Raw genomic sequence first — 57,671 nt, forward strand, 5'->3', positions numbered from 1 at the left:
AGATGCCAAGGTTATTAAAATTTGCCTCATAACGGTCATTTTTGTCATTGAAAATCACGTGAATTCGGTCAATCAGCAGTTTTGAGCCTTTTTCACGGATAGTTGACTTGATGAGTTCTGCCTGGTTTCTATGAACAAAGTTATTCTCAAGAATGGCTTTAACCCGTTCAATGCCCTCGGCAATTTGGGTTTCATCATTTGATGTCGCATACTGCCCGAGCAGATATTCCAACACATAGGTAGGCACTGGGGCGTTGCTTTTGAGCTGGGCCGAGAGGTCTTTACGAACGACGTTACCAGGAAACTCTGAAACGATTTTTTCGTCAAGCGGTGTATATGCCATGAGATATGTTCCTTAGTGGTTAGTTGAAGAAGTCATCAATCGCAGTGTTCCCGCGTTTAATCTCGATATCTGTTTTCTCGTAGTGGTGCCAGGTTTCGGTACCAGAGTTATAGCTCTCAAGCCTAATTTCTGCGTTACCTTCGGTAAGGCTATCTGCAGCCCTGGTCAGTTCAAGGGTGAGGCTCAATTGGCGTTCGCTCGCTGCCTCGTATGCAAAGTTAAAGGTAGCTTCCGGCTGATCTGAGATGAGATTGTCATTATGGTAAATACCTGCGCGCACCCTAAGTGGCTGTAGATTGCCAAGGGGTTGCTGCTGAACGAGTTTAATGACCAGCAAGTTTGAGGTTAACTTGCTGGGCACTTCAACAAAGTCCACTTTCACCGTTTTGGAAATGCTCTTATTTTTAGTGATATGCACGTTAATCACCGGCACTGTCATCTCTTGAAGTGACGCCCCACCATGTACATATCTGAACCCAGAACCTTGCCTTTTTAGACGTTGAACCGAACGAGGGATGAGTACTTCTACACCAGGCTCCACGCCTAACTCTTGAGAAGTAAAGTGATGGAATGCTTCGCTCTTGTGCAGGCCCTTTCCAAAAACAAACCGCCTGTCTTCGAAGATGAGGGTATCGCCGTGCGCCTTTTCGCTGAGATAACTGATCTGGTTGTCATTTTCATCTTGGTAAATAAAGCCGTGATCAGCAGTTATGAGTATGCGGGTAGCTGATGTGTGCAGCTTCTTGACGAGTGCTTCAATCTCTTGAAAGGCGATTTCGGTTGCGGCAAAGGTTCCGTCCTCGGTTGCACGCTTATCGCCGGTACTGTCAATTGTGTTGTGGTAGATGTAAATGCAATCAAGGTCTTTGAAGAGCTCTGTCATGTCAGCTCGACTGAGACTGATCACGTCTTTATACTGAAATGCTCGGCCGCCAAAAGAGGTAAGAATTTTATCGCGGTTTGCAGTGCCCTGAGTCGAAACCCCATCAGCTAAAACCGAAGCAGAGTTAGGTGTTGGTGTGATGGTTAGCTTGGTATGAGGCAAGAGAGAAGCCATGCCCAGCTGAGTGTAGCTAGGAAGGACTCCAAGCATGCCGCTAATGCTGGTTTTATACTTATCGTTTTGTGCAAGCTTTTGTTCTAGCTCATGAGCTGCTTCGTAACGCATGCCATCTGAAATGATAACGAAAGTACGCGCTTTTTCAAGGTGTCGCTTCACATGCTCAGTGTAGAAGGCTTCTTGGCGGTTACTGTCAGGGAAGCTTTCACGCCAGTTGGGGGTCTTGTCCACAAGGTTAGACCAGTGATTTCCCAGCGGAATCAGGTAATTGCTGGTGTAAGCATTGTTAACCTGCTGTGTAAGTTCATTGAAGAGTGTGTTTCCACGAACCTGGCTGCTTCGTTTTTGAGCCAGGTGATACTTGCGGTAGAGCCGATCGATAATAGACCAGCGGTAGATATAGTTTTTGAATGTCTCAACGAGGTTTCCGGCCACAAGCTCTAGAGTACGGATACGTTCAAGCAACTGAGCACCCGTGACCAGTGCTTCATAGGCCTCTCTGTACTTTTGGTACCAGAGCACCGAATTTTGGGAACGTTGAGCTATAGATTCGCTAATTTCTTGCGCAGAATACAGGGCTGATAGGAGCCCCTGGGTGAGCTTGAGCAGGATGAGTTGCTCTGTCTCCTCAAAAAGGACACTGGGCAACAGCTCTCCCAGCGCATCGTCTTTGTGGGTGTGATAGTAATTCTTGTTCTCTGCAATGTTCTGCGCAATTTTTAGAGCGTAGTCCCGGGTGCTGTAATTATCCCGGAAAGCTTTGTAGTCCGTACGAATATTACGGTACTCGGGGGTGGTACTATCAAGAACTTCATCACGGTAAGCCCAGATGAGTAAGGCACCGAAGTTTTCTGGGTTGTCTTCTGGATAGCGATAGATATTGCGGGTACCTTTCCAGAAGAATTCTTCAAGCCCGTACTCTGCTAGAGCAGCCTGAGGGGAGCTGTCTCCCTGCGCATATTTTGTCATTAAATGAGACAAAATTACCTGCATTGAGTGTTGATCTTCGGGAAGCCCAAGGATGCATGCCACCATCTTCGCCTTGAAGGTAGCTTCATCTTCTTGACCGGTAAGACGCAGCTTAAGCTGCTGCAGCAGGGTATTCTTCCCAAAGAAGGCAGGGTGCTGTGATGCCAAGTTGATAGCAATAGGCGAGCTGATACCAAGCGAATTCAGAGTAAGAGAAATCTTATCTGCCGTGAAGATGCCATAGGCGAGTTCAATGTCAAGCAGCCAGTTTTCGGTTTCATGCGGCAGTAAGCCACTTCTGTAGATGAGGAATTTCTGCTCGTCTGAGGCCGTAAATACCGTGTGCTTAACACCGAACTCATTATTATCTACTCGGAGCTTTTGAACGTTTCCCGGCAGTTCAAGGTTCTCAAAATCCTCCATAAACTCTTGGGCAGAGTCATGCCAGATGATAATTTTCTGCTCTTCGAATTTACGATTGATAGCCTGGGCGATGTCTGACATTTCTAGTTTCCTGCTGTGAGTAATTGTCTGCCTGTATGAGTGAGCCTATACTGCTGATTCTTGCTCTGGGGCTTTTCAAGAACCGAAAGCTCTATCAGCTTAGAATTTAGCAAGGGTGAAAGACAGGTCACCCTGAGATGGCTAGGTGATTGTATATGTAGCTGCAACCGAATTTGATACCCAGCTTCGATGCCACCTACCTCGCATTCCAGCGTCTCAAGACGATTATCGGTAAGTAGCAATCCATTATAGTCAGCTTCAGTCCCCTTATAGCCGGCTCTTACCCTATATAAACGAGGGAGGAGAATAAGGTTCGCTTCCTTCAGAAGAGCATTTGAGTAAGTCTCATTTTCAGAGGAGTACCCAGTTCAAGGCGCTCTTCTTGCCCCAACGGATCTTTAAAACCACAGATGCTGAGATCATCGTTAACGCCTACAACCAGCTGACCACCGGCAGAGTTAGCAATGGCTACGAGCGCACGCAAGGGCACCTGGGAGTGTGAGAGGTCCCGCTTATACTCCACGGGTTTACTTTCTTGGTTCGTATGTTTGCCGGGTCTGTCAATGGTCAGCGCATAGTACATAGTGTCACGGCTCCATGGGTTACTTATCTATTTGAAAGAGATAAGGGCTTTACCTAAGAGCGGGTAGTTATGGGCTACTCCATCGTCGAGGTCGATGTGCTTGTTTTGCAGGGCAAGGGGGTAGAGCACGTCGTCTTGGTAGTCCGTGAGCTCTTTGAGGACCCTACCTAATTTGTCATCTTCCTTCTGTGCCTTAGTGACTTCTGCGCCTTCACCGTGGGTAATGGTGTACTGCAGGTGTTCCCGGTTAGCGGTGAGTTTATCCATGTAGGGGCGGAGGTAGTCGTTGAGGACAGCGCTCACAGTCGCTGGGGTGTAGCGGTGCAGGTAGACTAAAGCTTTGAAGCTACCTTTCCCGTTGCCAGTGGACGAAAACATCCAATAGATGGGGCGCTTGGAGTACCGTTTGAGATGGTCTTTGAAGAATTCATCGGTGAAGTATCTGCGGATGTTTTTGCCCAGGGCGCTCTCTATGAAAGCCAGGTTAGCTTCAAGGTTTTCTTCACCGAAGGCTTTTTTCAGGAAGGCTTTGAACTTGGCAACAATGTCGTCTTCAAAGCGATCATCTGCTAGCACGGGGATTACGTTGTCTTCATCGGGGATGAAGGTGGGTGCCTCTGTGCCAACCTTCGTCAAATAGTCGGCGAGGGTTTCGCCCTGGTTGGCAAGAATCAGCCCAGGGGCATCGAGGGAGTAGCGGCCAAAGAGGACTCCGACGAAGTAGGAGATGAGATCTTTAACGGTGTCTTGGTCATACTTCTTGCGTAGTTCGTCTGCGCTGTGGTTGGTACCGTAGCGGGCATAGGGGTTTTTGAGCAGGGTGACACGGTCAGCAGGAACATCGTGTTCAATGCCATGGGTAATACCGTAGGCATCTGCCACCTTGAGGTTGTTTTCTTTCTCCAGCTCCTGCACCGTTTCAACAGTAGCCAGGGACTGCGCAAAGTCGGCTTCTACCAGTTCTGCAAGGACGCCAGGGCCTGAGCTAGCAGCTAACTGGCAGATAGCGTTGTGGGTGAAGTCCCAGGAATTCTCGGAAGAGTCCCAATCCAATTTATGAATGCTGACAAGGTTCCTTGATAGCATACTAATAGATGATATTTCTTTATAGGGAAGCTTCCCTAGATTTCCTGGGGATGTATTCAATGTTGGATTAATAGAACTATTTATTAGTTCAAAAATATTTGAATTAAGGTAGGCAAGAGAAGCATAGATATCAGTTGATTCTTTTGGGAAAAAACCTAGCCCACCAGAGTCGAAGGTCATTCCCTCCGGGTAATATCTAAAAGTATTTCCTTTTGACGTTACTTTAGACCAACCAATATGCTTCTTGAAATAGTAGTCCCTACCATCGTGCCTAAAACCCGCCCTACTCTCCATGACAGATATATGACTCGGTGAGTAGTCAAGAACATACTGAATATTTCCAAACCATCTTCGATATTCGCCACCCTTATTATGCAAAAACCATTTGTTGCTTTTGATTTTATTTACTGAAATCTCTGCCCATAAGCGTAACGATTCTACATTGTTGCCAGTAGAAATACCTGCTTTACTATCACCATACTGACCCAGGGGACTAGAACTAAACGAATCAATTATTTCTTTACCTAGCCAATAAACGATTACCTGGTCAGGTACCTTCAGCAGATCAGCCTGTTTAACCTCAAACTGAGTCTCGGCCTCTGAAAAGAAATGCTGGCGGATTGTCTCAACAGAACGTACCTCAACGTGCTTATCGTAGAGCTTCCGATAGACACCGGTCGTATCTTTAAGCGGCTCAGCGTTCTGAATAACGAATGCAACGGAGCCAAAATCCGAGCCAAAAATGCCACGCCCAAGATGCGCCAAAGTTACAATCTGTAAACCTTTAAGCAGATGTTCACGATAGTTCTTGAAAGATCCAAGGAACATCCATGAAGGCAGATCAATCATGCCCCAATAAGCTGTCTTCTCGCCTAACGACTCTGCGCGCTCCATAAAAGCAGTCATTAAGTCTGCCTCAGTATTAGGATAATTTTTCTTGAGCCAGGAAGCCATCAACGGCGACATATTTTTTCTACCCATATAGGGCGGGTTCGCCACTACCGTCGCGTACTTCTGGCTCAGCAGGCGCGCCTGGCGCAGCACAGCCTCCACCTTAGGGGTCAGGCCCTGCTCAGTTTGCACGTCGAGGGTATCTTCTGTTGTTTCCTGAGCTAGATCGTGCTGAGCCCAATACTCCTCCATCAGATTCAGCACCTCTGCGTCCGGGCGAATCAAGGAACCAAACACATTGGCATGCTCAAAAGCATTCCAAAACTGGTCAAAGCGTGCTTCATCAACCACTATGGGCTGGGCAGAGTCGGATTCCGCATAATCACGAGTAAAGTCAAAGCCCCTCGCAAGTTCACGCAGCTCTTCACCCGAGAAAGCCACAGGCTTCAACACACAAATAGAAGGCTGAACAGCCCGGCGGAAGAACCTGCGGTACCTGCCGCGTGCCTTCATGGTCAGAGCAAAAGCTGCCAGGGCACCGGCTCGTTCGTCCAGCTCCAGCCCCACCAGATTCTTGCCAAGAATTAGCCCAGGAATATCCGCCTCTGCATAGCCGTCTTCCAGGTACATTTCATAGAGTAAATCAAAGGCGTAGGTCAGCATATGCCCAGAGCCCACTGCCGGATCAAGGACTGTCAGTTCCTCCGGCGAATTAATCTGCACAAAATCCTCCACCGATTCCAAGCCGCCCACCGGCTCCACGAAATACTCCATCTGCTGCCGCAAAGCAGAGCCTGGACGGTTCAACAGCCAGGTGCGGCCCACCGTATTCTGCACCAGGTAACGCACGATCCAATCAGGGGTAAAGAGCTGGGTTGCCGCAGGAATCTGCTCTGCCCCCGCCTTCACACCCTTCTTGAAGCCCTCGAATACTTCATCTTTACGCTCAGCAATATAGAACTGGTAGAGCCAGCCAATGACTTCCACGTCCTGACACATCTCTGGTGTCATGCTCTGCGCTACCTTACGCACCACAGAATCTGCAGACAAAAGATTAGCTGGCAAAAGAAGACTACTGATATCGTCAGCATCCGGGAACATAGCAGGCACCCAAGACTTAAAATGCTGTGCATACGCATCGAGCAAGAGCGCAAAAACATCAGAATACTGGTCCTGAGAACGCCTAACACCACTTACCACATCGCTGATTTGCTGAGCAACCTTGGCACCTACGATATCCGTGTCGATAATTCCAGCGAAAGCATCCGAAACGAGCTGAGGCGGAGCCTGCATAGGGTCTACACCTTCTGCTGGTGAAACAACTCCAACAGGGGTATACCCGCAAGCATCCATAAAACGCAAAGCCACAAGTCGGTTAAACCAGAGATAAGTTACCCTGTCCACCACAGCTTCACGGGAGGTCTCCTCGATAGCCCGTTCTAGCTTTCCCACTAGAACAGGGAAGTCCAGGCGGGCCGCGGAACCCGGCAGAAGCACCGTATCCAGGCGGGCAGATACGCCCTGAGTTAATTCTCTGCGGGTTTCTGCCGCAAATTCCTTCAACGCTGAAGTATTCAATAAAATCATCCTTGTCTCTGAAATAAACTAACTTCATTTTTAAAGTAAGTTGTTGGTAGCAAGGTCCATGTTTCTAGACCATTTTGCCCCTGTATCTGTTCTAGCTTGAGCACCAGTGCCCGGAGCTAGAACAGCATAATGTATTGATCATCATCTAATGCCTGCAGCAGGTCCCGCCTCAACAGCTCAAGATATTGATCAATATCAGCCATCTCTCTTAAGACAGACGGAGAGCCGCTTGGACGCATTAGTTGACTGATCTGAACAGGCTGAGCCACGGGCTGCTGGGGTTGAGGGCTCACGGTTTCTGAGGAACTAACCACCGTCCCAGCGCCATCATCAGTTACAGGTTCAGCTTCAGTAACCTGTTGCCGTTGAGCCGCCAACATCAACTTCTGCACCAGCTGAGGGACCTGGTCCTGTCTAAAGCTAAGAGCAGCCGGCATAATATTGGGAATGAATTGCTGCCCGTTCACCTTTTCACGGGCCTTCTGGAATTCGTTCTCGATCTCTTCCCGGATTTGGTCAGAAACCTGATGCCATTCAGGCAAACTTTCTAGATGCTGTTTGCCCTGCTCCAAAACTTCAAAAGCTTCACCGCAGGCATCATGCTTAGCCTGGAGAATCTGCTCGCTAATTTCTACCTGCAGCTGCCGAATTTTCTGAATATTTTGAGTATCAAAGCACCGCTCAATATTCAGGGCATCCCGAAGGCGCACCACCAGGTCCCCTGGTAGAGAGTCAAGATTAACGCTTTCAGTGTTAAGGAACTGGCTAGCTAGATTATAGTGCGAACGCTGCTGCCCCTTCATGAAACCACGAATAGGGGCAAGAACCGCCTCAACTGCGTCCAAAACTTCATCTAAAGCTGTTTCTTGCTCATAAAGACCGGCAGGAGCTGAAGAGTACTGGACTAGCACTCCGAGCTTGTCCTTGAGGGGTGCCAGCAAAGGAACAAAGGGGTATGAGGAAGCAGAGAGTTCCTCTACCTCTGCCAAGACAGCTTTGATTCTTTCTACAGCATATTCAGCAAGATTTTCCCCGCCTTCATATGTAGGCAGAGACTGAAGCGGTTCCAGATCATGCAAGAATTCCCGCAAGAAACGCACTTTTTGCTCTGAAATATTACGAGGAACACCCAGCCATAGCTGATCAAACCCGGTGCCCCGAGTCAGTGTCTCGGAAATCTGAGTTCGTTTCAGAATTCTGCTGTCTTTACTGACGGTGACCTTAGCGTCCATCACCAAAATAGCCAAAGCAGCACGTGATGAAAGGCTGTCCCAACCATAGGGCGCCTTTTCAAAGTGACTAATCAACCGTGCCACGTTAAGGGTCTCACCCAAATTATGGCGCCGGGTGACCTCCCCCAGCATGGTCTGAGCAGCAACAGCCATTGAACGTTCAGTATCAGCACCGTCAAGAGTTTCATCTGAACTCAAGATCGATCGAATCGTTGCTTCATTAATCCTGGAATCGCCCAGCTGACCCAGTTCAGAGTAAACCCGGCCAGTCAGTTTAGAGAAGGCTAATTCAACCCGAGACTTAGCAGATGCGGCAGAGATGCCTTCAAGTTCAGAACCATTGTCGATCAGGACAGCATCAAGAATAGCTCGTTCGATTCTGTTCCTAAACTGGCGCTCACGAACCTGATTAACCTGCACCTTCATGTTCAAGGCACGGGTTGAATCTTCAGAAGCAGCAGCCCCCTGCGTACGCTTTACGTACGTCTTAGTTTTAACGTAAAGCCGGATATCGCTCGCTAACCGCTCATCAGGTTTAAGAACTACACGTAACTCATTGATTCCCACGCTGTGGCTCCGCACAACATTAATCTGATCATAAAAATCGTAGAGCGGAGTCAAGAAGTTGATACTCAAATCATGCCCACGGCCTGCAAAAGTATCGTCCACTTTTAGCGTGTACTGGAAATCCCTATTTGTGGCTGCATCGCGAATTTTTGCACTAGATAGGATAGATGCGATGTGCTCTTTGTAGACTGCGCGTTCATCGGCAGGCTCGATATCAACGTTCTTTATTTTCTGTTCGATATCTTTTTCTGCATCGGTCAGATACTCAAATAGGTCACCAGTACGCTGGATGAAGCTGCGCTGCTCTAACTCCCTCAGAGCATGCTTAACCTTAGAGCGTAGGGCAGAAATATCAGCGCCAAAGCCAGAGTACATAAGCACCACAATATTGTGCTCCGAAGCCTTAAACTCATCAACATACTTAACTAAAAACAGTACTTTGAGCACCTGAGCAGCAAAGGCATCTAACTCCTGCTCTGCTGCACTAATCTGTCGAACGATGGAAGATTGAAGAGCATTCTTAATGCCTTCAAACATCCGGTCAAAACTTACCGTAGCGCCAGTTGATTCCCCAGCAATCTGCTTAGCGACGTCCTGTACCACTCCCAACATAGAACGCTCACCCACAGATGAGTAACGCCCCTCAAAAGCATTCTGTTGTGAAAGGCCTTCAATCGCATTCTGGAACAGGCGGAACTGATAACCCACAAACGGGTAAATCGCCACAAAATGGTTTTGGTCCTTGTAGTTGCCATAAGAACGTGAACCATCGTGGAAATCAAAGAGCGTCTTCAGGTTCTGCTGCTGCTCGGAATACAAAGCACTTACCTCAGCGGCACCCTCTTCATTCTTACGCAGAAGGCGCTTACTAATGACTTCCTCAACGTCCTGGCTAGAGAGCTTCAAACGAGCCTTGAACCTAGCTTGAATCTTAGAAAAGTCGTTAGCCTGCTGCTTGGTCTGATCCCCCAGAACAGAATCCATACTTTCCTGAGAGGTCACAAAGACCCAAGACCTGCCGCCACACACCGTCATCAAGGTTTCGGCGACAGTCTGAAGTTTCAGCATCAGCTTTACATTGTTTGCAATGAACTGCCCAACCTCATCAGCAAAAAAATTTATTCGATACTGTGGGTCATCTTGCCGGTCAATCCACTGCTTGACATTCTGCGCGAAATCCTCAGCAGTAACGCTATAACTATCGTTGTACTGGCTCAGGATTTGTACAGGATTAGACTCAGAAATACCTTTCAGACGCGCATAGGCCACAGCAGCATTATGCTCCTCCAAAAAGCTCAAACCGCGCCCTTCTTCCCAGGGCAAACCAGCCACATCAGCATAGATAGCTTTGAACTTTTCTAGCTCACCACGGGAATCCAAATCACGTTCAAACTGAGCAACGTGTGGCATCCGCCCAAAGTAACCACAAGCCTCATCAAAAACCCTCACGAATACAGCCAACAATGAGTCATCATTCTTAACCGTTGCAGCGCTGGCCTTCTGGTCAATATTGAACAAAATGCTCATCGCCGGAATCTGGGACGACCTGCTAATTGCGCCCTCAAGCATCAGTTCATCTGCTTCACGAGCTTTCTGGCAAAACGCTTCTACAGCAACAGCACGATCAAAATCATGTTGAGGAACAGTCCCCAACAGATGTGCCAGCATCTTCAGCAAATGCGATTTACCTGACCCGAAGAAGCCCGAGATCCATACGCCGTTACTACCGTCATTATTGTTGTATCTATCTAACAGCTGATCGACAGCACGGGCTGCCTCAGCAGTTAGCACATACTCGTCAACTTCAATACCCAGCTGCTTGGTGTCATCGGCTTTGATGACACCTTCAATCGAGCGCTGGATGTCCTTTGCAAAAAGATCATTAATCTGCATTACAGACCGCCCCTCACCATTTCCTCAATATTCTTAGCCCGGTAGTAGCTATCACTCACCGAGATATCCAAAACCTTCAGTTCAAAACCCCTCGCAGCATTCTTCGTGTACTCTCCCGGGAACCACAAAACCAGGGGTACAGGTGGCATATGAATCTGCAGGGCCTCTAATAAGGCATGAGTACGAAGGAAGGGGAAAACCGCACCAATACCATGAACAATGACCAGTTCCTGGCCCTGAGACTCAGTTGCAATCCTCGGTGCAATCACGGTTTCAACATCAAGCATGCTCTGGAGACCAACGCGGAACCGAGACTTAGGCTTCTGCGCGGGCTCAGCATTAAGCACAGGTTGCAGCAGATGCTTTTCTTCCAAAATTTGAACACAGAGTCTAAATAAATCAATGGTGATGAGGTTGACGCCTTGCTGTTTCAGCTGGCTACTCACCACCTTCAAAGATTTTTCAGCAGATAAAGCCTCTTTAGGGTTAAAGGGATAGATAAAGAAAGGAACCTCATTGTTCAACCCCCTCATCTGTAAAAAATTATCGCTACCCAGTAGCGCAACAAGTTCCTGATCAGTAGCCACCGTGACTCCCACTTTCATATGCTGGCAAAAAACGAACTGTAGAACCAGGCACATCGCCATCAAACATCTGAATGAATTCGTCAGACGGGAAAGCCATAGAAATCATGCCGAACTCATTGATTAGACCCGCCCCCTCGAGCATCCTAAAGACAACAGACCGCAACTTCTTCTGGGTTAGCTCAGTAACCTCTTCCAGCTCTTCGTGCCAGAAGACCTTCTGAGCAACAAAAACATCGTAGTCATCGAAAGAAAGTGAATAATCCTGCTCAAGGAACTTCTGATGAAGCACTTCCTCAGCAAAATCACCAATAAAGGCATAGCGACGGCAGATTGCTGTCCAAACAGCTAGTTTCTGATCTGTGGCTGAGGCATCTAGTAAAAAGTTGAGCTGCTCTGCATTAAGCACTTTAAGTCTTCCAATGACCTCAGCTGTGTACCTCTTCAGGCTCGACTCAGCAGTAGCCTGAATCGAGTTATTGTGAAGTACAAAGGATCGGGTGGCATCCCAATCTAATAAGTCGCTGTAGACACGGGCCACCGCCAAAGATTCATTGAGCATCAGAGCCCCTGCACTAAAAGACAACAAGTACCTACCAGAGCTGCTATCCACTAAAACCTCCTTGGCGCACGGAACCGAACCAGCTACTCTCATCTTAAGGTAGGAATGCAAAACTGTGCTCATCCCTCCCCTAGCGTAATAAAAGCAAAGGACGCCGCCCGGCAGGCTCCCCACACAGGGTGAGGAAGGCACCGGGCGGCGTCCTTATTAAAACTAGCTCAAAAAAGCTAAGGCTTAGTTCTCGTCAGCTTCTGCTTCAGCAGCTGAGTCGTAGTGGGATTCCTGGAAGCGAACCTTAGCTTCTTCAACCAGCTTCTCAGCGAATTCGCGGTCTTCCCAGCCTTCGCCCTTAACCCACTTGCCGGGCTCCAGGTCCTTGTAGCGCTCAAAGAAGTGCTTGATTTCATTCTTGAGCTGCTCGAACACATCGTCAATGTTCTGGATGTGATCGTAGCGCTTGTCGGTAGGAACGCAGAGAACCTTGTCATCGCCGCCGGCTTCATCGGTCATGCGGAAGACACCGATGGGGCGTGACTCTACGAGCACACCGGGAACAACGTCAACATCAAGGATGACCATGGCGTCCAGGGGGTCGCCGTCTTCGCCCAGGGTGTCCTCGAAGTAGCCGTAAGCGGTGGGGTACTGCATGGAGGTGAAGAGAACACGGTCCAGGCGCAGGCGGCCGGTTTCGTGGTCGATTTCGTACTTGACGCGTGAGCCGCGGTTGATTTCGATGGTGACGTCGAGCTCCAAGAGGAACCTCCTAGGTTGAAGTATGTGCGCGAGTGCACGAGTATATCGGGTCTAGTCTAGCGGACAAGGCAAGGCTATGCCGCTCTGGCGGGTTATTGTGGTGGTAGTCGTTTTTGGAGGTTGGCGTGTCTGAGTCTGTTACTACCCGCAAAAAAACTGTGGGCTGGTGGGCTGCCACCGCCCTGCTGGCCTCAGGTTGCATTGGTGCGGGCACCTGGGCTATACCTACCTGGTCTGAAACGCAGCGCTTTGAAGCAGCAGCCGTTGCACCGGCATCCTCAGCGCAGGTTCAGCAGGTAGAGAGGGCAGGCGAAGGCACCCCGGTGGATGCCGCTATACTCACCGCAGACGCCAACGCTGTGCTTGACTCGCTAGGTCAGGGCACAGCTTCCGCTCAAGTAGTGGACGCAGCAACCGGGCAGGTGCTCTACAGCCGCGACGCCAGTACCGGCCGCGTGCCAGCATCCAACATGAAAATGCTGGTGGACTACGCCCTGCTGGCCACCGCACCGCAGGCTCGTTTTGAAACCTCCGTGGAGCTGGCTGACTCCCAAACCCTCACTCTGGTAGCAGGCGGAGATACTCTACTGGTGCCCGGCGAATCTGACCCCGATGCGGTGATGGGGCATGCCGGTATCACCACCCTGGCGCAGAAAACTGTGGATGCTCTCAAGAGCCAGGGCATCACCGGCGAATTAGCCGTCAATCTGGACACCTCTATTTTTGCCGGGCCTGCCCTCAACTCGGACTGGGCGCAGGAGGATATTGAATCGGGCTTCATGACAGAGGTAACCCCCTTAGCTTTCTTCTCACACTACTCCCCTGATGGCAGCGGAAGTGAGGCTAGCACCAGCCGCCCCCAGGACGCTCCGGGGCAGGTTCACCAGCAGCTGGTGAGCACCCTTAACCGGGTAGGTAAAGACGCCGGACTAAGCTTCACCACAGGGGCAGAGGGCCCCAGCGGTGAGGGTGCCACCGAGCTGGCTGCCGTGGAATCTGCCACTGTCGCCCAGCAGAGCGCGTTGATGATGCAGCAGTCCGATAATTCCCTAGCAGAGGTGCTGGGGCGTAACCTATCGGTTGCGCGGGGTGGGGATGGTTCCCTGAGTGATGCTCTTGCCCAGATCCGCGCCGTCCTGAGCGAGCAGGGTCTGCCCACTGACTACCAGCAGACCGATATCAGCGGACTGTCTCTCAACAATAAGGTCAGCAACGAGCTGCTCACCGATCTGGCACAACGAGCCGTCACCGGCACGGACTCAGAACGTCTGTCCCTAGCTGGCCTGCCGGTGGCTGGCTACAGCGGCACCCTCGGGCTGTCCACACGGTTTAACAGCCCAGAAGAAGTAGAAGCTCGTGGTCTGGTACGCGCTAAAACCGGCACCCTCAACAGCGTGCTATCGCTGACCGGCTACACCGTCACTGACGGCGGGCGAGTGCTCATCTTCTCGGTCGTCATGAATGATTTAGAGGACGCCGAAGCCGCCAAAAATGTCATTGACCGCTTTTCAGCAACCCTCACCAACCGCTAGAAAAACAAAAGCCCCCCGCCTCATCTGTCTACGAATGAGGTGCGGGGCCTTGCAGTTGAGGCTGCTAGTTCACCCAAACACCGCGATTGGCGCTCCAGTTAATGGTGACGCCCTTGGAGAAGCTGACGCGGACTACCCCGTCGCTCCCCATAGTTTCGTCTGTGGTGGGGAAACCCAGGGCAGGAGGGCCGCCCAGAGAGTACCAGCGGGCAGAAATAGCGCCGCTTTCATTGATAACTCGGGCACCGGTTGAAGGGGTCCAGTAGACGGAGTTGATGCGTCCACCTTTCACAAAATCCTGGCGCACGCTACCCCAGAAACTATATTCAGAGTTCATGGGATAGCCCCAACCGTGCTCAAAGCCAGCACCGGCAAAACGACGACCAATAGTACCTGACCAGTAGATAGTATGGGCTCCTTGCTGAGGAGTCCAGTAGATTGTACGACTATTGGAGAAGTTCTGGATAGCGCCGCCATTGATAGAACCAAATTCGTTACCTGTGGGCTGCCCGAAGAAGTTAGCGCCACCACGAGCATAGTAGTGGTTGCCAATTGCACCGGTCAGGGCGAAAGCAGGTACCTCTTTAGACCCATCAGACTGGGTGCCTAAATCGGCGGTGATGTTTGAAACGTAATCGTTGGGGCCGCGTCCAGCCTGGTACTCGTAAATACCAACGTTGCCCAGTACGCGCCAGGGCAAAGAAGTGCCGTGACCGTAGGCAAGACCAATGCCCATAACGTTTGCCTGGGGCGCCAGCACGGCGGCGCGGTGGGCGGGTGAGCCCTTCCAGAAGTTAATCAGCACATTCAGGTCATCGTTATAAGAGAGAGCGATGACTTCGCGCACGAAGCTGTACCCCTGAACCGAGGGGTTATAAATAAATTCGGTTCCGTGGGAGAAGTAACCGGCTCGCACCTGACGTTCAGCCTCTGCCTGCATCACGGTAGCTACAGTGGCGGAGTGACGCACTGCCCTGAGACCGTTCTGCGCCCTAAAAACGTTGATGAGGTCAAGTAGCCTCTGCTGGTCCGTTGCACGCTGAGTAGCTGAAACGCTGCGCAGATCAGAGGATGCTGCGATAGCGGCGGTAGCGGTGCCAGCTACTGCTAGGCCAGAAAGGGTAAGTGCAGCGACCTGACGTCGAGTAGGCCGCGCAGCTTCAAGAAGATTGTTCACGATGACTCCGATTCGTTGCACCCTAAGGGTGCGATGTGGTGTGTGTGTGTGTGCAATGTGAAATAGCTGAAGATAACTTTATAGAATCGTGACCTAATTTTTTATTATTTCGTTACACATTTATCGTGAAAATATAGTTTTGGAGGCAAATTCATACATCACAAAGCGTAGCGGTCATCAATGTATACCTAAGATACGGCTTGTTTTAATTTGAAATCAGCATCACCGGAGGGTGGTATCGAATTTCCCTTTTTCACCGGCGTGGCGAGGTTAAAACATAGAACCTGTCATGAAAAATTCGACAAGGAATCGGCAAAACGTTGGCAGAAAGTAGTTAACCTTCTATTAAGAATAGAAAGTAATCGAACATACTTTCGTATTATTTTCTAATAAGAATATACCGTGTAAGACAGCTCATAACTGGCCCCTGATGTCTTTATATGCTGACCGAACAATGGCTCCCCGGATCTTTTTACCGACCAACCTACGCCTCTACGGGCGGCCCTAAAGTGTCAGCCCCTCTTGCTAGCCTTAGAGAAACATATTAAGGAGCACCCATGTTCTTTACCGCATCAGAACCTTCAGACACCGCTGGTGATGCACCCCTGCGTCCGGTTTTTTCTGCCTCTGATCTGGTGAAGTCTGCTCAGTGTGAGTTCTCTGTTTTGCACACCGCCGACCAAAAGCTGGGGCGGGTGCCCCGTGATGAACAGGTGGTCAACGACAGCAGGGCTCGCGCAGCTGCTCTGGGTGAAGCTCACGAAGCCAGGGTTCTTGCCGATTTAGTCTCTACCTATGGCATGTGGGATGGCGAGCGGGGTGTCTACGAGGTGGAGCCGGCAGCTACCTATACCCCTGAGGCTCTCAAAGGGAAACACGAAGAATCTCTTAGAGCTCTCAGAGCCGGCGCAGATGTAGTCTTTCAAGCTTCCTTTTTTGACGGTGAGTTTCACGGTCGCGCAGACTTTCTGGTCAAGCAAGCAAATGGTACGTACCGGGTAGTTGATTCCAAACTGGCACGTACCGCCCGCGTCACTGCCCTTTTACAGCTGGCTGCCTACGCTGATCAACTATCCCAGGCTGGTATTGAGGTAGACCGTCAAGCTTCGCTCATTTTGGGCAATGGAGTTGAATCCCTTCACAAGCTAGATACCATTACCCCTGTTTTTGAAGAGAAACGGGAGCGTTTGAGGGTGTTGCTGAGCCTCCACTGCCAGCGTGGGCGCGAGCCGGTGCAGTGGCATTCAGACCCTGACTACGGCAAAATCAGCCGCTGCGGCGTCTGTGATGAGTGCCTGCTACAGGTGCAGGAGCACAGCGATATTATGCTCACCCAGGGTATGACGGCGCGCTCCCGCAATCTCTTGATAGAGCGGCACGGGGTGCACCGTATAGAGGAACTGGCGCAGTTGGCAGGTCAGCCTGGTTTGAGCGGTGCCACCCGTAAATTTGCTGAGCAAGCGGCTTTGCAAACGGGGCTAGCGCAACCGGATGCTTCGGTCGCCTTTGAGAGCGGAGGCCAGCAGCAGAGCGTGAGCTATAAGCTGCTCCCCAAGCATTCATTGGGGCAGCTGCCGCGGGCTAGTTCTGAAGATATTTTTCTCAGCCTGAGGGGTGATGGTCTCTGGCGCGATGAGAGCCGCCCCAATGGGCAGCACTCCTGGGGGCTGAGCTACTTGCTGGGCCTAACCTCCTATTCGGAGCCGGGCCAGGCACCCAGCTTCACCCCGGTCTGGGCACACAGCCGGTCAGAGGAAAAACAGCTTCTTCTCTCCTTCCTCAATGCCGTGCATCAGAGGCGTACAGGCTACCCCGGCTTGCACATCTATCACTTCGGTGCGCAGACCAAGAACGCGCTACGTCAGCTAGCGGCCCAGCACAGCCTGGGCGAGGACTATATCGCAGAGCTACTGCGGCATAACATTCTGGTAGATCTGTCAGAAGTGCTGCGTCGGTCCTTAAGGGTCTCTGCGGGCACAGCTTCTCTGGCGGGTATAGAACCCCTGTACATGCAGGGGCAGAGCCGAGCTTTTGAGATTCCGGAAGGAGCCTACGCAGATTTGGGTACTGCCCGTGCCGCCGGTGATAGCCAGCGAGTTGCGGCTATTACCTCTGCTGTGGAGACCGATGTGCAGTTTGACGGAGTTTCTCTGCTGGGCTTGCGCAACTGGCTTCTGGAGTTAGCAGGGCGTGACGCCCGGGACGAGACCAGGGAGCCCACTCCCCTGGTTGATGTCAGCGAGCTTCTAGTGCAGTCCGGTAAGGACGAGCAGGAAACTCAGGTAGAGCGCACCCTGCAGCGCTTCGTGGCGGGCGTTGATATGGCTGATGCCCTTACTCGCCAGAAGGAAGCGGTGGCTATGGTTGCTTCTGCTACCGGCTACCATCGCCGGGAGCGCCGCCAGTTTTGGTGGGACCATTTTGACCGGTTGACCGCTCCGGTAGATGACTGGGAAGAGACCCGGGACGTCCTCATTTTTGAGCGAATTGGTGTGCAGGAGGACTGGCACAAGCCTGCCGGTGCCCGCAGTCTCTCGCGGATTCTAGCCGGCACTGCGCGCCTGGCACCGGGATCTTCGCTCAAGGTGGGCGATAAGAATCTTTTTGCCATGTACGCCCGCCCCCTGCCCGAGTTTTTGCAGCAACAAACCCACCAGCAGGCACTGGAATACGCGGCGCTACACGAGGGCGTCCTGCCAGCACCGGCTGAGCGGGCAGGTGCCTTCAACAGCGAGATACTCGATGTAGAAGAGGTCGAAGGTAATGACGTCCTAGTACGGATTAGGGTGCGCGAGAGTCTCAAGGGTTTGGGGGAGGGGCAACCTGAACTTTACCGGGCACTGCCCCTGGCAGTGACCCCCTCCACCCCTATCCCCACAAAAGCTCAGGAAGATTCTCTCTTGGAGCTGGCGAGCGCCACCGCGCAATCCCTACCTCACTTACCGCAAACTGCCGGAACCGACCTGCTTCTGCGAGCGTTCCCGCGGCTGAAAACCGGCGGTCAGCTGCCGCGTCCGGCTGATTTCGCACAGACTCACGGAAGTATGGCAACGGTTCAGGCGATCTACTCGGCGGTGGCTGAGCTTGACCGTTCTTTCGTAGCGGTTCAGGGCCCTCCCGGTTCTGGCAAGACCTTTGTGGGCTCCCACGTGATCGGACGGCTAGTAGCTGAGGGCTGGAAGGTGGGCATTGTTGCCCAGAGCCACGCGGTGGTGGAGAACATGCTGTTAGGTTGCATCAAGAATAGCGGGGTTGACCCCGAACAGGTAGCTAAAGGTCTGGGGAAGAGCCAGACCCCGGACTTCCCCTGGCAGGAAGTGCGCAATCCTGAAGTTCAGCGCTTCATGGATGGCGCGGGCGGGCGAATTTTTGGGGGCACTGCCTGGGATTTCGCGTCCGACCGCAAGTTCCGCGCAGAGTCGCTAGATTTGCTGGTGATCGATGAGGCGGGCCAGTATTCCCTGGCCAATACACTTGCGGTAGCCCGGTCAGCTAAGAACCTCTTGTTCTTGGGTGACCCTGCCCAGCTACCCCAGGTTACCCAAGGTATCCATCCCTACCCGGTAGACGAGTCAGCATTGGGCTGGCTCTCTGACGGGCGTACGGTGCTCCCCGAGACGTTTGGATACTTTTTGGATGTTAGCTGGCGCATGCATCCGGCGCTCTGCGCCCCCGTTTCCGCGCTGTCCTACGAGGGCAAGCTCAGCTCGGCGCCGGCCGGGGCTGAGCGTCTTCTAGAGACCTGGCAACCTGGGGTCTATGTGAGCGAAGTGGAGCACAGCGGCAACGGCACCTTCTCCGCCGAGGAAGCAGCCGAGGTGGTACGCCTGGCCCGCAGTTTCTTGGGGCATCAGTGGACGCCCTCCCTGCATGACCCCGAGAGCACCAGACCCCTGGAGCCTGAGGACATCATTGTGGTGGCAGCCTACAATGCCCAGGTTGAGACTATTCGCGAAGCCCTCTTAGAGGCGGGCCTAGCTGATGAGGACGGCGGAGTGCGAGTGGGCACGGTCGATAAGTTCCAGGGCCAGGAGGCGCCGGTGGTGTTGGTTTCTATGGCGGCCTCCAGCGCCGGGGACTCCCCGCGTGGCACTGACTTTCTACTGTCGTCCAACCGACTGAATGTTGCCCTTTCGCGCGGCATGTGGGCTGCGGTGGTCATTAAGTCAGCTAGCTTCACCCATTTTCTGCCCGTCTCGCCGGAGGCGCTGGCGCTTCTGGGTGGCTTCATTAAACTCACCCGTTCGGCACTGCCTCTATCGAGCGGTGCGGCGCTACCCAAGCGCCCTGCAAGAGAGCATAATTAGACCGGTACGTTACAAGGAGAGAGCATGGCACTAACCCCCACCCATCGATCACGATCACCCTACATTTTTCATTTTGATGGGCAGACCGTGGCGCTTGGTGAGCCTGACTTTTTGCGGCGTATCAACGACCGGCTCACCGAGCAGAGCTACACCACCCGGCCTACTTTCTGGGACCAGGCCTACCTAGCCGACCTGTCAATGCAGAACCCCGAAAATTTTAGCCCCGGGTTAGAACAGTTCGGTGCCCCCAGTGACCCTGACCTGCTCAACAGCGTGGGGGTGAGCTGTTCTCAAGAAGAATTCTGGTCTGCCATGTATGCCCGCAGCTTCGCGTCCACCCCCTGGTCAAAGGGCGAAGAAACGCTCTACATGCCGCAGCTACCCAGCTGGTTAGAAAAAGCCCGCGCCTGGGTCTTTGACCCGATTGCTCCTTCGGAAGGCGCTATCGATGCAGCCGGCTGGGTGCGGGTGCGTGGGCGGAACGGCGGCGGTCAGCCGATAGGGCTCTTTCAGCTGACCAGCCCTGACTCCTTTTGGGTCTTTGGGTCTGATGTTGATTTGGCAGGTGTAGCGGATCTTTGCCGTTCCCTCGCCAAACTACGCACCGGTTTTGACCAGATAAGTGTCTACCTGGGCTACGATTTGTCCTGCAGCAGCATCGCTTTACCCCTTGAATGCCGCCAACCCCTGGAAGAAGAGCTCTTCCTGTTGGGCGTTGATACTGAGACCCTTTTCTGGGATGAGGGGTAGCTACCCGCACATAGACCGGGTGAGTAGGGCATACTGGAAACCGTGTTTGTTCTAACCTTTATCGCCCGATTAGCTAGCTCCGATGTGTCCGCGCTCGCTCAGCGCTTGGAGCAGCTAGAGCCCACCGTAGGTTTTGCACAGACCTACCATGATGAACTACAGGGCGCTTTCGACACCGCACAGGACGCCCTGGCGGCCGCCCTTCTGGGTGCTCGTCACGGCGAATTTTGGGTGGGTATCGGCGTCGGCTCCCTCACCCTACCCCGTTTTGCTGCCGCTCTGGGGGCGGTAGCAACCACTGACTGTGAAGGTGCTGCCCTCAACGCTTCACGCGCCGCAGTAGAGCTGGCGCAGACCGGTGCACCTCCACGCGGTATCTGCCTGAACACCCGGGACCGCGATAAGGCTGAGCAAGTCACCGGGCTGCTTCGCCTGCTCTACCGAGTGACTGCCGCCCGCACCGACGCCGAGTGGCGCGTCCTTGATCTGCTCATCCCGGGGGTGCGCGGTCAGCAAAAAGCCGTGGCACAGGCTCTGGGTATTACCTCGCAGGCAGTCAGTAAGACGCTGGTGCGCTCCCTCTGGCACGAAGAACTAGCCACCCGCCCCCTGCTGGAACATCTCATGGAGCAGTTGGACGCCGCCTAACCAACCGGCCTGTAGCTGCTTCCGCTAGGCAAGCAGTAGCGAAATCACCAGGATGACGGGCACCGCCCCGATGGTGGAGAGCAGCACGATGTCACGGGAAAGACCGACCGCCACGTTATAGCGCACCGCGAAGTTATACATGTTCTGTGCACTAGGTAGCGCCGCTAACACGGTGGTTGCGAAGACCTCCTGCGCATCAAGCCCGAAAACAAACTGGGCCAAGAGGTAGGCGAGCAGGGGCATCAGTACGTTCTTGAAGCTGGCGGCCAGAACAGTTTCAAGCTTTTGCCCGGGGGTATCGAGCAGACGCGAACCGCGCAGGGACATGCCAAAAGCGGCAAGAATAAGGGGTACGCCAGCACCACCTAGAATTTGCAGGGGTTCAAGCACGATATCCGGCGGGGTAAGCCCAGCGACATTGACTAGCAAACCGAGCGCTGACCCAATAATCAGCGGATTCTTGACCGGCTGGCTCATCACCGTGGTGAGCGAGGGGCGGCGACCGGTTGAAACCGTATCGAGGATCGTCAACACGATTGGCGCGGCAATCAGAAGCTGAAAGAGCAAGATGGGTGCAACTTGCGCGGCGTCCCCCACGATATAAGTAGCTACCGGCAGGCCCATATTATTAGCATTAATGTAGCCCGAGGAGGCAGCGCCCACCGTAACTCTCCCGGCACTTTTCTTCAGCAAAAACCGCGCAATCAGCGCGTAGAGTAGGGCCACGACGCTGAAGCTGAGCACAGCAATGGGTAGCCGGGCAGAGAAAATAACGCGCAGATCAGCATGCGCCATGGTGACGAACATGAGCGGCGGCAGGGCAACAAAGAAGGCAAACTTATTGAGTGCTAGGCCCGAGTTGGGGGGAAGGATATCCAGGCGGGCTACCAGGTAGCCAACCCCGACTACCACGGCAATAATCGTGAAACCCTCTAAAACTCCAACCACGCGGCGCCCTCCTTGCTCTGCCTCTCTAGGCTAGCAAGGTGAGCGGTAGCCAGGTGTAAGAGTGACCCTTTATGACGGCTCTGGCTCTTTAGGTTTTGAGGGTGCAGGTGTTGGAGCGGTTATCTGCCACCAGACGGTAGGCCCGTTCAGCGACGGGGCGGATGAGGGGCTGGGTGAGCAGGACGCCGGCAGCCCGCACGGGAACATAGCGGCTGGTGCGCAGGGCTAGGCCAATAGCGAGCGCACCGTAGGCTACCTGCCCCTGCTCCGTGCGGAAGGGGATCTGCCGAGCGAAGCGCTCTAGTTGCACCCCGGCGTTCAGCAGGGTTTCTGCTTCGCCGGGAACGACGCACGCGGTGAGCCCGGCGTGCGCCAGTATCTTGGCGGCACGCTGGCAGATCCCGCAGTCGGGGTCATAGAACAAGGTTCCGGTCTCGGTCATGAGGCTCTACTTTCCCCAGGCCCTAGCGCCTATCACCCAACGTGCGAGCCGTAGATAACCTATGATGATGGGAAAACTCAGAACTCCTGCCCCGAGGGTCGTCCAGCCTACAGTCATTCTGGTCATGCCCAGCTCTCTACGGATACGGGAAATATAGTTGAGAGAGCTAAAGAGCATGACCGGTGCAGTAGCCAGCCCGGGGTTATAACGTTTCTCTCTCAATGCCCGCCCCACATGCGCTAGAGCATTCACCGCCAGTGCCCCTGCAGCCCCCACCTGGGCTATTCCTACAGCGCGGTTGCGGAACGGAGCGCACAGGATGCCGGCAGCCGTTACGGTAATCAGCCCAGTGCCTACTGCCATATTCCGGGGAGCATAGTCTTCTGGCATTAACCCCACTCTGGCAAGTAACTGCGGCGAGACCGGCAGGTGGTCTTGCATATAACCTATTTCCTCAGCATTGTGCACGCTGAAAATCCCTACCAGGGCTGGTGCTGAAGATAGGATTCTTATTTTCATCTTTTGGTACATCCCATCACTCAGTAAGGTCAGCGAGTAAGGGCATCTAGAGCAGTTCGCGCAGAATCGGCACGAGGCCGTCTTCATAGACGCTGCCGGTGACGTCGGTGGCAAGTGCAGCAATTTCAGCTGGCGCTTGGCCCATAGCGACGCCACGGGCAGCCCAGTGTATCATTTCTTTGTCGTTGTAGCCATCGCCCACCGCAACGGTGTGGCGGGGATCAACGCTCAAGCGGCGGCGAATCTGCTCGAGGGCTGATGCCTTTGAAACACCGTGAGCGGCGATATCAAGCCAGGCGCTCCAGCCCACCGCGTAGTTAACGCCGTGCAGACCCACATCGTAGATAGCTCGCTTGAAGTCATCGGGGGTTTGGGTTGACGATGAGACCACCACACGAACCGCAGACTCCATAGCAGCCATCTCGGTGCGGGTTCTTTTCACGGTGTTGGCGCCAAAGGACCAGTCTTCAAAGTTGTCGGTGGCGTAGACGGTGCCGTCGGGGGCTTCAAGAGCCAGAGAGGCATCGGGCAAACGTTCTTTGATCATGGTGATGGCGTGGGAGGGGTCAAAGCAGACCCTGTCCAGGATGCGGTAGCCGTCCTGGACCGCGGGGTCAATTTCAAGGGTTACTCCGCCGTTGGAGCTCACCGCGTACCCTCTGGTCATGCCCACCATGTTCACGATGGGCAGGGTGGCGCCCATGGAACGTCCGGTGGAAATGACCACGTGGTGGCCAGCAGCCACTACAGCCTGGGCAGCTTCTTTGACGGCCTCGCTCATAACGCCGTCGTGGTTGACCAGGGTGCCGTCGATATCGATGGCCACCAGGTACTTGACCCCGTCTTCCTTCTGCCAGTTAGAGCGTCGGGGGGGGTTTACTTCTAGATCTTTCATTGCAGCAATCACGCCTTTCAGTCTTGCAACTGGCTCTAGCCTACACCTTGCGTTCAGACGAACAGGGGGTAAAAACTGTGGGACGGGCAGGGGTGAGGCGGCCTGCTCTAGACTGTTACCTATGCCCCTTGACCATCTTTCTGATAGCACCCAAAATTACCTCAAAATTATCTGGAGCATCACCGAGCATGCTGACGCCCCAGCCACCACCTCGGTGATTGCCGCGCGTGCCGGGTTGCGGCTATCGTCCGTATCGGATGCCGTGAAGCGGCTGGTAGCTGCCGGGTTGGTGGAGCACCAACCCTACGGAGCGATTGAGCTAACCCAAGAAGGCCAAGCAGCAGCCCTGCAGGTGATTCGCCGCCACCGCCTCATTGAAACCTTTCTGGTGAAAACCCTGGGCTACACCTGGGATCAGGTGCATGATGAAGCTGAGGTGCTAGAACATGCTGTCTCTGATCTGATGGTTGAACGTATCGATGCGGTGCTGGGGCACCCCACCCGTGACCCCCATGGCGACCCTATTCCTTCGGTCTCGGGCGAGGTGGATAAACTGGCTGGCCTCACTCTAGAGCAGGCTTGCGAGGGCCATCAGCTGGTAGTTGAACGCATTTCGGACGCTGACCCCGCCCTGCTACGTTTTCTCGCTCAACAGGGGGTCGGCCCCGAGGCGAAATTGACCGTGCTCTCCCGGGACGCAGCAGGTCACATCACTCTGTCTACTAGGGGCGAAGCCACCTTTGCGCTCTCCCCTCAGGGCGCTGCTGCTGTCTTTGTGACAACGGCTACTTCCTAACTTTTCTGCGCGGGCGCAGCAGGCCGTGTTGCGGGGCAAAGAGATAGGCACAGATGAAAATAGCACCCAGCGCCAGTACCACGGCACCACCGGCTGAAACATCGAGGTGGAAGCTGGCGTAGAGCCCTCCCAGAGAACCCAGCACCGAAACACAGGCAGAGATGGCTAACATGGGTGCGAAACGGTCAGTCAGCAGGCGGGCAGTCGACCCAGGAATAACCAACAGTGCGACCACTAGCACCACTCCCACGATTTGCAGGGCCAGCACCGAGGTCAACGCCAGACAGACCAGCAACAGACCAGCCAAAAAACGGGGGCGTAGGCCGATGGCGTGGGCATAGCCGGGGTCAAAGGCGTAGAGGGTTAAGTCGCGTTGCTTAAAGAGTAGGGCGGCCGTCACCAGAACACCCAGGGTAGCAAGCTGGAGCACATCAGCCCAGGCAACCCCCAGCACATTACCGAAGAGGATGCTATGCAGGTCAGTTTGGGAGGGAGTCACCGAGATGAGCACCAGTCCCAGCGCGAACATGACGGTAAAAACAATGCCGATGGCGGCGTCCTCACGGATGCGCCCTTTAGAGCGCACCGCCCCTATCAGCCCCACCGCTACCAGCCCAGCGACGACTGCACCCACGGCGAAGGGCACCCCGGTCATGTAAGCGAGTACCACTCCGGGAAGCACTGCGTGGGAGATAGCGTCACCCATCAGGGACCAACCCATGAGCACCAACCAGCAAGAGAGTAGGGCGCAAACTAGGGCCGCTAGTACCGTGACGAGAAAACCGCGCTGCATAAAGCCGTAGGTCAGAGGGTCTATCAGAAGCTCATACACCGCTGCCTCCTAGGGGGTTCATACCAAAAGCGCGCACTAGGTTCTCGGGAGCCAGCACGGCACCCGGCTCCCCGCTGAGCAGCACCTCATTCCGCAACAGCACAGCGGTATCAGCTAATTCGGCTAAATTGGCTAGGTCATGGGTAGAAATCAGGACGCCCGCCCCAGCATCCCGAAGTTGGCGTAGCAAGCTCATCAGCATGGTTTCACTGCGTTTATCGACTCCGGCAAAGGGTTCATCCAACAGAAGCAGGCGAGCGCCCTGGGCCAAACCGCGGGCTACAAACGCACGTTTCCGCTGGCCACCAGACAGGTTGCCGATTTGCCGGTGGGCAAGGTCAAGAAGATCAACCCGTTCAAGTGCTTCATCAACCGCCGCCCGGTCTGCTGCCTTTAAACGTCGTGTGGGGCCCAAGCGCCCGTATCGCCCCATCGAAACCACATCCCGCACTGACACCGGGAAGGTGAAGTCGATGTCCTCACTCTGCGGCACATAACTCACCAGGCCCAGCTTGCGAGCCTGCGTGGGTGTTTGACCGTCAATGAGCACCTGCCCCTCAGCCGGGGTGACTCCCATAATCGCTTTAAAGAGAGTGGATTTACCGGACCCGTTCATGCCCACCAGCCCGCAGATTTCACCGGACTGGACGCTCAGTGAGGCACCCTTGAGGGCCTGCACCTCGCCGTAGTTCACGGTCAGACCCTGAGCGTCCAGCAAGGGCTCAGCTGGCTGGTCGCTGCTCTTGGTCACAGGAAACTTACTGGCCGAGCGCACGAGCAATCACCTCCGCATCATGGCGTATCAAATCCAAGTAGGTAGGCACATCCCCACCCTCCTGCGATAGGGAGTCAACATAGAGCTCACCGGCGTAGGTAGCACCAGATTCAGCGGCAACCTGCCGCATGGTATCTGCGGGCACGGTGGTCTCGCAGAAGACAGCAGGCACCTGTTGCTCCTTTACAAAGGTTGCCACATCGGCCACTCGGGCGGCTGAGGGGTTACCATCACTGTTCACTGCCCAGAGGTACTTCTCAGTGAGCCCCGCATCCGCTGCCAGGTAGGAGAAGGCGCCTTCGCAGGTCACTAAGGCGCGTTGATGCTGTGGCAGGTCACCCAGGTCAGTGATTAGCCGGTCATGTACAGCCTGTAGCTCCTGCTTGTAGGCGCTGGCATTCGCTGCGAAGTCAGCAGCGTGTTGGGGGTCAAGATCGGCCAAAGCAGCGGCAATATTATCCACATACATTTGGGCAGCTAGCGGGCTCATCCAGGCATGAGGGTTGGGCTTATCAGCTGAGTCGCCTTCCGCGATACCGATGGTCTGAACACCTTCAGAGACCGTCACGCTTTCCGCATCGGCGTCCTGCAAGAACTGCTCTAACCAGCCTTCCAGGTGCAAGCCATTGACGAGAATGAGGTCAGCATCTGCTGCCTTTCTCACGTCAGATGGCACCGGGTCATAGTCGTGAATTTCAACCCCTGGCTTGGTTAAAGACTGCACCTCTAGGTGTTCGCCTGCCACGTTTTGGGCGAGATCGGCCAGAACGGTGAAGGTAGCTAACACGGTGGGCTTGCCGCTATCGGCAGGTTCAGGGGCGGAGCAGGCAGTCACTAGCCCGGTAATCGCAACCAGGCAGGTTATGAGAAAAGTACGCACTGAAATGAGCGTTGACCACCAAGGCGTCATGGGCATTTTGTCCCTTCAGGGTTAGGCAGAGCTTTGCAGGGTGCGTCCTTGCGACCGCTTAGGTCTTCTTGCCTGTGTGCCTCCATCATAAGTTCGCCTCAACGAACTTTCAAATTTCGGGGCAGAAAATAGCGCGGCGCCCCTTCATGCGGTGATGAAAGGACGTCGCGCTACTACTATTCAGCTACCCTTTAGGATGCTACCGGGATGACCTCTAGGCCACCCATGTAGGGGCGAAGCGCCTCGGGGATTCGCACTGAGCCGTCTGCCTGCTGGTGGGTTTCCAGCAGTGCAACAATCCAGCGAGTGGTTGCCAGAGTGCCGTTGAGGGTGGCCACCGAGCGGGTGCCACCCTTCTTGGTCTTACCCTCAGCAGTTACGGTGTCAGCCTGGCGCTCACGTATATTCAGACGGCGTGCCTGATAGGTGGTGCAGTTGGAGGTCGAGGTCAGCTCGCGGAAAGCGCCCTGGGTAGGAACCCACGCTTCGCAGTCAAACTTACGGGCAGCGGATGAACCTAGGTCACCCGCGGCGGTATCGATGACGCGGTAGGACAGCTCGCACTTAGCCAGCATTTCCTCTTCCCAGGCCAGCATCTTGGCGTGCATCTCTTCTGCCTCTTCAACGGGGCAGTAGACAAACATTTCTGCTTTGTTGAACTGGTGCACGCGGATGATGCCGCGGGTATCCTTACCGGCAGAGCCAGCTTCGCGGCGGTAGCAGGAGGACCAGCCCAGGTACTTCTTCGGGCCCTTTTCGAAGTCAATGATTTCATCGGCGTGGTAACCGGCGAGCGCCACCTCGGAGGTGCCCACCAGGTAGAGGTCATCGCGCTCTAGGCGGTAAATCTCATCGTCGTGCTCCACGTTGAAGCCGGTGCCGTTCATGGTTTCTGGGCGCACCAGGGTGGGGGTGGTCATCATGGTGAAACCGTTGGCGGTTGCCTGATCGAGGGCCATCCACATCAGAGCCTGCTCTAGGCGGGCTACATGGCCCTTGAGGAAGTAGAAGCGGGAGCCAGATACCTTAGCACCGCGCGCCATATCGATACCGTCCACCAGTTCACCGATTTCTAGGTGGTCGCGGGGTTCAAAGCCTTCGGCCTCAAAATTGCGGGGTTCACCTACGGTCTTGACGACGGTGTAGTCGTCTTCGCCGCCGGCGGGGATGCCGTCAACAATCAGGTTAGCCACCGAGCTGACCAGTTGTTCCTGGTTCTTCTGAGCTTCCTCGCTAGCTGCCTTAGCTTCTGAAACCTTCTGCGAAAGCTCTTTTACCTCAGCCAGTAGCGCCTGCTTTTCTTCTTTAGCAGCCTTACCAATCTTCTTTGAGAAGACGTTCTGCTCTGCACGCAGGGCCTCAAATTCAGAGATTTTCTGGCGGCGGGTAGTGTCAGCTTCCAGAATCTGGTCGATGAGAGTTTCGTCGGCGCCACGAGCACGCTGGGAGGCGCGGAAGACGTCGGGGTTTTCGCGGAGGAGGTTAATGTCGATCATGCCCTTAAATTTACCGCAGTTTTAGAGAGGTTCTAGTTTTAAACGGTGCGAGCACCATCAAGGAAACGCCTGTAGCGTACTACACACCACAAGTGGCATCTTTTCAGTATGCTGAACATATGGTTTCCCGTTCAACAATTCTTGTGGCTTCTGTAACTGGCGCTGGGGTGGCCGCCGCGGCGTCCGCTCTCTTGATGCGTCGGGCAAGACTCGCCCGCCCGGATCTCTTCCCGGTTTACCGCCCCCTGCACCGCATGATTGAACCGGGTGAACCGCGGCAGGTAGCGGTGATTTATAACCCGACTAAAACCCGGGCGGAGGCAGCGGTACGCATGATTACCGCCCAGCTGGGTTTCGCTAATTGGCCGCGTGCTTTTTTCTACGAGAGCACTCTTGAGGATCCCGGCACCGGTCTTGCTCAGCAGGCGGTCAAAGACGGCGCCGATATCGTGATTGCTGTGGGCGGTGACGGCACCGTACGCGCCGTGGCCAACGGGCTAGTTGGTACGGACGCTCGGCTGGGACTCGTCCCTCTGGGTACCGGCAATTTGCTAGCGCGCAACCTTGAACTTGATATTTCTGACCTCAGCGGCTGTATTAACGTGGCCCTGCACGGCACCAGCCAGGCTATTGACATGATTCACCTTGAGCTGACCGGTCACGGCAAGGAGCTTGACCCCATTGACTACCTGGTCATGGGCGGGGCCGGGTTTGATGCCCAAATTATGACCGACACCCGCGAGGATTTGAAGGCGAAAATCGGCTGGTTGGCCTACGTGGGCGCCAGCTTCAAACACGTCTTTACCCGCCGGCGTCCCGCACAGATTTCTGTGGACGGCGGCACCCCCTTTGCCCGAAAAATCCGCACCGTTCTGATTGCCAACTGCGGCAAGATTCAAGGCGGGCTTAATCTGGCGTCAGTTGCTGAAGCTTCAGACGGGCGTCTTGAGGTAATTGTTCTGACCCCGCGCAACGTGATCAGCTGGCTACGCCTGGCTGGGCAGTACATGACCCGCCGCCCCGACACCCGCTTCCCCGTCGTAGAGCACTTTGTGGGCACTAGCGTAACGGTGGACTTCCCGCACCAGCCCCTACCCGTTGAGGTGGATGGAGATGTGCTGGGCGAGGTTGACTCGATGACAGCCACAGTGGTGCCCGGCGCTATCAACATCAACGTCTACCCTGAAGAGCTTGAGATTCGCACGCTCTCTGATCTGGTCGAAGCGCGTGAAGATCTGGTTGAACATCAGGTGCGCTGGTGGCAGAGGCTACTGCGGCTCTAACAGCACCCATTGAACCTTAGATATTGTGCTTGAGGCCCTCAGGGCGGCCACCTACAAAGAGGGCCTCAACCCAATCGCGGGCGGCGTCAAAGGCATCCTCGCGGTGGAGGGTATCCACAGCGGTGACACGCTGATCAGCGCGGGGGTAAGAGCCCAAATACTGCACCCCCGGTGAGACCCGGTGGATGCCGCGCAGGGCGTCCCGCACACGAGCATCATGCAGGTGCCCATCAATATCGATGGAGAAAAAATAGGAGCCCAAGAACTCGCCGGTGGGGCGCGATTCAATGCGGGAGAGGTTGATCCCGCGAGTAGAGAACTGTTCGAGCAGGTCAAGCAAAGCGCCGGGGCGATCTTGCGGCAGCGGAATCACCAGGGTGGTTTTGTCAGCTCCTGTGGGAGCAGGCGCAGGTTTGTTGCGGGCAACCAGCACAAAGCGGGTGACCGCGTTCTTGTTATCACCGATATTGTGTGCCAGCACCTCAAGTTCAGGGTGCTGCTGAGCTACCGTAGGCGAGCAGACAGCTGCCTGGTAGCCGGGGTTTTCATGGAGCAACCCCAGTGCAGCAGCGGCTGTGGACGATCCCGGCACGTAATCCACGCCCGGTAGGTTAGCTGCCGTCCAGGCACGCACCTGCGCCCAGGCGTGGGTGTGGGTTGAAACGGTTCTAATATCTTCAAGGCTCACACCGGGGCGGGCTACCAACACGAAGGTGATGGGTACCAAAACCTCACGGATAATTCGTAGGTCAGCACCCCCTGCAGCGATAGCATCCAGGGTTGCAGTCACCCCTCCTTCCACCGAGTTCTCGATGGGCACCATGGCGGCGTCTGCGTCCCCGTTGCGTAGTCGCTCCAGCGCATCAGGGACGCTGGTAGCGGGCACACGGGCAGCATCCGGTGCGCCGGGTACGGTCAGCAGGGCTGCTTCGGTGAAGGTGCCGCTGGGGCCTAGGTAGGTGTAACGCATGGTTAACCAGTCTAGTGCGCCCCTTGGCCCTAACCTAGGGGGTGAGGGGCAGCGTCCGGCAGGTGAGAGGGACGGCGGCACTGTGCACCAAAAAAATTTTATCGCTGATAGGTGTTCTGGGCCTGCTGGTAGTAGGCCGTGGCAGGTTGCGCTGGCAAGGGTGATTGCTGGGAGGGGTGGCCTGACCGGTCACGTGAAGGTGTGAGGCAAAGTAGCAGCGGTATGAAGCCCAGCCACCAGAGTCCCAGGATAGGACCAATCCCCATCATGATAGTGACAGGGAGCATGAGGACATCCAGCAGAATCCCCACGAAGCAGAGCGCCCACCAGGGCGAGAAACCGGCATCGCGCAGGCGTCGCAGTTGAAGCCCGAGGCTCAGACTGATCCCAATGATGTAGCTCAGCATGAATGCCACCCACGCTAAGATAATGCCCGCCAGGCCCATCATGACTTCCCCAAAGCCGTGCATTTTGTCACCGGGTTGCCCTGTCTCTGGAGCTATCCACAGCATGAAGAGGAAGATGGCAGCGCATACCAAGGCGGTGGTAGCGGCCCAGAAGGCAAAGACCCACCAGTATTCGCTGCGCGACGCTTTGCCCTTGTAGAGAGTCATGTATGAAAAGAGGTTGCTCAGGGCGATGCGACCACCAACCCGAGGGCGGGGCAGACCATCAGTGGGGTGCTGGGAGACAAGCGGCGGCACCGTGTATGAACCGTTGACCGGGTGGTTTGCGGCTAGCTGGTGAGGGTTTGCAGTGGGAGATCCACCCGGTGTCATGTCGGTGGTAACCGGTGCTGACGGGAGGAGCGTAAGACCCATCAAAGCAAGAATAGGTACAACGGGGAGGAGCGTGCCGGTGGTCCAGAAACCCAGCCACTGCAGCAGTAGCCCCAGGGGCGCAGCCAGGAGTAGCCATGCCAGCTGGGGGCTGAACCCGATGTCGCGCAGGCGCCGGGCAGTCAGTGAAGCGAGGAGTGCGGGTAAAAGTACGTGCACCAGAATTTGGATGCCACAGTACATCAGAATAAGGCCAAGGCCAATGAGGCTGACGGTTTGACCGTGGTAGCGGTAGCCGGCGGTAAGACGGTCAAGGAAGAATTGAAGCACCAGAAGGGCTGGCAGACAGAGCAGCACTAAGGCGCCTACTCCCCAGGCTTCACTGGGTGATGCTCTGCCGCGGAAGGTTGTGAGGTAGGTGAAGAGGTTACCCCAGGCGTGAGCCAGACCCGCGGCGGGGCGCGGGTGTGGGTCTTGGGGGTGGTGGGTATCGCGCCGCGAGATACGTTTACGCACGGGTGCGACTTCTGGGGCTGACATGGTTTCTCCCTTGTTCGTTTCTGCTTGTAATAGCCATTGCTACCACTGGAAATATGACATGACAAGGGTGTTTATTAGGCTTTCCACTCAGAGCACCAGGGTGAGTGCATGAGGCGTTAGGTTACGGCACGGGTGGTGAAGATATCTCGAATTCTGCTCAGACACAGACATACAGTTGTACTTTTCAAAGATTCCTAGCCGGCAAATGAGAACTGAGTTTTAATTGAATAGTAGATGCTCCCCTAGAGAGGACCCCCATGGCTACAGATGAGACAAAGCGTCACCGTATAGTAAACAAACTTCAAGATTTAAAAGCAGATAACTTTAGCGAAGCCGAAGCAATTCTCGGATATGCAGAAGAGTTACGAAATCTAACTTTTGAAGATGTCCTCGCACTACAGCTATCTGAGGTTCTACCAAAAGCATCTCTCACAGACAGTAGCCGCAAGGGGGCGTTGGGGAACCTTCTTGAAGAACATTATTTCGGTTATACCATCAACTCTGACTCACAGCCCGACTTCCCCAATGCTGGCATGGAGCTCAAAGTTACACCGGTTGAATATGGCAATAATCGCAAGAAAGAGTGGGTTATTAAGGCCGGTGAACGGCTGGTTCTCACGATGATTCCCAACAACTGTGAGATTCCAGTTGAGTACGAAGGGTCATCTCTCGAGAAAAAAACTTCGGACATTCTTCTCATCAACTATTTGCGTGACCGTTCATTAAAAAATACTGAACAGATGATTAAGTTCGTCAACCGGTATCAAATTTCTGGAGAAGACCTAGAGATTATCAAGGCTGACTACGAAAAAATCACCAAGTTGGTTCAAGCAGGGCGTGCCCATGAGCTCAGTGAAGGAATGACAAATTACCTTGGGGCCTGCACCAAAGGTGCAACCGCAGAAAAGAGCCTACGAACCCAGTTCTACCCCATGGTTAATGAGGATGGATCACTAGAGTACATACCTGCGAAAAGTCGCGCCTTTTCACTCAAACAGTCTTTCATGACTTCGCTAGTCCAGCGGTTTGAGAAGGAACAAAAAGAAGCTGACCAACTGGTTAATAATCTTCGGGAGCTCAAAGAAAATTCTTTCGACGACGTAGTCCTACATCTACTCGCTCCTTTCGAAAAGCGCTACTCGACCGACCTCGGAGCTGAGATTGCTCCTGACCTAAACCCCAAGGCCAAAAATTTTCACAATGCTCTGACGTGGCGATTATTAGGTTCTAAGAAAAAACGGATTGAAGAATTCGATAAAGCAAATATCTCTGTCCGAGCTGTCAGGGTACAGAAGAATGGGAAGATTAAGGAAAAGTTGAAACTGAAAAACTTCCAGTTCTTTGATCTTCACGCCGAAACTAAGTGGGAGGAATCTGAGTGGTACTCCCTGCTTAGCGACAAACGCTATCTGTTCGTGGTCTACCAGGAAGACGAAAGAGGCTATTATCTACGCGGTGCATTCTTCTGGGCAGTCCCAACGCAGCTGATTGGGGGCGAAGAATTTGAAAATAGCGTGGGCACAGCCTACGAATACTGGCTACACACCAAGAACAAACTTAGGGAAGGAATCATCCTAAAACAAAAGGGAAATACGATAACCAATAACTTTCTAGGAGTTGCTGATAACCCTGTCTGCCATATACGCCCGGGAGCGGATGCACGAGCGTATCGTTTCACCGATGGCAGACCTGAGATAGGTAATGTTAAAAAAGACGCAAATCAGCTACCAGATGGGCAGTGGATGACCAAACAGGCATTTTGGCTCAACACTCAACTGATTGCGCAGGAAATCAAGCTCAACCTACCGTGATGCGTATTTAGATGAAGGATGAATTTCAATGTTCTGACCGGAAATAACCTCTCCACTAATAACTGAGTCATGGAGTAGCTATTCTTGGGAAGAAGCACAATAATTGGGCGTTCTTTCAAACCTTTGAAAGGTGGCTTCGAAGGGATGTCCTAAAATTCTTACTTTGAGGGTGAAGAACCGTCGCGAAACTGTCATTGTTTAGTTGCAGGCTCACCCCTCGGGGTTCCTTGCCAGGCTGAACCAATCTAGTTCAAGCTTCCTCATTGGCATTTTTTAACACCAATTCGCCCCAATCTCTGTAGGTTTCTGAAGTTATTCCGTAATCTTTCAACCGTTCCCTAGAGGCTGGCTTATTTATAAGTTCCCACCAGCCACCAAAAACACCAAACCCCTCACCACCGAGAACACCCGCCCATCACCCATGTCTCCATTGCTGCTACCGATAATCTCAAGAGTGAAAGTTGGCAACCCCTCCTAGTTTCCGTACTTCCAGTAACCAAGTGCTACCTTGAAGTTCCCTTGTGCACCATATTTTCACCAAAAAGACTTAGGTTTTTCATCGTAAAATCAGGACCATTTCTATCTTCTTCAGGTGCCGATTTTTCGGTGCCAGAAAGCCCAGGATAGTATCTAATACTTTTGTAAAAGAAGTGCTGCACATCAGCTTCTCCCTGCAAGTCTGGTGAAAACATGTTTGACCTAGAAGAGGTGGCCACATATAGCTCCCACCTAATAATATTTTTAGACAACATTAAGATAGTGCGCAATATCTCAACAGACACTACTTGATCAGAACATCAGTTCTGATCTATACTCTTATAAGTATTATCTACCGGCAGGGGGTTAGGCATGTCCGACGAGCCAATTCGCATCATTGAACTCTTCGCTGGCGTAGGCGGCTTCCGCTTGGGCTTCGAGGGCTATGATAAAGACGGGTTTACCCTGCCATCAGCAGGAAATTTCGAGACAGTCTGGACCAATCAGTGGGAACCTCCAGGAACACCCACTAAGCAATTCGCTGCTCGCTGCTACATTGCCCGCTTTGGTGAGGAGAACTTCCTCAATGAGGACATTAACAAAGCGCTAACCATGGCCGAGAATGGTGAAGTCACTATCCCTGATGCCGACATGCTTGTTGGCGGTTTTCCCTGCCAGGACTACTCTGTTTCTAAGCCCCTCTCTCAGTCTCATGGCATCGAGGGCAAAAAAGGTGTTCTCTGGTGGGATATCTATCGCGCTCTCGAAATGAAAAAGCCTCGATACGTTGTTCTTGAAAACGTCGACAGGCTACTTAAATCACCATCAACACAGCGGGGTCGTGACTTCGCCATTATACTCTCCTGCTTTTACGCTCTTGGGTACTCTGTTGAATGGCGGGTAATTAATGCAGCAGAGTACGGTCACCCTCAAAAACGAAAGCGTGTATACATCTACGCAGAGCTCACTGAAAGCACTTGGGATTTAGAAGATGTAAATAACCGCTCCGGCGTATTTGCTGAAGCTTTCCCTGTCACTGAGAATATTGAGCGCATCGATAGTTTCACCATTGGTATCGACCCTTACGAAGTAACCAATTCATTTGGTATCAGCCACAAAACATCACGTTTCCAAGACTCTGGAACTATGCAAGATGGCAAGGTTTATACTGCAAAACTTTATCCCTCCTATGACGGGCCCCGTCAGACTTTGGGCGATATCGTCCTTCCTGAGTCTGAAATTCCCGAGCAGTTCTTTATTGACTCCAGCAAAATTGAATCGTGGAAATATCTCAAGGACGGCAAGAAAGAAGAACGTATTAATAAAGCTAGCGGCTTCAAATACACCTACTCTGAAGGTAAGATGTCTTTCCCCGACCCGCTAGATAGACCTGCCCGCACCATCCTAACGGGCGAAGGCGGAGCAGGTGCCTCCAGATTTAAACACGTTGTGGAAACTGAGTCAGGGAGACTACGCCGCCTTGTCCCCGATGAACTTGACCAGATTCAAGGTTTTCCACGTGGCTGGACAGACACAGGTCTTACCGATGGACACCGTGCTTTCTGCATGGGTAATGCTCTGGTTGTAGGTATACCCAACGCTCTGGGCAAAGTTATCAACAAACGTCACTTTGGTCTGAGCTAATAGACTGCCGATACTGAAGTAAAGATAAGCGGGGCGGGGCAGACAATAAGTCTGCCCCGCTCAAGTTTTCTACAGCTAACATGAAGGCTTATACAGGCACCAGGTCTCGCGCGTGTTCCTCAAAATGCCTAGACAGCAGGGCTTTCTCCTTCTCACCAATTTCAGCCTGAAGAGGACTCCCGTGCAAGAGACTGTACTGGGTTGTCACCAAATCGCGGTGCAAAGAAATCCGCTGAGTATTGTCAACGCCCATCAGCCCCATATCGAAAAGCCTGTGCACATCCCTCCGAAGCAACAAACCGCCGTCCGCAACATGCTCACCCGTACTTGCGTAAGAATAGAGGTGTGCGGCGTCCAGCGCAGCGATATAGCAGGGGCCTGTAAAAGCACACTGAGCACCAAATTTTCTAATGAGGTGGGCACGGAATTGCGCCTGCCCACGGCGCGTCCGCACTGTTCTTTCGGCAAACCCACCCCTCAAAGCAACCTCCGAATCAGTCAAGACCGCCTCCACCTGGCGGCGGGTACTGAAATTCAGTTGATCAAAGAAGCGCAACACCTTAGCAGGGTTGAGCTTAACGATGCTGTTCTGCCTATTCCAGCGGTCAGATAGCTGGGGGAACTCACTCGCAAGCATAGAACCAGCAAGGTCAGACCAGGTATCCCCAAATTCAGCTCTATAGGAGACCCCGTTCTCTACCGAAACCACAGGTACTCTGGTGCTGCGTTGATCAGCGGTAAGCTGAGCAACACATACGCCATCGCAACGGTAGTCTTCCGACGTCATGCGCCAGTACAGCCTCGTACCATTGCACCGTGGGCACCGCAACCGTTCCACAGGCGCGGACACCATAGAAATTGACTCAATAACAGCAGCGCCCAACAGCATCTGCTCGTCCCTCACCAGTAGCCAATCACCAGGTGCAACCTGCTTACAATTGGGTACTTTGTCGCTATATGAGTAGTGCGAATCGATGTCATCGTCATAGACAAGACCAGATTTAGCCCTTCGGTTCACCTCGTCATTGAGCGACCTGACTAACCAAATATTGTGTTGTTCGAGTTCATGGGGAACAGCGAGCTGTGGGTATACAAGATCTGGCCGATAGTACTGTGGGGTCATTCCAGCAGCTTAAAACATGTGTGATTTGAAACGGTGGCGGCAGCCCGGAAAAGTAGAAAATTTCTTACTTGGCGTATAGTGTTCACCAAACTCATCAAGCCAGCTCCCTGTTCTATAACTGGCTCTTTACCCCGCTGCACTTGCGGTAACACAGGACACCAAGAGGTAAGGCCATGACGCCCGCACCACTCCCCTGCCACAGGGCAGGAAGGTGGGGCGGGCGTCCGCACCCTTAAGCTACCTCTAAAATCTAGGCGGCAGGCAGCTCGGGGAAGGCTTCTGCCACACCGTCAAAAACAATTTTGCCTGCATCCGTGTTAAGCCCTAGCGCTAGGTCGGGGTTAGCTCCTAGGGCTGCATCCACTCCATCTGCCAGCTTGAGCACATAGGGCAGGGTAGCGTCTGTCAGCGCCAAAGTTGAGGTGCGCGGTACAGCTCCGGGCATGTTGGCTACGCAGTAGTGCCTGATACCGTCTACCTCAAAAATGGGGTCAGCATAGGTAGTGGGTTTGGAGGTCTCAAAGCAGCCGCCCTGGTCAATCGCCACATCAATCAGTAGTGCACCGGGCTTCATCTGCTTCAGGTGCTCACGACGCACCACATTAGGTGCCTGAGCGCCGGGCACCAGAATGGAGCCGACTACCACGTCCGCCGCTATAATTTCACGCTCAATATTGGCTGGGGTTGAGGTCAGAATACGCGCTGATGCGCCAAATAGATCAGCCAGTTCGCGCACCCGCGGCCCGTAACCCTCAAGAATGGTGACCTCGGCACCTAGACCCACCAGAAGTTTTGCCGCCTGGGTACCCACATTGCCACCGCCCAACACCACGGCGCGGGCAGGCGCAACACCGGGCACACCGCCCAGCAGGGTACCACTACCGCCCTCAGTTGAAAGCAGGTACTGAGCACCAACCTGAGCTGCAAGACGCCCAGCAACCTCGCTCATGGGCAACAGCAGGGGTAGAGCCCGGCCGGTACTCACGGTTTCATAAGCAATACCGCGAGTCTTAGCCGCCAGAAGAGCCTCCGTCAGGGGCTTATCTGCAGCTAGGTGCAGGTAGGTGAAAAGGGTAAGATCTTCGCGCAGGTACTCGTACTCAGATTCAATGGGTTCTTTAACCTTCACCAGCAGTTCTGCTTGCTCCCAGGCCTCACTTTGGCTCACGAGTTGCGCACCGGCACCCTCATATTCTTCATTAGTGAAGCCAGCGCCAACACCGGCGTCCTTCTCAACAAAAACCTGGTGACCAGTCTGGGTGAGTGCGTAGACACCGTCAGGGGTCAGCCCCACTCGCTGTTCTTGGGGTTTGATTTCGCGGGGTACGCCAATGCGCATGGTTACTTCCTTTAATTCGCCATTGAAAACTGGGGGGTTGTAATCCATATTACACGCAAGCCCCCAGGCTCCCCCCTAGAGAAGTGAAGAGCCCTGGCAACAAAATCTGTGTGACTAGCTCAGTTCAGACTTAGCCGAAGGGTCTGAATCGTTCAGGAATTTTTCGATGCGCTCCGCCTCGTCAGTCTCGCCAATCGCAGCTGCAGCCTTACCCAGCAACAGGAGCGCCTTCAGAAAACCTCGGTTGGGTTCGTGGCTCACAGGGATGGGCCCGTGCCCCTTCCAACCGTTGCCGCGCAGGGCGTCCAAACCGCGGTGGTAGCCCACGCGCGCATAAGCGTAAGCCTCAAGCACGCGGCCATCTGCCCAGGTTTCTTCAGCTAAGGTTGCCCAAGCCAGTGGGGACTTGGGGAAGGCCTTAGCCAAATCTTCACCAATATCGCCGGCCTGGACGCGTGCCAGTAGCTCGGTTTCTTCGGGCAGGTAGGTGGGGGCAGGGCCGTCCAACAGGTTCTTACCAGCAAGTGACATGGGGGTCTCCTTAACAGTTCTTACGGTTACACCAAAGTCTACGCGCTAGCCAGGCACGCCACCCCAGCTAATCTTCAAAGAGCCTGCTGCGACCGGCTTGACTCAACCGGATGCACAAAGGACGGGATGAGATACGTTCTGCCAGCCCCTTAGTTTCAAGCCCCTCGATGTACTTACGAGTCGTACTTCTTGACCTACCCGACACCTCGGTTAGCGTATCCCAAGTAACTCCCAATCCATTACCAAAAAGACGTTCATGGGCAAGAACGTAGAGGGTTCCGGATAGACCCTCGGTGAGCTCCTCATCATCAGCCACCAATACATCAAGGCGGGACTCCAGAGCAGACATCTGCTTCTGTTTCAGCTCGAAATCATCCATCAAAGCTACCTGTGCATCTTGGATTAACTCCAACATTGTATGAACAAAGGGGGTAGCATCAGCAAAGTTCAGTGGCTCTTCAACATCTGTGAACGCCCTATAGTACTTAGGTCTCTGCCCATTAATTTGAGAAGCCAAAGTCAGCACGGTAAAAGCAGAAAAAATATGTAGAAGCTGAGCACTCAGCAAAAACCTGCCGAAACGCCCATTGCCATCATAGAAAGGGTGGACTGCCTCAAACATAAAGTGGGAAACCACCCTGGAAAGAAGGAAGGAGGCGCTGTCGTCTTCCAGGTGTTCCAACATTGCTTTGAGTTGCTCAGATATTTCCCCCTCATCTTTGGCTCCGGCATGGATAACCTCGTTAGCACCGTCGCGCACGTATACCGGACCAGTCCTAAATAGATCGCCATCAAGGCGATCATCCTCTTCAATTTCAGAGCCAAAGAGGCTGTCATAGGTAGCCCGGATGCCCTCTAAAGTAACAGGCGGCTCAACCTTGCCCTGGGAAAGCTCCAAGTACAGCGTCGCAATCTCACGGAACTTCTTATGCTCGTTTGGCGCTGCTTCAAGAGCGTCCATAATTTCTTGCCGCGTAGAACGCACACCCTCAATTTCATTAGTCGCTGCAATTTCCCTAATGATGAGGTTATATAGGTAGCTTTTCCGTGCCGCTACAGGGATATTTTGTGCCAGGTTTTTAATGGAGCGCTCATTGCGCAAAATCTTCTCTTGCAACTGGAGCAACCGGGGCGTAGCCGTATAGAAGAGAGTCTCCGCACCCACAGTAAAGCGCGTTTCAAAACCGTTAGACCGCCTGCGCTGAGCCTCAGAGGCAGCAGTATCATGGTCGTACTGATGAAAGACGCTCTTGAGCAACCTGTATTTCTGCATAACAGCCCTGCCTATCTCGTAAAAACACCCGTTTTTAGTATTTAGACCCCATCCTATCCATTCCTTAAACGTAAAAACATCCCTTTTTACGTTTAAGGGACGGCTCGGACGCACCCTTAAACCTAAAAAGCCCATTTTTAGGGTTAAGCCGCCGCCCCGTTCTGCGGTGCACAGCCCACGCACACAAAAGCGCGGCGCGCCCTCCCCGAAAGAAGGACGCACCGCGCCTGTAGAACTAGCTAGCTAGGGACTACTTCACTGAAGTACCTGCTGAGCCCAGCTGCTGAGCTGCTTCAACCACGCGAGCGGTCATGCCAGCTTCAGCTGCTGCACCCCATACACGGGGATCGTAGAGCTTCTTGTTGCCAACTTCGCCGTCAACCTTCAGCACACCGTCGTAGTTGCTAAACATGTGGCCAGCAACGGGGCGGGTGTAGGCGTACTGGGTGTCGGTGTCGATGTTCATCTTGATAACACCGTATGAAACGGCATCCGCGATTTCCTGCTCGGTTGAGCCTGAACCACCGTGGAAGACCAGGTAGAAAGGCTTGTCCTTGCCGTACTTAGCGCCGACCTCAGTCTGGATTTCCTTGAGCAGCTCGGGGCGCAGGTGCACGTTACCGGGCTTGTAAACACCGTGAACGTTACCGAAGGTCAGAGCAGCCATGTAGGTGCCCTTCTCGCCCAGACCGATAGCCTCAACGGTCTTGATGGCATCCTCAACAGTGGTGTAGAGGGAGTCATCGATAGCGCCCTCAACGCCGTCTTCTTCGCCACCAACAGCACCAATCTCGACCTCAAGAACCTGGTGGTTCTTAGCGGTGCGAGCGATCAGCTGCTGAGCGATTTTAAGGTTCTCTTCAAGGGAGATAGCTGAGCCGTCCCACATGTGTGAGTTGAAGATGGGGTCTTCGCCGCGGGCTACAGCCTTCTCTGACTCTTCAAGTAGGGGCAGAACGAAGCCGTCCAGCTTGTCCTGGGGGCAGTGGTCGGTGTGCAGAGCAATGTTGACATCATACTGCTTAGCGACCTCGCGGGCGTAGGCGGCGAAAGCCAGTGAGCCAACAACCATGTTCTTCTTGGTTGAGCCTGACCAGTATGCTGCGCCACCGGTTGATGCCTGGATGATGCCGTCTGAACCTGCCTCAGCGAAACCTGCAATGGCTGCGTTGAGGGTCTGTGATGAGGTGACGTTGATTGCTGGGTACGCGAAACCCTTGGTCTTCGCGTTTTCAAGCATTTCTGCATAGACTTCCGGGGTTGCAATAGGCATGCTGACTCCTTGGTTGTCGGTTGGGCGGCCCGGTTGGCTGCCTGTTGATCGAGTTAGTACCAGCGCTGCCGGGCTAACCGGTCAGGGGCACTTGCCTACTTCTCAGTTTACCAAGGGTGAACGCGCTTAAGGTAGGTTTCCCACACAAATTTCGGTCATAAACCCACTTAAAACCATGAAGATCATAGAGTCTAATGCACCTCAAGCCCAATTTTTCTCGGTCGAGAACGCTTACATGTTGGTTTTTATGGGTTTACGTGCACGCCTCTTACCCTCAGCTCGCTCCCTATTGATACGCAAGGACGCCGCCGGTGCGCCTTCCCGCAACGAGCAGGGAAGGTGCACCGGCGGCGTCCTCACCGGAACCTAAAAGGCTAAAGACCGAAGACCCAGACAGCCAGACTCATGGTGGTTGCGGTAATGGCGAAGATACAGAAGATATTCAGCCACAGACCACCCTTAATCATCTGACCGATGGTGACATACCCTGAGCCGTAAGCAATGGCGTTGGGCGGGGTTGCCACCGGCAGCATGAAAGCGCAAGTTGCAGCCAATGCCACGGGGATTGCCAGCAGCATGGGATCGTAGCCCATGCCCATGGCGATGCCGCCAGCCACGGGTAGGAAGGTCGCCGCGGTAGCCGTGTTGGAGGTCAGCTCGGTGAGGAAGAGGACACCGGTAGTTACCAAAGCCACAATCAGCAGAATGGGCAGAGCGCCCAGACCGGCAACCGTGCTACCAATCCATTCGGTCAGCCCGGAGCTAGTGAACTGCCCTGAGAGAGCCAGACCGCCGCCGAAGAGTAGCAGGACGCCCCAAGGAAGCTTGGTGGCAGTTTCCCAGTCAATCAGGCGGACACCCTTATTGGCGCTGCCACGGGCAGGCAGGGCAAAGAGCAGTAAACCCACAGCCACTGCGATGCCGGCGTCCGTGATGGGGGGCGCATCAGACCAGATGATGGGCACGAAAATCCAGGCAAGAGCCGCCAGAATGAAAATCCCCAGCACCTGCCCTTCGCCCGAGCCCATGCTACCTAGCTTCTGGTACTCGTTAGCAATCAGCTTTTTACCGCCGGGGATCTCATCAATTTCAGGCTTGAACAGTACCTTGGTCAGCATGAACCAGCAGAAGAAAAGAACCACAATGGCGAGGGGCATGCCCACTATCATCCACTGACCAAAACCGATCTGCACACCGTGTGCATCTGCCATGTAGCCTGCTAGCAGGGTGTTGGGAGGGGTACCAATCAGGGTGCCCAGCGAACCGATGGACGCCGCGTAGGCAATGCCCAGCATGAGCGCAGTGCCAAAGTTGGACTCAATGACAGCGCTCTTGACCTCATCGCTGTCAGGGGTGGCGCCGTCCTCAATCTGAATGTTCTTACCGCCGGTTGCCTGGGCAATCAGCATGAGCACGGAGACACCGATAGGGATCATCATGACCGCGGTGGCGGTGTTCGATACCCACATCGAGAGAAAGCCCGTGGCCACCATGAAACCCGCAACCATCATGGAGGGGTTGGTGCCCATGACTTTGAGGGTCAGCAGGGCGATGCGGCGGTGCAGGTTCCAGCGCTGCATAGCAAGTGCCAGCAGGAATCCGCCCATAAAGAGGAAAATGATGCTGTTGCCGTAGCTAGCGCCGATATCGTTGATTTTAACTTCGCTATTAAACACCGGGAAAATCACCAGCGGCAGGAGGGCGGTGGCAGGGATGGGGATCGCTTCGGTCATCCACCAACCGCCCATGAGCACAGCAGTTGCCGCAGTGAGGCGGGCGGCGTCCGGCACCTCGCCGGGCATGACGAAGTAGACCAAAAGCGCGGCCGCTAGACCACCGATGAAACCAATGAAGCGCTTTTTGCGTTCGCCCTGTTCAACCTCTGGGGCTTGAGAGCCGCGAGACTGGTGAATCTGAGAAATCGCCTGAGTGGGCGCTGCACTGTACTTCTGCAGGTGGTCGCCCGTGACGTGGGGTTTTGACATGTAGACCTCACTTCGTTGTGTGTGTAACTCCTGGCCCGCACTCATGCGGGGGTTCGTTTCACTCTACTAGACAAGGCCTTTGGTGAAGTGTACTTCACAGGTGTGTGACGCTGGTGGGCGTAGCAGTATAAGTAACGCCTCACCAACAGGGGGCAATCCCCTCCTGTTAGTAAGGCGTCACCCCTGCAGATGCGTGGGTGAGCAGGGCGCCGGGCTAAGCCTGCCCATGTCTCTAGGCGGAGGCCGTCTCGCGCACCTCACGCCGGCGGTCAGCGATAGTGAAGGCAAGCCCGCTGCTGAGGGTGAGAATAATAGCCGAGAAGGCTGCAATAATACCCAGGTTCCAGTGGAAGCCGGCCTCGGTCAGCGCATAAAGAATGGAGGGGATTAGGGCAGTACCCACAGCGGTTCCCATCCGTTGCCCCAGTGAAAGCACACCACCGGCGACACCGCTGACCTGCGGCGGGACCGACTTGAGAGTCAGAGTCTGATTAGGTGAGATAGTCAAGCCACCACCGATGCCCAGAAGGATCAGGGGCACTGCTAGCGCCCAGACCGGCAAAGTGCCGTTTTCAACCGGGGTGATGAGAAGTATCGTTCCAGAAATCGCCAGTAGAGAGAAGCAGAACCCCACCATCACCATACGGCGGCCGGAAGTCAGCACACGGCGTCCTGCCCAGGGAGCAACAAAGGCCGATACCAGCGCTGAGGGCACCCCAATCATGCCAGCCATGAGGGCGCTCTGGTTTAGATGCCCCTGCACGTAAATAGGTATGATCAGCCAAACACTGGTATTCCCCAAGAAATAGAGGGAGACAATCATGATGCCGTTGCGGAAGGCAGGTTGCGTGATGAGGTCCATGTCCAGCATGGGCGGGTGCCCAGCCTTCTTGTAGCGCCCTTCCCAAATCACGAAGAAAACGAGCAGAGCCAAACCTAGCGGTAAAAAGACCCAGAAAACCGGGTTGTCGCTGCGTTGCACAAAGGGCAGAAGAAGAGTAAATACGGCCAAGGCTAGAGTAACCATACCCACGGGATCGAGGTCCATGCGCTTGGCGTTGGAGGAGGGCGCAATGCGGTCTCTAGGAATCCACCGCAGGCCCAGCACCACACCCAGCAGGCCGATGGGCACGTTAATGAGGAACATCATGCGCCAGCCCAGTGACTCGCCAAAGATTTGAATCAGGAAGCCACCCAGCACCGGGCCCACAATCACTGCAAGCGCCACCACCGAACCGAACATACCGTAGGCGCGAGCGCGGGCTTGGCCGGTGAAGTTTTGTTGGATGATGCCAGTGGTTTGCGGGTTAATGAAGCCAGAGCCGAGGCCCTGTAGAACGCGGGCAACAATCAGAAACTCGATGGAGGGGGCCACACCGCTGAGCAGGGAGCCCAGGGTAAAGAGAATGAGCCCGAGCATGAACATACGGCGGCGGCCGGTAGCGTCACCCAGACGTCCGGCGGCAACCAGTGGCACCGCGAAAGAAAGGGCATAGCCCGAAACGACCCACTGGGTTTGGCTAGAGCTTGCCCCCAGTGATGAGCCGATGGGCGTGAGTGCCACGTTGACCACGGACACCGCCATGAGCGCCATGAAGAGAGGCACGAGCAGTGCAGTCAGCAGTTTCTTGGGGCTGGTGTGAGCCGGTAAGGACGCAGACCCCCCGCTACCGTTAGTAGGGGAGGGTGGGGTGCCGGGTTGGCTCATTACAGGCGTCCTTTCGTGCACAGGTGCAAGTCTCTATTTGCCAAGGGTACACCCGCTCAGAAGGCTGAACTGATTGCTAGAAGCCGCTGCGGTTAAAATGGCATTTCCTGCCGGTCAGCGGCATTTATCTGTCATTCACCGGCAAGAAGCGCCACTCTGCACGAAAATCTAGTTGACCTTCTGACCGAACTCGTGGCGGCGGATCCAGGCGTGCATAGCGATACCGGCGGCAGTTGCCGCGTTCATGGAGCGGGTAGAGCCGTACTGCTCGATGGACAAAGTCGCCTCTGCAGCAGCGTGGATTCCCTCTGACAGGCCCGGGCCTTCCTGGCCAAAGACCAGCACACAGTCCTTAGGAAGGTCATAGGTTTCTAACTGCTTGGAATCTGGGAAGATATCGATACCGATAATTGCTAGCCCCTCGGCTCGTGCCCACTCGACGAAGTCTTCGACCGTGGGGTGGTGGCGCACGTGCTGGTAGCGGTCGGTGACCATGGCGCCGCGGCGGTTCCAGCGCTTCTTACCAATAATGTGCACCTCTTTCGCCAAAAAAGCGTTGGCGGTGCGCACCACGGTGCCAATGTTCAAATCGTGCTGCCAGTTCTCGATTGCCACGTGGAAGGTGTGGCGTCGGGCGTCCAGGTCAGCGATGATGGCGTCCATGGTCCAGTAGCGGTAGTGGTCTAAGACGTTGCGGCGGTCGCCCTGGCGCAACAGTTCCTCGTCCCAGTGCTCACCCTCGGGCCACTCGCCTTCCCAGGGGCCGACGCCGACCACGCGGGCATCCTCAGGAGCCGGGGCCAGGGGCTGATCGGGTGCAGCTTGGGCAAACAGTTCGCTTTGCTGGTCGTCACTCATGAAATAAAACTCTCTCTCACACGGCAAAAGACCCCTGCGCTGAGGGGTCTTCTGCACCAAAAACAGTGGTTAGTCGAGGCCCAGGTCGCTCTTGGAGTAGGCGTAGAGGCAGGGAACGCCCGCGATCTCTTCGATGTGCTCCTTGGCGCCGGTTGCTCGGTCAACGATGACGGCAACAGCCACGACCTCGGCACCTGCGTTACGCAGGGCCTCAACAGCGGTCAGGGCGGAGCCACCGGTGGTGGAGGTGTCCTCAACAGCAACGACGCGGCGTCCAACCACGCTGGGGCCTTCAACCTGACGGCCCATGCCGTAGGACTTCTGAGCCTTACGCACTACAAAGGTGTCGATGGCGCGGTTATTGTCGCCTGCGGTGCGCATGATGGCGTGCCCGACGGGGTCAGCGCCCATGGTCAGACCGCCAGCGGCATCAAACTCGATGCCGGCTGAGTCAATGAGGTCAAGCATGACCTGACCGACCAGGCGGGACGCCTCGTGGTGTAGGGTGATGCGGCGCAGGTCGACGTAGTAGTCGGCTTCTTTACCGGACGCCAAGGTCACCTTGCCGCGCACAACGGCAAGTTCAGAGATGAGCTGGCGCAGACGCTCACGGGCTTCTTCGATGGTGGGGGTGTCAGAGAGGTTAGTCATGTTCCCTAGTCTAATGGGTGTGCCCATGCCACCTGTAGCTCCGAGGCTCTAATTCTGCGTTGGGTTTGAGTGGAGATAACGCTACTTAGAACGCCAGGTGAGGGCAGGCCGCTAGACCAGCGGGCGTAGCATGGTACGCATGAACCTTTTTAGGAAAGACACCACCGAAACTACCGGGCAGAAACTCACCCGCTTGGGTCTGGGTGCTGGCCTCACCTTCATGGGCGCTTTGCATTTTAAGAACGACGCGGTGCATTCGTTCGCATCTATCGTCCCGCCGTGGGTACCGGGCAGCCCCGAGGGTGCGGTGTATGCATCCGGTGTTGCTGAACTGACCCTGGGCCTCATCCTGCTGACCGCACCCGGCGCACGACGTGTATCCGGTCTAGGTTCTGCGGCCCTTTTTGCGGCGGTTTTCCCCGCCAATGTTTACCAGTACACTCAGGGCATTGATATCCCGGGGGTATTTGATACCGACACCAAGCGCCTGCGCCGCCTCCCCTTGCAGATTCCTATGATTGCCGCAGCTCTTTACGTAGCTAAGAAGTAGCTGCGGGGGGTTGCTGAGATTCCATTAGGCCCCGGCCACCCCATCAGCGGGGCGGGGCACGGCCGCGCGCAACTTGGTGACCATCTCGTCATATTCGGCAACGGGGTCTGAATCAGCCACAATCGCTCCCCCAGCAGCCAGGGTGAGAGTGCCATCCCTATAAGCGACCAGCGTCCTAATCACAATGGACAGGGCAGCGGAGCCGTCTGCCCCAAAGTAGCCCAGAGCGCCGGAGTAGACCCCGCGAGCGCGCCTCTCAAGCCGGTCGATAATTGCCATGGTGGACGCTTTGGGCGCCCCGGTCATAGAGCCACCTGGGAAGCAGGCGGCAGTTGCATCTACCGCAGTGATGCCGGGGCGCAACTGGGCGGTAATAGTGGAGACCAGCTGGTGAACGGTCGAGTAACTTTCAACGCCCATGAGCACCGGCACGCGTACCGACTCGGGGTAGGACACCAACGAGAGGTCGTTGCGGAGCAGATCCACAATCATGAGGTTCTCCGCCCGGGTTTTTGGGTCCGATGCCAGCCAGGCGGACGCCGCGGCGTCCTCTTCGGAGGTAGCACCGCGGGGCACGGTGCCCTTAATGGGCTTGCTCTCGGCTTGCCCACCGGCGGTCACGCTCAGGAACTTTTCGGGCGACGAACTGAGCACCGTAAACTCATCGCAACGCAAAAAGCTGGCGTAGGGGGCAGAATTTTTCTCACGCTGGGCTAGATAAAGAGCCAGAAGATCAGCTTCATCAAGAGCAGGCTGAACCCGGGTAGATGTTTCAGCGGTTAAGCAGACTTCATAGCTGTTGCCCTCGAAGATTTCCCGCTGAGATTCCTGTACTTTAGCGAGGTAGTCATCGCGGTCAGGTAGGGGAAAATCCGGTATGGCAGGTACATATGCTCTAGCTTGCATAGTGTGAGCACCAGTGTTTTCACGCAACTCTGCCAACCGGCGTGCCGTCTGCTGAACCCAGGCATCCGGGCCTATCAACCAAGCCTTACCACTAGCGTGCTCGTAGGCCAGGTAATGGGTAGCAGGCATCCAGAGCGCGTCGGGGGTGGACGCGTGCCGATACGGATGCTGGTGGTGAAAGTTAGTCAGTTCAAAATCGGCGTGTGCCTCATAGCCCATAAAGCCTACGTAACCGCCAGGCAGAGCATCCGGCGGGAGGCCCTCCGCGCCGGCAATAGCGGGGGCATCCGCCAGCATCCGAGGCAGAACCTGCCAGATAGTGCCGGGTAGGGTGCGCGCCATAGCCCCCTTACCATCGAGAACGCTGACCTGCGGCTGGGTTAGCCCGGCAGACTCATAGCGTAGCGCTCCCCCATCGTGAGGGGCACCCAGGTAGGAATAGCGGGACATGGGCGATTCATCGCGAGCTGAGTCCAGCCAAAAAGCGTAAGGGTTGGTGCCTGCCACCAGGGGGAAGGCGTCTTTGGGTTCCACCGGGAAAGGCAGGGGCAGGCAGGTCAGGGAAGTCACCGGTTTAGTATATCGGGCAAGATCTGGGGGCAAGGTATAGCGAAGAGAGCGGCCCTCCCACTGCACCAAAAAGCCGCCCCGGTGATACCGGGGCGGCCGTAGTAGCACCGTAGTAGCAGAGGAGCTTAGCGTACTTGCGGGGTCTCACCGTTCTCGGAGACCATGGGCATCTCGGCGTCCTGCCAGGCACCCATACCGCCAATGACGTTGATAGCGTCAAAGCCGTACTGGTTGAGGTAGGCGGCAGCCCGCAGTGAGCGGCCACCGGCACGGCAAATGACGTACACATCTTCGTCTGCTGGCACATCACCGTACCGCTCGGGAACTTCGCCCAGGGGAATATGCTGGGCGCCGGCGATGTGACCTTCTTGCCACTCGTAGTCCTCGCGGACGTCCAGAATTTTGGCGCCTTCGGGAATCTGGTCGACGGTGACCTGGGGGATGTCTTCGTTCACAGTGGAGTCCTTTACTTGAGATGTTTCTTAGCTTCAGGATAGGCGGGGCAGGGTGCTGCTCACAAGTGGTTCAGCCAGTACCGAAATCATCGTCTCCGAACCGCACTTCTACGCTGTGAGCACAGAGCTTTTCTCCCCACCCCCCCTTTGACAAGCCGCGCTACAGAGCTAGAGTTAACAGAAAGCACGCTTACAAACACCGTGCGCTTACTCAAAGGAGGTTGCTATGAGCACCTACGCACTCACCAACGCCAATACCGGTAAGGTTGAAAAGACTTTTGATAGCCTCGCATCCAGCGAGATCCCCGGGCTCATCGACACTGCCCACGAGGCCTACCTTTCCTGGAAAAATAACTCCGTAGCGGAGCGCGCCACGGTGCTCGCGGCGGTCGCCAAGGGCTTCGATGCTCGCAAGGATGAACTCGCTGAAATCATCGGACGTGAAATGGGCAAGCCCCGTGCCGATGCTCTGGCTGAAATCCAGCTTGTGGTGGATATCTTCAACTGGTACGCCACTGAAGGCCCTGCACATCTTGAAGATTCACCGCTGAATGCCAAGGGTGCACCCGTAAACTTCGTGCGTCACGACCCGCTGGGCGTCCTTTTGGGTGTCATGCCCTGGAACTTCCCCTACTACCAGCTAGCACGCTTCACCGCCCCCAACCTGCTGGTGGGTAACACGGTCCTGATGAAGCAGGCGTCTATCTGCCCCGTTTCATCAGCTGCTTTTGAGGAAGTATTGCTAGAAGCAAACCTACCCAAGGGTGCCTACCAGAACCTCTACCTCAACACCGAGGACGTCGAACACATCCTCAAGGATTTCCGCGTGAAAGGCGTATCGGTCACTGGCTCTGAACGTGCCGGTGCTGCAGTTGCTGAGCTGGCGGCGCAAAACCTTAAAAAGTCTGTCATGGAACTGGGTGGCAATGACCCCGCCATTGTCCTGGCCGACGTTGAGAACGTGGGCAAGGTGGCAGAAACCCTTGCTGGTCTGCGCTTTTCAAATGCTGGCCAGGTATGCACCTCACCCAAGCGCATCATCGTGGTTGAAGACGTTTACGACGAGTTCGTTGAAGCAGCAAAAACCGCCGTTGAGAACTTCGTGGTGGGCGACGCCGATGACCCCAAGACCCAGATGGGCCCGTTGTCCTCAGAGTCAGCACGCGATGACGCCGTCGAGCGCATCGAGCAGGCAGTCAAGGACGGCGCGACCCTGCATGCGGGCGGCAAGAAGCTAGACCGCCCCGGCTGGTTCATGAGCCCTGCCCTGCTCACCGACGTTGATTTCGATGATGACCTCTCCTGCAATGAACTCTTTGGCCCGGCTCTTGTGGTCTACAAGGTCAAGGACGAGGCAGCGGCAATTGAGTTCGCCAACGCCAGCGAGTACGGTCTGCAGGCATCTGTGTGGACCGCGGACATGGACCACGGGCTTGAAGTTGCTGATCAGATCGAAGCCGGTATGGTATTGGTCAACGAGCACGTTGTTACCCAGGCAGATTTACCCTTCGGTGGTATCAATAAGTCAGGTTACGGCCGTGAACTCACCCAGTGGGGTCTGCTTGAGTTCACCAACGAGAAGCTGATTCGCGCTACTAAGCTCAGCTAGAACCCTTCGCGCCGCTCTTTCGCGGTTTTGTGTGACCCGGCTATTGTTCTAGCCGGGTCACACGTTTTAAACCGAGGCGCAGCAAAAGGCTCTCTAATGCTCGTCGCCTCATCAACGTCCACAATGAAGATTACACACGGGCGGTTCTACGCGGTTCATGCACACCACGGGGCTAGGCTTAATACATGTCAAACCGCGCAGGCACAGTTGCCACCCCTCAAGACCTTGTTGATATCGATGCGCTGATCAGCGCTTACTATGACCTCACCCCCGAGATGACCGATCCCGCACAGCGCGTGGCTTTTGGTACATCCGGGCACCGTGGCAGCTCCCTTAAGAGTTCCTTTAACGACGCTCACATTGCTGCTATTTCTCAGGCAATTGCGGAGTACCGCAAGGGTCAGGGCATCACCGGCCCGCTATTTATGGGTAAGGACACCCACGCGCTCTCAGGCCCAGCGCAGGATACCGCGCTGGAGGTTCTGGCGGCTCACGGTGTCACCGTTCTGCTGGATGCCAACGAAGGTTTTGTGCCCACCCCCGCGCTCTCACGCGCCATCATCGTTTACAACGCTAATCCCGCCAACACCGCGCAGGCTGATGGCATTGTGATCACCCCCAGCCACAACCCGCCTGCCGACGGCGGTTTCAAGTACAACCCTCCCCACGGTGGCCCCGCTGATTCTGATGCAACCGGCTGGATTGCCGACCGTGCCAACGAGCTGCTTGAAGGCGGAAACAAGGATGTAGCTCGTCTGCCCCTTGAGAAGGCCGCGGCAGCAGAGACCACAGGCACCTATGACTACCTGGGCACCTATGTGAACGAGCTGGGCGATGTCATCGATATGGAGGCTATCGCAGCCTCCGGTCTAAAGATTGGCGCGGACCCCATGGGTAGCGCCTCCGTTGCCTACTGGCAGCGCATTGCTGAGCAGTACAAGCTCAATATGGATGTAGTAAACCCCGCCGTTGATCCCCAGTGGGCCTTCATGACCCTGGACTGGGACGAGAAAATCCGCATGGATTGCTCCTCCCCCAACGCAATGGCCTCCCTGATTGCCAACCGCGATAAGTATGACATCGCCACCGGCAACGACGCCGACTCGGATCGCCACGGAATTGTTACCCCCGATCACGGGCTGATGAACCCCAATCACTACCTGGCAACCGCCATTGACTACCTCTACCGCAACCGCACCGGTTGGGCAGCAGATGCTGGCATTGGCAAGACCCTGGTGTCCTCCTCAATTATCGACCGCGTGGCTGATTCTTTGGGCCGCAAGCTCATTGAGGTTCCCGTGGGCTTCAAGTACTTTGTAGACGGCCTGAGCACCGGCACGATCGGTTTTGGCGGCGAAGAATCCGCAGGTGCCTCCTTCCTCATGCGCGACGGCAAGGTCTGGACCACCGATAAGGACGGCATCATCTTGGCCCTGCTGGCATCCGAAATGACCGCAGTGACCGGCAAGACCCCCTCCCAGCGTTACGCTGAGCTGACCGCGTCCTTCGGTGAGCCCGCCTACGCCCGGGTGGACGCCGCGGCGTCCCGCGAGCAGAAGGCCAAGCTGGGCAAGCTCTCACCGGCGGACGTCACCGCTTTGGAGCTTGCAGGCGAGGCTATCACCGCCAAGCTGACCGAGGCACCCGGCAACGGTGCTTCCATTGGCGGTTTGAAGGTGACCACCGAGAACGCCTGGTTCGCGGCCCGCCCCTCAGGCACCGAAGATGTCTACAAAATCTACGCCGAATCCTTCAAGGGCGCTGAGCACCTGGCTCAGGTTCAGAAGGAAGCTAAGGCGCTGGTGGACGGCGTCATCGCCTAGCGTCTAGCGCTCCGCTGCGAAGGGACTGTTCGAGAGATTGTATTTATCACAGCGATCTCCCGAACAGCCCCTTTTTCATGCGCGCCAGCACACCAAAAATCGCCCGCCAGCATCAGAGGTACTCCTTCAGAAGTGCAAATAGCCAATCCAAGAGAGTAAGGTATGCTACCGACCGCATTTATATACACGGTCTTCCCGTAAATACACCGAGACACAAGGTACTACTATGACAACCCCCGCACTGCGGCCTACTCCGGAGGACGCCCATAACCCCAGCGGCAAAACCTTCTTCGGCCACCCCCGCATGCTGGCCAGCCTCTTCTCCGTAGAACTCTGGGAGCGTTTCTCCTTCTACGGCATGCAGGTCATCATGCTCTACTACCTCTACTGGGAAGCTGACCGTGGCGGTCTTGGACTTCTCAGCGAGGCATCAGCATCCAGTGTCATGGGCGCTTACGGTGGCATGGTCTACCTCATGGCAGTCGTGGGTGGCTTCTTAGGCGACCGTGTCTTCGGGCCCGAACGCACCCTCTTTTACTCAGCCTTCGCCATTATGGCAGGTCACCTGGCACTCGCCGTGCTACCTGGCGCAGCGGGCGTTATTGCCGGTCTGGTGCTTGTTGCTATCGGCTCCGGAGGTCTTAAAACCAACGCATCAGTGCTGGTAGGGTCTCTCTACGACCGCACCGACCCCCGCCGTGACGGTGGCTTCACCATCTTCTATATCGGTGTAAACATCGGTGCCTTCTTCGGCCCCATGCTCACCGGTATTCTGCGGGAATCCTACGGCTTCCACATCGCCTTCGGCCTAGCGGCTGCAGGTATGGCAATCGGCCTGACCCAGTACTCACTGACCCGCAAGAACCTACCCGTCAGCGTCCACCAGCTCTCTGAGCCCATGAATGCTAGCGAGAAGAAGATCTACGGCAGTCTTGCTGTAGTCATCGTTGCAGCGGTGCTCGTCCTGGTGATGACCGGTCTCATCAACCCCGCCAACCTGGCAACCTGGGTCATGACCATTGTTGCAATCAGCGCCGCGGTACTCTTCTACACCCTTCTGACCTCAAAGCACACCACAGTGGACGAGCATTCCCGGGTGGTCTCCTTCATTCCCATGTTCATCGGTAACGTAGCGTTCTGGGCGCTCTTCCAGCAGCAGTTCACTGTGCTAGCAATCTACTCAGAATCCCGTATCAACTGGAACATCATGGGTCTACAGTTCACCCCCGAATTTATGAACTCCATTAACCCGGTTTTCATCATGATCTTCGGCGCTGTCTTTACTGCCATGTGGACCAAGTTGGGTGACCGTCAGCCCACCACCCCGGTCAAGTTCTCGCTTGCCCTGATTTTGATTGGTCTAGCCTTCCTGATCTTCCTAACCCAGGCAGGGAACACCAACGTGAACTTCCTGTGGATTGTGCTGATTCTCTTTATTTGCACCATGGGCGAGCTGGCAATTTCACCGGTGGGTACCTCCTTGGCCACCAAACTGGCGCCCGAGAAGCACCGCGTGGCTATGGTTGCGCTCTACTTCACCTCTGTCTCGCTGGGCACCGTTCTGGCAGGTTGGTTGGGCCGTTTCTACACCATGGAAACCGAGGTCGCTTACTTCACCATCCTGGGTATCGTCACCATCGTTATCGGTGCCGTTCTCTGGGCCATGAATAAGTGGATCGTCAAGAAGATGGCCGGCGTGCGTTAGCAGCAAGCATCTTTTTAGACAGAAGGACGCCGCCCCGCAGCTCCCTCCCGGCACCGATTTCCGGTGGATGAGGGGAGTGGCGGGGCGGCGTCCTTCTAGCTACTTCTGCCCTTTTTGGCAATCACCCATTACGAATTGTTGCCCAGCGTTACCCCATGTAAAGCGGAATATTCTAAAACTTAGACACCTCTAAAACTGCGGGCGTAGTCTAGTGCGAACAGGTGTCTTTAAAATGCTGGCACCCCGCATGAAACGGAGAGAACATGTCACTCTACCTCGTAGAATTCACCCCTCACGACGCTTCGCAGGACGAAGCGAAAGCACTGGTTGCTGACATCGCTCAGGTACTGGGCGGCGTGGACGGCGCTGAGCTGATTGAAACCCAGGTCACCGGTGACTACACGCTGGTCTTCGCCATCATCGAGGCAGCTAACCCCGGCGTCTTCGCTCCCGCGGTCAAGGATGCCTTCAGTGCCCGCGCTGGGCTGGAGGGCCCCGATGAGGTGCGTCTAGTAGGTGCTGAACTCGAGGACATCAAGAAGCTCAAGTCCAGCGCAGAGTACCTGGTTGAATGGGATATCCCCACAGAAATCACCATGGATCAGTACCTCACTCGCAAGAAGGCTAACTCTCCTAAGTACGCGCAGGTGCCCGAGGTGTCCTTCCTGCGCACCTACGTGCGAGAAGATACCGCCAAGTGCCTCTGTTTCTACGATGCCCCTGATGAGGCAGCGGTCGTACGAGCACGCGAAGCGGTATCAACTCCCATTGACCGCCTCTTCAAGCTCAACGTCTAGACACAGCAGAGACCGCCGCCCATCACCAGGCGGCGGTTTTTTTACACTCTAAAACCCCAGCATCCCACTTCTAGAGCAGTTAGAAAACAGCCATGACAAGCATTTTTACCCTTGAACCTCTCTACCCTTACTCCCAGCGGGACAACCTGCTGGCGCTAGCCCGAGAATACGCTACCGCAGTGGACGCGGGGGAACGCTCCCCTTTCGAGACCCTGCGTGAGCTGGGGCAGGAGGGTCTGCTGACGCTGGGGCGAACCGGGTCAGTGCTCCCCCAGGCGGCCGTAGCCTTTGACCTGGCGACCGAAGATACCGCAACCGCCTTCTCACTCTGGGCCCACCGGGCTACTATCGCCTTCTTTGACGCCGTGGGACGTCAGCTCCCCGAGGGTATGGAAACCGGTGAGACCACCGGATCAACCGCCATGGCTGCCGCCTTCAAGCACGCCTCGGGAGTAGGGGAACTGGGAGTCCAGGCAAAGCACACCGACGGCGGGTTACTGCTCAATGGAAGCATCAGCTGGGCATCCAACCTCTACCCGGGAGGTGTCATGGTTCTTCCCGTGGCAGTTGAGGATGCTGCGCCCGGTGAGCCGGTTAGCTACATCGTCACCCTGCGTGTGGGCGTTGAGGGGCTAGATGTGAAGTACCAGAAAGGTCTCCTGGCGCTGGATGCGACAGAATCCGGGTTTATCCGTCTAACCGAGGTCTTTGTCCCCGAGTCGGATATTCTCAGCCGCGACGTCCCAGGTTTCCTCGCGACCATCACTGCACCTTTTCTGTTGATTCAGTCCTCTTTCTGCCTGGGCCTGGCAGCGGCAGCCCTTGCGGCAACGGCTCCCCACACCAGTGTCTCCCGGGGTATCTTCACCCAGGAATTTGATCAGGTTAAGGCTGAATACCAGCGTCTGCGCACCGAACTTACCGACCTTGCTCAAGAGCCTGCCGCTACCAGCCGCCGCCGTCTGCTCCAGTTGCGTCTGGACGTCTCTCACCTGGCGATCAGCGCCACCCACCTGGAAATGGCAGTGATTGGCGGACGCGGCTACAAGACCACCTGCGCCACCGCCCGTCGCTACCGCGAGGCAACGTTCTTGCCCGTCCAATCCCCCACCGAGGGCCACCTGCGCTATGAACTCTCTCAGATTGACTAAGACAATCATGGACGCTCTCACCGTTACAGGTGCCACCAAAACCTATCCCGGGGCACCCCAACCTATCTTCAAAAATATTGATCTCGCTCTGACTCGGGGTGAAGCCTTCGTGGTTCTGGGAGCTACCGGCTCCGGTAAGTCGACCCTCTTACGTGCGGTGGCGCAGCTTGAAGAACTAGATTCCGGCTCCATACAGGTGGCTGACCGGGGCCGGCTAGCCGTGGTCTTTCAGGAAGCTTCGCTCTTCCCCTGGCTGACGGTTCGGCAGAATATCGAGTTAGGTTCCCGCTACAAACGCAACAGCGGCAGAGTGACCGCTGATGGAGTCAATGCACTGATCTCTCGGTTAGGTCTGAACGGACTTGAAAACCGTAAAGTCAGTGAGATTTCTGGCGGCCAGGCCCAGCGAGTTTCCATTGGTCGAGCCCTGGCCATTCAGCCTTCTCTCTTACTCCTCGATGAGCCCTTCTCGGCCCTTGACCCGGCCACCCGCGAAGAATTACAGGGGTGGTTGCGTAGCCTGATTGAAGATCTGGGGCTGACCGTTTTGATGGTCTCCCACGATATCGCTGAGGCCACGGTGGTGGGTGACCGCATTGGATTCTTTGAGGCGGGCAAGGGTTTTACCCGCTTCTGGAGACCTCGTGATGAGCAGGTGTCCAAGGACGAAATTCTGGGCTACTACCGTGAGCAGAGTTCCTATGTCATCTAAACTCAACCGTCGAAGGGTGCTGGAGGCAGGCGGCCTTACCCTGGCGACAGCCGGCGCTGCTTGGGGTGCCCACACTCTTGGGGCGGCGTCCGGTGCTGAAGCTGCCGGCAGGGCGCAGAGCACCGATGACGCTATCAGAATCGGCTATCTCCCTATCACTGACGCTTCTCCTCTGCTCCTGGCGCACGCCAGGGGCCTGTATGAGGACGCAGGAGTGCAGGTGGAACAGCCGGTGCTCTTCCGCTCTTGGGCCTCACTCACCGAAGCCTTTATTTCGGGCAGCGTTGATGTGATTCACCTGCTCATGCCTATGGCGGTATACCTCAAGTACGATCTGGGCGCTGACGCTCAGGTGGTGGCGTGGAATCACGTGAACGGCTCGGCGCTGACTCTCTCACCGTCCATCAGCAACTTGTCTGAGCTGGCGGGGCAGACGGTGGCGATTCCAGCCTGGTTTTCTCTTCACAACATTCTGGTGCAGAAGATTTTGAAGGAGGCTGGGCTGAC

The 57,671-nt window shown here is 55.1% G+C and carries 48 protein-coding genes (2 of these 48 running past the window's edge); 17 read left to right on the forward strand and 31 right to left on the reverse strand.

Annotated elements, in window-relative coordinates; translation table 11 throughout:
* The 8 genes from brxL to VVR27_RS01910 form a co-directional block, all read right to left on the reverse strand.
* Positions 1 to 343, reverse strand: the beginning of a protein-coding gene (gene brxL / locus VVR27_RS01875; RefSeq protein ID WP_368546813.1) for a BREX system Lon protease-like protein BrxL. The gene continues 1,733 nt to the left of window position 1, outside the view; the window shows 343 of its 2,076 coding nt (coding positions 1-343); it begins with the start codon at positions 341 to 343; the stop codon falls past the left edge of the window.
* A gap of 19 nt (positions 344 to 362) precedes the next feature.
* On the reverse strand, positions 363 to 2,876 hold the full coding sequence (gene pglZ, locus VVR27_RS01880; protein ID WP_368546814.1) for a BREX-1 system phosphatase PglZ type A: 2,514 nt from the start codon (positions 2,874 to 2,876) through the stop codon (positions 363 to 365).
* A 322-nt stretch (positions 2,877 to 3,198) separates the two neighbouring features.
* On the reverse strand, positions 3,199 to 3,399 hold the full coding sequence (locus tag VVR27_RS01885; RefSeq protein WP_368546815.1) for a helix-turn-helix domain-containing protein: 201 nt from the start codon (positions 3,397 to 3,399) through the stop codon (positions 3,199 to 3,201).
* An 87-nt stretch (positions 3,400 to 3,486) separates the two neighbouring features.
* Positions 3,487 to 7,014: a BREX-1 system adenine-specific DNA-methyltransferase PglX gene (gene pglX, locus VVR27_RS01890; RefSeq protein WP_368546816.1), complete on the reverse strand. Its 3,528-nt coding sequence runs from the start codon at positions 7,012 to 7,014 to the stop codon at positions 3,487 to 3,489.
* Positions 7,015 to 7,139: 125 nt separating this feature from the next.
* A complete protein-coding gene (gene brxC, locus VVR27_RS01895; RefSeq protein WP_368546817.1) occupies positions 7,140 to 10,715 on the reverse strand; it encodes a BREX system P-loop protein BrxC in 3,576 nt (1,191 codons plus the stop codon).
* Entirely contained in the window at positions 10,715 to 11,302 is a 588-nt protein-coding gene (locus VVR27_RS01900; RefSeq protein ID WP_368546818.1) for a DUF1788 domain-containing protein, read from the reverse strand. Before VVR27_RS01900 ends, brxC begins: the two co-directional genes overlap by 1 nt.
* Entirely contained in the window at positions 11,292 to 11,984 is a 693-nt protein-coding gene (locus VVR27_RS01905; RefSeq protein ID WP_368546819.1) for a DUF1819 family protein, read from the reverse strand. Before VVR27_RS01905 ends, VVR27_RS01900 begins: the two co-directional genes overlap by 11 nt.
* A 111-nt stretch (positions 11,985 to 12,095) precedes the next feature.
* Positions 12,096 to 12,614: an inorganic diphosphatase gene (locus VVR27_RS01910; RefSeq protein ID WP_368546820.1), complete on the reverse strand. Its 519-nt coding sequence runs from the start codon at positions 12,612 to 12,614 to the stop codon at positions 12,096 to 12,098.
* Positions 12,615 to 12,739: 125 nt separating this feature from the next.
* On the opposite strand from VVR27_RS01910, the gene VVR27_RS01915 reads away from it, so the two are divergent.
* Positions 12,740 to 14,146, forward strand: coding sequence for a D-alanyl-D-alanine carboxypeptidase/D-alanyl-D-alanine-endopeptidase (locus tag VVR27_RS01915; protein WP_368546821.1), 1,407 nt, complete (start codon positions 12,740 to 12,742; stop codon positions 14,144 to 14,146).
* A gap of 64 nt (positions 14,147 to 14,210) precedes the next feature.
* Here the strand turns inward: VVR27_RS01915 and VVR27_RS01920 are convergent, their stop codons facing one another.
* Positions 14,211 to 15,323, reverse strand: a complete 1,113-nt coding sequence (locus VVR27_RS01920; RefSeq protein ID WP_368546822.1) for a CAP domain-containing protein — start codon at positions 15,321 to 15,323, stop codon at positions 14,211 to 14,213.
* Positions 15,324 to 15,880: 557 nt separating this feature from the next.
* On the opposite strand from VVR27_RS01920, the gene VVR27_RS01925 reads away from it, so the two are divergent.
* Genes VVR27_RS01925 through VVR27_RS01935 form a run of 3 tightly spaced genes read left to right on the forward strand, consistent with a single transcriptional unit; the run spans position 15,881 to position 21,028 of the window.
* On the forward strand, positions 15,881 to 19,630 hold the full coding sequence (locus VVR27_RS01925) for an AAA domain-containing protein (protein WP_368546823.1): 3,750 nt from the start codon (positions 15,881 to 15,883) through the stop codon (positions 19,628 to 19,630).
* Positions 19,631 to 19,654: 24 nt separating this feature from the next.
* Positions 19,655 to 20,380, forward strand: coding sequence for a hypothetical protein (locus tag VVR27_RS01930; protein ID WP_368546824.1), 726 nt, complete (start codon positions 19,655 to 19,657; stop codon positions 20,378 to 20,380).
* Between the two features lie 42 nt (positions 20,381 to 20,422).
* Positions 20,423 to 21,028 (forward strand): recombinase RecJ, encoded by a 606-nt coding sequence (locus tag VVR27_RS01935; protein WP_368546825.1) that lies wholly within the window; start codon positions 20,423 to 20,425, stop codon positions 21,026 to 21,028.
* A gap of 24 nt (positions 21,029 to 21,052) precedes the next feature.
* Here the strand turns inward: VVR27_RS01935 and VVR27_RS01940 are convergent, their stop codons facing one another.
* The 4 genes from VVR27_RS01940 to VVR27_RS01955 all read right to left on the reverse strand — a co-directional run bounded on the left by VVR27_RS01940 (position 21,053) and on the right by VVR27_RS01955 (position 23,844).
* Complete coding sequence (locus tag VVR27_RS01940) at positions 21,053 to 21,976, reverse strand: AEC family transporter (protein WP_368546826.1); 924 nt, start codon at positions 21,974 to 21,976, stop codon at positions 21,053 to 21,055.
* An 88-nt stretch (positions 21,977 to 22,064) separates the two neighbouring features.
* Entirely contained in the window at positions 22,065 to 22,418 is a 354-nt protein-coding gene (locus tag VVR27_RS01945) for a thiol-disulfide oxidoreductase DCC family protein (protein ID WP_368546827.1), read from the reverse strand.
* Between the two features lie 6 nt (positions 22,419 to 22,424).
* Positions 22,425 to 23,024, reverse strand: a complete 600-nt coding sequence (locus VVR27_RS01950) for an HXXEE domain-containing protein (protein ID WP_368546828.1) — start codon at positions 23,022 to 23,024, stop codon at positions 22,425 to 22,427.
* Positions 22,984 to 23,844 (reverse strand): HAD family hydrolase, encoded by an 861-nt coding sequence (locus VVR27_RS01955; RefSeq protein WP_368546829.1) that lies wholly within the window; start codon positions 23,842 to 23,844, stop codon positions 22,984 to 22,986. Before VVR27_RS01955 ends, VVR27_RS01950 begins: the two co-directional genes overlap by 41 nt.
* A 109-nt stretch (positions 23,845 to 23,953) precedes the next feature.
* On the opposite strand from VVR27_RS01955, the gene VVR27_RS01960 reads away from it, so the two are divergent.
* Positions 23,954 to 24,628 carry a metal-dependent transcriptional regulator gene (locus tag VVR27_RS01960; protein ID WP_368546830.1) on the forward strand — a complete coding sequence of 225 codons (675 nt, stop codon included), beginning with the start codon at positions 23,954 to 23,956 and terminating at the stop codon, positions 24,626 to 24,628.
* On the opposite strand, the gene VVR27_RS01965 is transcribed toward VVR27_RS01960, so the two are convergent.
* The 4 genes from VVR27_RS01965 to serS all read right to left on the reverse strand — a co-directional run bounded on the left by VVR27_RS01965 (position 24,618) and on the right by serS (position 28,641).
* Entirely contained in the window at positions 24,618 to 25,421 is an 804-nt protein-coding gene (locus VVR27_RS01965) for a metal ABC transporter permease (protein ID WP_368546881.1), read from the reverse strand. The two genes, VVR27_RS01960 and VVR27_RS01965, sit on opposite strands and share 11 nt — an antisense overlap.
* A 31-nt stretch (positions 25,422 to 25,452) precedes the next feature.
* Positions 25,453 to 26,211: a metal ABC transporter ATP-binding protein gene (locus VVR27_RS01970; protein ID WP_251379522.1), complete on the reverse strand. Its 759-nt coding sequence runs from the start codon at positions 26,209 to 26,211 to the stop codon at positions 25,453 to 25,455.
* A gap of 7 nt (positions 26,212 to 26,218) precedes the next feature.
* Positions 26,219 to 27,151: a metal ABC transporter substrate-binding protein gene (locus VVR27_RS01975; RefSeq protein WP_368546831.1), complete on the reverse strand. Its 933-nt coding sequence runs from the start codon at positions 27,149 to 27,151 to the stop codon at positions 26,219 to 26,221.
* Positions 27,152 to 27,336: 185 nt separating this feature from the next.
* Entirely contained in the window at positions 27,337 to 28,641 is a 1,305-nt protein-coding gene (gene serS, locus VVR27_RS01980; RefSeq protein ID WP_368546832.1) for a serine--tRNA ligase, read from the reverse strand.
* Positions 28,642 to 28,733: 92 nt separating this feature from the next.
* Here serS and VVR27_RS01985 point away from each other — a divergent pair, with 92 nt between their 5' ends.
* A complete protein-coding gene (locus VVR27_RS01985; RefSeq protein ID WP_368546833.1) occupies positions 28,734 to 29,924 on the forward strand; it encodes a diacylglycerol kinase family protein in 1,191 nt (396 codons plus the stop codon).
* A gap of 16 nt (positions 29,925 to 29,940) precedes the next feature.
* Here VVR27_RS01985 and pheA read toward each other — a convergent pair whose 3' ends face one another.
* Complete coding sequence (gene pheA, locus VVR27_RS01990) at positions 29,941 to 30,894, reverse strand: prephenate dehydratase (protein WP_368546834.1); 954 nt, start codon at positions 30,892 to 30,894, stop codon at positions 29,941 to 29,943.
* Between the two features lie 98 nt (positions 30,895 to 30,992).
* Positions 30,993 to 32,213 carry a DUF805 domain-containing protein gene (locus tag VVR27_RS01995; protein ID WP_368546835.1) on the reverse strand — a complete coding sequence of 407 codons (1,221 nt, stop codon included), beginning with the start codon at positions 32,211 to 32,213 and terminating at the stop codon, positions 30,993 to 30,995.
* 257 nt (positions 32,214 to 32,470) lie between these two features.
* Here VVR27_RS01995 and VVR27_RS02000 point away from each other — a divergent pair, with 257 nt between their 5' ends.
* Positions 32,471 to 34,024, forward strand: a complete 1,554-nt coding sequence (locus VVR27_RS02000) for a Sau3AI family type II restriction endonuclease (protein WP_368546836.1) — start codon at positions 32,471 to 32,473, stop codon at positions 34,022 to 34,024.
* Between the two features lie 503 nt (positions 34,025 to 34,527).
* On the opposite strand, the gene VVR27_RS02005 is transcribed toward VVR27_RS02000, so the two are convergent.
* Positions 34,528 to 34,740 carry a hypothetical protein gene (locus tag VVR27_RS02005; RefSeq protein WP_368546837.1) on the reverse strand — a complete coding sequence of 71 codons (213 nt, stop codon included), beginning with the start codon at positions 34,738 to 34,740 and terminating at the stop codon, positions 34,528 to 34,530.
* A 133-nt stretch (positions 34,741 to 34,873) separates the two neighbouring features.
* Between VVR27_RS02005 and dcm the strand changes: the two genes are divergently transcribed.
* Positions 34,874 to 36,145, forward strand: coding sequence for a DNA (cytosine-5-)-methyltransferase (gene dcm, locus VVR27_RS02010; RefSeq protein WP_368546838.1), 1,272 nt, complete (start codon positions 34,874 to 34,876; stop codon positions 36,143 to 36,145).
* Positions 36,146 to 36,233: 88 nt separating this feature from the next.
* Here the strand turns inward: dcm and VVR27_RS02015 are convergent, their stop codons facing one another.
* The 5 genes from VVR27_RS02015 to fbaA all read right to left on the reverse strand — a co-directional run bounded on the left by VVR27_RS02015 (position 36,234) and on the right by fbaA (position 41,684).
* Positions 36,234 to 36,932 (reverse strand): HNH endonuclease signature motif containing protein, encoded by a 699-nt coding sequence (locus VVR27_RS02015; protein WP_368546839.1) that lies wholly within the window; start codon positions 36,930 to 36,932, stop codon positions 36,234 to 36,236.
* A 586-nt stretch (positions 36,933 to 37,518) separates the two neighbouring features.
* On the reverse strand, positions 37,519 to 38,607 hold the full coding sequence (ald, locus tag VVR27_RS02020) for an alanine dehydrogenase (RefSeq protein WP_368546840.1): 1,089 nt from the start codon (positions 38,605 to 38,607) through the stop codon (positions 37,519 to 37,521).
* A gap of 114 nt (positions 38,608 to 38,721) precedes the next feature.
* Positions 38,722 to 39,138 (reverse strand): DUF3151 domain-containing protein, encoded by a 417-nt coding sequence (locus VVR27_RS02025; protein WP_368546841.1) that lies wholly within the window; start codon positions 39,136 to 39,138, stop codon positions 38,722 to 38,724.
* Positions 39,139 to 39,205: 67 nt separating this feature from the next.
* On the reverse strand, positions 39,206 to 40,411 hold the full coding sequence (locus VVR27_RS02030) for a Fic family protein (protein ID WP_368546842.1): 1,206 nt from the start codon (positions 40,409 to 40,411) through the stop codon (positions 39,206 to 39,208).
* 250 nt (positions 40,412 to 40,661) lie between these two features.
* A complete protein-coding gene (fbaA, locus tag VVR27_RS02035) occupies positions 40,662 to 41,684 on the reverse strand; it encodes a class II fructose-bisphosphate aldolase (RefSeq protein WP_368546843.1) in 1,023 nt (340 codons plus the stop codon).
* Between the two features lie 175 nt (positions 41,685 to 41,859).
* Between fbaA and VVR27_RS02040 the strand changes: the two genes are divergently transcribed.
* The gene (locus tag VVR27_RS02040; protein WP_368546844.1) at positions 41,860 to 42,054 is read left to right on the forward strand and encodes a hypothetical protein; all 195 of its coding nucleotides are present in this window, start codon (positions 41,860 to 41,862) and stop codon (positions 42,052 to 42,054) included.
* 4 nt (positions 42,055 to 42,058) lie between these two features.
* Here the strand turns inward: VVR27_RS02040 and VVR27_RS02045 are convergent, their stop codons facing one another.
* From VVR27_RS02045 to pyrE, 4 genes are all read right to left on the reverse strand, one after another.
* On the reverse strand, positions 42,059 to 43,669 hold the full coding sequence (locus VVR27_RS02045) for a DASS family sodium-coupled anion symporter (RefSeq protein ID WP_368546845.1): 1,611 nt from the start codon (positions 43,667 to 43,669) through the stop codon (positions 42,059 to 42,061).
* A 232-nt stretch (positions 43,670 to 43,901) separates the two neighbouring features.
* On the reverse strand, positions 43,902 to 45,377 hold the full coding sequence (locus VVR27_RS02050) for an MFS transporter (protein WP_368546846.1): 1,476 nt from the start codon (positions 45,375 to 45,377) through the stop codon (positions 43,902 to 43,904).
* Between the two features lie 168 nt (positions 45,378 to 45,545).
* Complete coding sequence (locus VVR27_RS02055; RefSeq protein WP_368546847.1) at positions 45,546 to 46,235, reverse strand: TrmH family RNA methyltransferase; 690 nt, start codon at positions 46,233 to 46,235, stop codon at positions 45,546 to 45,548.
* A gap of 69 nt (positions 46,236 to 46,304) precedes the next feature.
* Positions 46,305 to 46,886 (reverse strand): orotate phosphoribosyltransferase, encoded by a 582-nt coding sequence (gene pyrE / locus VVR27_RS02060; protein WP_251379534.1) that lies wholly within the window; start codon positions 46,884 to 46,886, stop codon positions 46,305 to 46,307.
* A gap of 139 nt (positions 46,887 to 47,025) precedes the next feature.
* Between pyrE and VVR27_RS02065 the strand changes: the two genes are divergently transcribed.
* The gene (locus VVR27_RS02065; RefSeq protein ID WP_368546848.1) at positions 47,026 to 47,436 is read left to right on the forward strand and encodes a hypothetical protein; all 411 of its coding nucleotides are present in this window, start codon (positions 47,026 to 47,028) and stop codon (positions 47,434 to 47,436) included.
* A 24-nt stretch (positions 47,437 to 47,460) separates the two neighbouring features.
* Here VVR27_RS02065 and VVR27_RS02070 read toward each other — a convergent pair whose 3' ends face one another.
* The gene (locus tag VVR27_RS02070; protein ID WP_368546849.1) at positions 47,461 to 48,912 is read right to left on the reverse strand and encodes an anthranilate synthase component I family protein; all 1,452 of its coding nucleotides are present in this window, start codon (positions 48,910 to 48,912) and stop codon (positions 47,461 to 47,463) included.
* Between the two features lie 125 nt (positions 48,913 to 49,037).
* Positions 49,038 to 49,367: a rhodanese-like domain-containing protein gene (locus VVR27_RS02075; protein ID WP_345443457.1), complete on the reverse strand. Its 330-nt coding sequence runs from the start codon at positions 49,365 to 49,367 to the stop codon at positions 49,038 to 49,040.
* Positions 49,368 to 49,593: 226 nt separating this feature from the next.
* Between VVR27_RS02075 and VVR27_RS02080 the strand changes: the two genes are divergently transcribed.
* From VVR27_RS02080 to VVR27_RS02110, 7 genes are all read left to right on the forward strand, one after another.
* Positions 49,594 to 50,976 (forward strand): aldehyde dehydrogenase family protein, encoded by a 1,383-nt coding sequence (locus VVR27_RS02080; protein ID WP_368546850.1) that lies wholly within the window; start codon positions 49,594 to 49,596, stop codon positions 50,974 to 50,976.
* A gap of 185 nt (positions 50,977 to 51,161) precedes the next feature.
* Positions 51,162 to 52,799 carry a phosphoglucomutase (alpha-D-glucose-1,6-bisphosphate-dependent) gene (gene pgm / locus VVR27_RS02085; RefSeq protein WP_368546851.1) on the forward strand — a complete coding sequence of 546 codons (1,638 nt, stop codon included), beginning with the start codon at positions 51,162 to 51,164 and terminating at the stop codon, positions 52,797 to 52,799.
* Positions 52,800 to 53,025: 226 nt separating this feature from the next.
* Complete coding sequence (locus tag VVR27_RS02090; protein ID WP_368546852.1) at positions 53,026 to 54,504, forward strand: peptide MFS transporter; 1,479 nt, start codon at positions 53,026 to 53,028, stop codon at positions 54,502 to 54,504.
* A 263-nt stretch (positions 54,505 to 54,767) separates the two neighbouring features.
* Positions 54,768 to 55,301 carry a DUF4242 domain-containing protein gene (locus VVR27_RS02095; RefSeq protein ID WP_368546853.1) on the forward strand — a complete coding sequence of 178 codons (534 nt, stop codon included), beginning with the start codon at positions 54,768 to 54,770 and terminating at the stop codon, positions 55,299 to 55,301.
* A gap of 92 nt (positions 55,302 to 55,393) precedes the next feature.
* On the forward strand, positions 55,394 to 56,452 hold the full coding sequence (locus VVR27_RS02100; protein ID WP_368546854.1) for an acyl-CoA dehydrogenase: 1,059 nt from the start codon (positions 55,394 to 55,396) through the stop codon (positions 56,450 to 56,452).
* Positions 56,445 to 57,164, forward strand: coding sequence for an ABC transporter ATP-binding protein (locus tag VVR27_RS02105; RefSeq protein ID WP_346923667.1), 720 nt, complete (start codon positions 56,445 to 56,447; stop codon positions 57,162 to 57,164). Before VVR27_RS02100 ends, VVR27_RS02105 begins: the two co-directional genes overlap by 8 nt.
* On the forward strand, positions 57,154 to 57,671 hold the 5' portion of the coding sequence (locus tag VVR27_RS02110) for an ABC transporter substrate-binding protein (RefSeq protein ID WP_368546855.1). Its footprint extends 667 nt past the window's final position; 518 of the gene's 1,185 nt are visible here — the first part of the coding sequence; the start codon lies at positions 57,154 to 57,156; its stop codon lies beyond the right edge, outside the window. Before VVR27_RS02105 ends, VVR27_RS02110 begins: the two co-directional genes overlap by 11 nt.

The sequence above is a fragment of the Rothia sp. LK2492 genome, from assembly GCF_040946345.1.
Taxonomy (GTDB): domain Bacteria; phylum Actinomycetota; class Actinomycetes; order Actinomycetales; family Micrococcaceae; genus Rothia; species Rothia endophytica.

Bases quoted from the DNA above. Each gene is read 5' to 3' on its own strand.
- pglZ (WP_368546814.1), bottom strand. From the start codon at position 2,876: ATGTCAGACATCGCCCAGGCTATCAATCGTAAATTCGAAGAGCAGAAA.
- brxC (WP_368546817.1), bottom strand. From the start codon at position 10,715: ATGCAGATTAATGATCTTTTTGCAAAGGACATCCAGCGCTCGATTGAA.
- VVR27_RS01905 (WP_368546819.1), bottom strand. From the start codon at position 11,984: ATGAGCACAGTTTTGCATTCCTACCTTAAGATGAGAGTAGCTGGTTCG.
- VVR27_RS01925 (WP_368546823.1), top strand. From the start codon at position 15,881: ATGTTCTTTACCGCATCAGAACCTTCAGACACCGCTGGTGATGCACCC.
- VVR27_RS01930 (WP_368546824.1), top strand. From the start codon at position 19,655: ATGGCACTAACCCCCACCCATCGATCACGATCACCCTACATTTTTCAT.
- VVR27_RS01945 (WP_368546827.1), bottom strand. From the start codon at position 22,418: ATGACCGAGACCGGAACCTTGTTCTATGACCCCGACTGCGGGATCTGC.
- VVR27_RS01950 (WP_368546828.1), bottom strand. From the start codon at position 23,024: ATGAAGACGGCCTCGTGCCGATTCTGCGCGAACTGCTCTAGATGCCCT.
- VVR27_RS01960 (WP_368546830.1), top strand. From the start codon at position 23,954: ATGCCCCTTGACCATCTTTCTGATAGCACCCAAAATTACCTCAAAATT.
- VVR27_RS01965 (WP_368546881.1), bottom strand. From the start codon at position 25,421: ATGCAGCGCGGTTTTCTCGTCACGGTACTAGCGGCCCTAGTTTGCGCC.
- VVR27_RS01975 (WP_368546831.1), bottom strand. From the start codon at position 27,151: ATGCCCATGACGCCTTGGTGGTCAACGCTCATTTCAGTGCGTACTTTT.
- serS (WP_368546832.1), bottom strand. From the start codon at position 28,641: ATGATCGACATTAACCTCCTCCGCGAAAACCCCGACGTCTTCCGCGCC.
- pheA (WP_368546834.1), bottom strand. From the start codon at position 30,894: ATGCGTTACACCTACCTAGGCCCCAGCGGCACCTTCACCGAAGCAGCC.
- VVR27_RS01995 (WP_368546835.1), bottom strand. From the start codon at position 32,213: ATGTCAGCCCCAGAAGTCGCACCCGTGCGTAAACGTATCTCGCGGCGC.
- VVR27_RS02000 (WP_368546836.1), top strand. From the start codon at position 32,471: ATGGCTACAGATGAGACAAAGCGTCACCGTATAGTAAACAAACTTCAA.
- dcm (WP_368546838.1), top strand. From the start codon at position 34,874: ATGTCCGACGAGCCAATTCGCATCATTGAACTCTTCGCTGGCGTAGGC.
- VVR27_RS02015 (WP_368546839.1), bottom strand. From the start codon at position 36,932: ATGACGTCGGAAGACTACCGTTGCGATGGCGTATGTGTTGCTCAGCTT.
- ald (WP_368546840.1), bottom strand. From the start codon at position 38,607: ATGCGCATTGGCGTACCCCGCGAAATCAAACCCCAAGAACAGCGAGTG.
- VVR27_RS02025 (WP_368546841.1), bottom strand. From the start codon at position 39,138: ATGTCACTTGCTGGTAAGAACCTGTTGGACGGCCCTGCCCCCACCTAC.
- VVR27_RS02030 (WP_368546842.1), bottom strand. From the start codon at position 40,411: ATGCAGAAATACAGGTTGCTCAAGAGCGTCTTTCATCAGTACGACCAT.
- fbaA (WP_368546843.1), bottom strand. From the start codon at position 41,684: ATGCCTATTGCAACCCCGGAAGTCTATGCAGAAATGCTTGAAAACGCG.
- VVR27_RS02040 (WP_368546844.1), top strand. From the start codon at position 41,860: ATGAAGATCATAGAGTCTAATGCACCTCAAGCCCAATTTTTCTCGGTC.
- VVR27_RS02045 (WP_368546845.1), bottom strand. From the start codon at position 43,669: ATGTCAAAACCCCACGTCACGGGCGACCACCTGCAGAAGTACAGTGCA.
- VVR27_RS02050 (WP_368546846.1), bottom strand. From the start codon at position 45,377: ATGAGCCAACCCGGCACCCCACCCTCCCCTACTAACGGTAGCGGGGGG.
- VVR27_RS02055 (WP_368546847.1), bottom strand. From the start codon at position 46,235: ATGAGTGACGACCAGCAAAGCGAACTGTTTGCCCAAGCTGCACCCGAT.
- pyrE (WP_251379534.1), bottom strand. From the start codon at position 46,886: ATGACTAACCTCTCTGACACCCCCACCATCGAAGAAGCCCGTGAGCGT.
- VVR27_RS02065 (WP_368546848.1), top strand. From the start codon at position 47,026: ATGAACCTTTTTAGGAAAGACACCACCGAAACTACCGGGCAGAAACTC.
- VVR27_RS02080 (WP_368546850.1), top strand. From the start codon at position 49,594: ATGAGCACCTACGCACTCACCAACGCCAATACCGGTAAGGTTGAAAAG.
- pgm (WP_368546851.1), top strand. From the start codon at position 51,162: ATGTCAAACCGCGCAGGCACAGTTGCCACCCCTCAAGACCTTGTTGAT.
- VVR27_RS02090 (WP_368546852.1), top strand. From the start codon at position 53,026: ATGACAACCCCCGCACTGCGGCCTACTCCGGAGGACGCCCATAACCCC.
- VVR27_RS02095 (WP_368546853.1), top strand. From the start codon at position 54,768: ATGTCACTCTACCTCGTAGAATTCACCCCTCACGACGCTTCGCAGGAC.
- VVR27_RS02100 (WP_368546854.1), top strand. From the start codon at position 55,394: ATGACAAGCATTTTTACCCTTGAACCTCTCTACCCTTACTCCCAGCGG.